Raw genomic sequence first — 57519 nt, forward strand, 5'->3', positions numbered from 1 at the left:
TGCCCTTTTACCAGTGCCATCACTATCTAGAGTGTTTTGTAAGCACAGCGATCGTTGGGCAGAGTTTGTACAATAGCGGAGAGTAGTTGGCTGCGGGTGTAGATCGATCGGGAATACTTACAAACGTATGACGCAAGAGGCAGAGCATGAGCAGTAGCGGCGAAGAAAAGGCAATTGCCCAGGAGATCAAGACTCAGCTTTGGATTTTGGGCGGCTTGGTTGTCGTAATGTGGGCAGTCGAGATTCTTGATCAGTTTGTGTTTCGGGCGGGGCTTCGCCAAACGCTGGATATTTACGGCATTTATCCACGTAATGTTGTTGGTTTGCGAGGCATTCTGTTTGCGCCCTTTTTGCATGGCAACTTTGCACACCTCATTGGCAACACGGTGCCGTTTCTGGTGCTGGGTTGGCTGATTATGCTGCGCGAAACCAGCGATTTCTTTTGGGTGAGCCTTGTCTCTGCCTTTGTCAGCGGTTTGGGCACCTGGATGTTTGGCTCTTCTGCAATCCACATTGGCGCGAGTGGCGTGGTCTTTGGGTATCTGGGCTACCTGTTAGCAAGGGGTTATTTTGAGCGCAGCATGACGTCGATCGCCATGTCGCTCTTTGTCGGCACCCTTTACGGCAGCCTCCTTTGGGGTGTACTACCCACACAGATGGGCATTTCCTGGGAAGGGCATCTCTTCGGCTTTTTGGGTGGTGTGCTGGCAGCACGACTGCTAACACCGAAGCGGAAAGTGTCGGGAGTTTAGGGAATGGGGAGTAGGGAGTAGGGAGTAGGGGAAGCAAGGAGGCAGGGGAAGCAAAAGACGCTTTGAGTTCATACAGCCGTTATCTTCTGCCTTTTGCCTTCATCCTTCTGCCTTTTGAATAACTGGTAACGCTTTTGACAAACGCAACAATTATTGGCTGTGGCTATGTGGGCAAAGCGGTTGCTCAACGGTGGCGATCGACGTTGACAGTAACGGCAACGACGACAACGCCTGATCGCGTGGCTGACCTAGAGTCAGTAGCACAGCGGGTGCAAGTGGTGAAAGGAAACGATGAGGCAGGAGTGCGATCGCTCCTTCAAGATCAAGCGATCGTCCTACTCAGTATCGGTGCGCCAAATGCGAATGCCTATGAGGAAACCTATCTGCAAACGGCAAAAACATTGGTAGCAGCGCTCAAAGATGCTCCAACAGTGCAGCAGGTAATTTATACGGGCAGTTATGCGGTGTATGGCGATCAGCAAGGTAGTTGGGTCGATGAGACTTCAGAAATTGCGCCTGCAAACCGTAATGGTGAGCTTCTAGCAGAGACAGAGCAAATTTTGCTGAGTGCTGCCAGTGATGCGCTCAAGGTTTGCGTTTTGCGTTTGGGTGGTATCTATGGTCCAGGGCGTGAGTTAACCAAAATTTTTGGGCGGGCAGCAGGCACCACGCGACCAGGCAACGGGGAGGATGCCGCTAACTGGGTACACCTGGATGACATTGTGGGCGCGATCGACTTTGCGCGGCAGCAGTCATTAACGGGAGTCTACAACCTGGTAGGGACGGTGCCAACTACAACAGGAGCCTTGCTAGAGCGGCTGTTTGCGACTCACGGGTTGCCCAACGTGACGTGGGATGCATCGCAGTCTAGCACTCGCCCGTATAACGCTAGAGTGTCGAATCAAAAGCTGCGCGAGGCAGGCTATCAATTTCTCTATCCACAGATCCTGGAGACGGTGTAATCTAACGAAAGCGATCGCGTAGGGACATTACACCGTCCTTACAGGAATGTATAGGATTTTTTATGACTACAGCGCTGTCTAACCCCTTAAATGCTGCCGCAGAAACGCTGCATGACCGGATCGATCGCCTTTATCACCAACCTTTGCCCGATTTACTTTTTAAGGCGCAGCAAGTCCATCGAGAGCATCACAATCCCAACGCGGTGCAGCTTTGTACCCTTTGCAATATCAAAACGGGGCTGTGTCCTGAAGACTGCGCCTACTGTTCTCAAAGTGTTCACAATAAAACAGAGCTAGAGCCACAGCCATTAGCCAATATTGAAACGGTGCTGGCTGAAGCGAAAGCCGCGAAGGCACATGGATCGACCCGCTTTTGCATGGGTGCTGCCTGGCGAGAGGTGAAGGATGGTGCCCAGTTTGAGCGAGTGCTAGAAATGGTGCGTCAGGTTGCGGCACTGGAACTGGAAGTCTGCTGCACGTTGGGAATGCTCAAACCCCATCAAGCGAAACGTTTGAAAGAAGCGGGACTGACGGCATACAACCACAATCTCGATACCTCACCGGATTACTACGGCAAGGTAATTACCACGCGCACCTATCAAGATCGCCTGGAAACCATTCAAGCCGTTAGCGCCGCTGGTATTTCGGTTTGCTGCGGTGGCATTCTTGGCATGGGCGAATCGGTCAGCGATCGCCTCGCCCTTTTAGCAGCACTGGCAGAGCTTAATCCGGTGCCAGAGTCGATTCCCATCAATTGTCTGGTGCCTGTTGCCGGAACGCCGCTCAAAGATACGCCCCCTGTGGATGCCATCGAGCTAGTGCGGATGGTGGCGACCACGCGGATTTTGTTTCCACAGGCGATCGTTCGCCTTTCTGCTGGACGCTTGCAGATGAGCGATGAACTGCAAACGCTATGCCTGTTAGCGGGAGCTAATTCTATCTTCACAGGACCAGTGCTGTTAACCACTCCAAACCCTGAAACCACGCAAGATGAACAGTTGTTGCAGCGGCTGGGCATGGTGCCGAAGGAGATGGGATAAAGGCTGAGGGCTGAAGGCGAAAACTCAGGAGTATAACGTTGTGAACGTGACAAGCAAAGCAGGGGCAGTAGCGATAGAAGAAGTCAAAACCCAAAAGTTAAACCTGCCTGATGCAAACAACTTCTACGGTAAAATCTAGTGTTTGAAAATTATCTCTAAGTGCGTGAGGCAGCATTGTGCAGAAGTTTGTTCCATTAGAAGCACCAGAGCCGTTTGCAGTATTGGGTTTGCCTGTTCATTTGCTGAATGATTATGCCGGGTGGCTAGTTTCATGTGCACAGCAGCAGCAGGGCTGTCATGTGGTGACGTTGAATGCGGAAATGACGATGGCAGCCGAGCAAAATCTGCCGTTAGCGACCATCATTCGGCAAGCGGATCTGGTGATCCCTGATGGTGCGGGGATTGTGCTGTACCTGAAGCTGTATGGTCGATCGACGCAACGCTGTCCGGGGATTGAACTGGCAGAATTACTGCTGCGCGAGTTTGGACGATCGCCCTCGCTCGGTACGGTCGCCTTCTTTGGCGGGAAACCAGGAGTCACGCAGCAAGCGGCAGAAAAGTTACAAGCGCGAATGCCTGGATTGGCGATCGCCATCACCCAGCACGGTTACCTCACTCCCGCCGACACTCCACACTTTCTACAAATGCTAAAGGAGACTCAGCCTCGACTCATTCTCGTTGGCTTGGGTGTGCCCCGACAGGAGTTTTGGATCGCTGAACATCGTCACCTTTGCCCAAACGCAATTTGGATCGGCGTGGGTGGCAGTTTCGATATTTGGGCAGGCGTCAAAACTCGTGCTCCTGGGTGGCTGCGCGATAATCATTTGGAATGGGTTTATCGCTTGTATCAAGAACCTTGGCGCTGGCGACGGATGCTAGCGTTACCTCAATTTGCCTGGCGATCGCTAGTGTATCGGGTAACGCAGGGGCATGCTTAGAAAGTAGGCAATGGAAAATACAGTGGTTGAACTGGAAGACATTCAGCACAGCGATCTAGTGCTTTACCAGGGACACACCTATATACTCTTAGGCAAGATTGGATCAGACTTAATCGATCCCACAAGACAGGGGCTTAGACCGACGATCGTCCCTCAGCATTTGGAGTGTCGCTGTCGCTGCACCTACGCGATCGTGAGGGCTTCGCTTTTTCTAATCAGGCTCGCTCTTGTCTTAGAAAAAGACTCGTCAACAGCCCATATAGCAGCACCTAGCATTTTGGGGCAGAGACCTACGATCACTGTCCTTAACTCGTACACTAGAAGAACTAGCTTCTTCAGTACTAGCCGCGAACTCATCACCAGGACTACAACTGTAAGCCTTGAAACATGGTCTTTCATGACTGATACATGCAGTCAACCAGTACCCTTTACAGGTAGCCTACTGCTTTGTGACGGCTTCGTTGGAGAAGAGATGACAATTAGCGTCGTGCTTGATAATGGCAAACCGGCTTTACTTCCATACCGAGGCACATACCCTCCTACGCGCTATCAAACCGTCTATGAACTGACCTTTGAGCAGGGCAAGCTAGTGAAAACAACGGATCGATCGTCAGATATTGAAGCCTATCGTCAGATTACGCAGGCAGAACAATTACAACCCGGCGATCGGGAAAAGTGGCAAACAAAGATCAGACCCTGGATTAGCGCTTACCATGATTTGACACACCTAGACCAGGATTACCTGGATTAATCTGGACTACTGAGTTTTTGCATCATGCTATACCAACAAGAACACAGGGCAATGGTGCAAACCTACTGTTCTTTCTATAGAATTCAGAGACTTTAGAGTGAACGCTCAGAGATCATTCACCACGGTCTAGGCATTACGGACTATCAATGAGAAAGCCCAATCCTTTGACTTTTGTGGTGTAATAGGTGGATTCTGCGAGTGTTGATAGCATATGACTCAGGTTTTGAACGGTCAAGCTACCAGAGGTAGTGCCATCCCCACAGCCCATACCAGCCCTGCGAATGGGGGCGATCGTGCCACGCTGCGAGATGCGATCATCACGCTGCAAGGAGTAACCAAGACCTATGACAACGGCAGTCAGGCACTGGTAAATCTCAACCTGGAAATTAAGCGGGGCGATTTCTTGTTCATCACAGGTCCGTCTGGCTCTGGGAAATCAACACTGCTGAAGCTGCTGTACGGCGAAGAACGTGTCAATGATGGTGATGTAAGGGTAGACGGCTACGATCTAACAACATTACGGGGCGATCGTCTATCTCAATTGCGCCGTCGTATTGGTATTGTTTTTCAGGACTACAAGCTCATTCCCCGTCGTACTGTGCTGGAAAACGTAGCGTTTGTCCTCTGGGCACAAGGGCTACCGCGCAAAGAAATTCATCGTCGCTTGCAGCCTGCCCTCAAAATGGTGGGTTTAACGCATAAAGCAAATTGCTTTCCAGAGCAGTTGTCGGGGGGAGAACAGCAGCGCGTCAGCATTGCACGGGCGATCGTAGGCACACCACCCATCTTGCTAGCAGATGAACCAACCGGAAACCTTGATCCAGAAAACTCCTGGCAGGTCATCAAAATTCTCAAAAAGCTAAATTCAGTGGGCATTACCGTGATCGTCACAACCCATGATGAAAGCTTGATTCGCCTCTCCAACCATCCAGCAGTGCAGCTTCGCAACGGCTACCTTTATCGCCCGAAAGGCTAGCAAACGCTGATGACGATCGACGACCTGACCAAATTGCTACAAGTGCTGATTTCACTGGTGCAGGCACTAAGCTGGCAACTGCTGATTCTCTTCATTCTGATTTACTTTGGTGCGCCACTACGGAATTTCGTCAACAACCTAGGCGAATTCACCTTTAGAGCAGGCGCCTCCGGTTTGGAAGCAACAGCAAAACGGCGCATTGAAGCAGGTGTGTTGTTGGGGTCAGCCGCCGCCATCAAATCGGGCGACGCAACGCATAATCAACCCCAGCTTCCAGGTGCCAACGAGGCAAAGGAAATCGCTACAGTGGTGAGCCAAACAATGAAGCCCAAAGTAGCCCAACAGCTTGCCACTGCCTCAGTGCTCTGGGTTGACGATCATCCCGCAGACAATGCCCACGAAATCCGATCGCTCGAGGCACTCGGCATTGCATTTACCATTTGCCCATCGGTACAGGACGCACTAGAAAAAATTCGGCTTGTGCCGTATCACGCGATCGTTTCTGATATGCGGCAGACAGGCACCAACTCGGCGGGCTATCTGCTGCTTCAAGAGTTGCAGCGCCTGGGTGTCAAGACACCCGTCATCGTCTACGGTAGCTCGAATGAAGCCCGCCTAAAATTTGAAGCACGTGAACAGGGTGCCTTTGGCAGTACTGGCGATCCGCAGGAGTTATTTAGTCTTGTGACTATGGCAGTGCAACAACGGTGAGGAAGAAGGGATAAAGGATGAGGGATAAAGGATGAGTTAGAAAGACGACTGGCAAGCAGATCCCTCTTCACTCCTTCACCTCTTCCCACTCCCCACTCTCACACCGTTACCGCAGGTTCTAGCCCCAGTTCTGTCATCAACCGTGCGGCATCAAAGTTTTCTGCCATTGAGTTGCAGATGTACTCGACTTTAACGGGTTCCTTAACGCGCACTTTACCAAAGGCACGATCGACAATCTCAACGGTTGTCAGTGTATCTAAATCAACGGACAGAATGGGAATTTCTAGATCTTCAGCACGATTGAGAATGGCTGGTGAGGGAGGCATTTGTCCAGTCAAGATCAGGCATTGAGTGGAGGTTTCCAGTGCGGCAAGCTGAATGTCGGTGCGATCGCCCCCTGTAACCACTGCCATATTGCGCCCTTTGCGAAAATACTTCAGCGCTGAATTGACGTTCATCGCGCCAATGCTGAGGCTTTCGACCATTAGGTCCAACCGATCGCCACGACACAGCACCTCGGCTTTAAGCTGGCTGACCAGTTCACCCACGCTGACACTACGCAGTAGGGCGCTGCGCGGTAGCAGCCCAAACACTGGAATACCCCGCTCTTCCAGATACGGCTGTACGGTTGTTTTGACTTCTTCAAAACGGTCTTCAGGAATGTCACTGATCAACACACCCAGAAGTCGATCGCCCAAGCGTCGTCTTGCAGAAATGAGTGCGCCGACAATCAGCAGTGAGTGAAAGCGTGCCACCAACAAAATTCTGGCATTCACACCTTCTGCCACCTGCCGCAACGAGAGGTCAAACAGGCTGCCTTCCTCCAGATTCGCTGGACCTTCGAGCAGTACCAGATCGGGACCCCGCATTTGAAGATATTTTTTGAGCGCCTGCGGATAGTCAACGCGATCATCACCTCGAATGCGCCTTTGAATCGTCGGCTCATCCAGCGCCAAAATGGTCGGTTGCAGGCGATCGGCGGGCAAGTGCAGCACATCAGCAACAAACTGTACATCTTCTTCAATGCTGGTTGCGTCTTTGCTCCAGCAGGTTCCTAGCGGCTTACCATAGCCCAAATCTAGCCCTTGTGCTTTTAAGTAATGAGCAATGCCAAGCACCGTTGCGGACTTGCCACTATAGGCTTCGGTCGATCCAATTAATAAGTATCTGGCGGTTTTTGGCACACTCTCACTCCCTACGATAATCTGTACTGCTGAATCTATACTGCTGCCCGATCACGCCAACCCCTCATAGCGTTCCTGAACAAAGCGCTGTCCTAAAAGAGTCGCAAGGACGAAAAACATCCTGCTATTTAGCAACGCTTCTACTAGCATCGATCAGAAAGCAATTGCTATTGTATCGAGCAATTCATCCTCTCATATCCGCATATCCCACACTGTAAATTATGCATCTCCTGACAAGTTTGCATCAGGGTCGGGCTGACGCATTCCAACTAGTGGGTACGCCTTGTCTAGCAGCAACAGGCTCAAACCCATTCACTTCTCTCAGAATATAAACAGGACGATTTTTGACTTCTTCGTAAATGCGTCCAATGTATTCACCCAGAATACCAATGCTAAAAAGCTGTACGGCTCCTAAGAAAAAGATGGCAACAGCGATCGTGGCATAGCCGGTAAGCGGTGAAACAGGTGAGAAAAAGCGCCAGTAGAGTACCAGAGCTGCCATCACGATCGCCATCACCGCCGCAAATAGCCCTACGTAGGTGGAAATGCGAAGAGGGACTTTAGAGAATGACACCAAGCCATCAATCGCCAGCGACAGCGATTTACGGAACGTATACTTTACCTCACCCGCAAAGCGAGCGTCGCGCTCAAACGGAATCGCAATTTGCCGAAAGCCTAACCACGATCGTAGCCCTCGAATGTACCGATTCCGCTCTGGCATAGCGTTGAGGGCATCCACGACGCGCCGATCCATCAGGCAAAAGTCACCCGTATCGGTTGGAATATCAACATCCGCAAGCTGGCGCAGCAACCGATAGAAAACATATGCCGTCAGGCGCTTAAACCAGCCTTCCCGATGGCGCTGCACTCGTTGGGCATAGACCACTTCGTAGCCCCGTCGCCACTCGTCTGCCAGGTCAAGAATCAGTTCGGGCGGGTCTTGTAAATCAGCATCCAGCACCACGATCGCCTGCCCACGGACAAAATTCAGCCCCGCAGTGACCGCAATCTGGTGCCCAAAGTTACGGGCAAAGCTGAGGTAGCAAACGCGGTGATCGCGATCGTGTAGCTCACGCATCATTGCCAGTGAGCGATCGCTGCTGCCGTCATCCACCAAAACTAGCTCGACAGCACCATCCATACTGTCCATCACCACACTCAAACGGCGATACAGTTCCGGTAGCGTGGCTTCCTCATTAAAGACGGGCACGATGAACGAATAGGTAGGCTGCATAGTTATCTATCCTGCGGATCAAGTCGCTTTGAGGGCACATCAGGTGGCGGACTGGCTGCACGCGAAGAGCGCCGCCGACGGTACCAGGTGGAACCTCCAATCAGGATACCAGTCAGAGCCAACGCTCCTACTAAGGGCAGCAAGTCACCTGTGCGGACGGCTCTTAGACCAGAACTACCCAGCAACACATAGGGCAAAATGCCAGGAGTCGTGCCAAGCAGCGTGCCAAGCAAATAATCACGGTAGCTGACAGAGGTAAGCCCCGCCGCAAAGTTGAGTAACCCGTAGGGCATAAACGGCACCAAGCGGATTGCAATCATGTAGAACAGACCGCCTCGACGAATTTCGACATCCAGTGTTTGCCAGCGTCCAGACAGTTTACGAGCGATCGCCTTACGTCCGATAGTACGGGTAAAGGCAAAAGTGGCGATCGCGGCAATCATCGCTGCCACACTGGTCCATAGCGTCCCTAGCCAGGGACCAAACAGCGCCCCACCCAACAGATTGAGCGGCGTCGAAGGCAAAATGAAAACGGTCGCGATCGTATACAGCAGAATGTAAAGCAGTGGTGCCCAAACGCCCGCCGATTGCAGCCATCCCTGAAGTTGCACGATGTCAATGCGTCCCAGCACAGACAGTATCAAAGCCATTACCGCAATGCCGCTAACGGTAAGGAGAAGGCTAATTCTGCTGATTTTTAAGTGCCGCACAAGGTTTAGGCTGAGAAGGCTGAAAAAACAAAAGAGCGAAGGTGTGTTGTCAGGCGATCGCTAGCCTAACGCTCACGTCCACTTACTCTACACCTGGCACCTACTAGACGCACAGCATCTGCTCAAAGCTGCTGCCCCTATTGCCCCAGCTTATTTGGAATGCCCTCGCAGCCACCCGGAATCGAACTGCGAGTTTTGGCACCTCCCCAAGCACAACAATATTCGCGCTGTTCTTGAGACATATGGACAGCGCCTGTGAAATCGGCATTTTCCACCACAGCGCCAGTATAGGCTCCGGTGCGGTAATCGGGCAGTTCAGTTTTGCTACGGGGGCTAGCTGTTGCCGCTTTGCCGTAGAAAAAACGGGTGCCATTTAAATCCGAGCCGCGCAAACTTGCCTGACAGAGAATCGTACCGGAAAAGTTAGTTCTAACTAGATCGCAGCCGCTCAGGTCAGCACGAATCAGATTTGTCTCACTTAGGTCAGTCCAGCGTAGATCGGAATTTGACAGGACGGCTCCTGCTAGCATTACACCCAGATCAATCACACGCACGCCGTACACGCGATCTTCTTCATAGCCACCCGTACCATCCAAAATTGCCCGCCCCAGCCGTTGGTCGCGCTTTAGCGGACTTAGTAGGCGGGCACGACTAAGAAAGCGAATAATTTTGGCTTTGCCGCCGCCATCAACGCTACTGAGAATAGCGGCAGTGCGCCCTTCTGCAATCGCACGTTCCTGCGGCCAGTCTTCTAGCAAGCCGTCTTCATCCAGCACCAGGTCAGAAATACCTTGAAAAAAGCTGTCGATCGTCTGCTGTTGTGTAATGAGGTTTTGCTGAATGGTCAGATCCTTTTCGATCACGTACTGTCGCCACGCAATGTAAACCGCCAACAGCGCAATCAAAATTTGTCCGACCGCACCAAACACTTCACCCAGAGCGCCGACCGCATCCCAGTTTGCCTGAGCAAGCAAACCGCCAAACCAGCGATCGACCCCAATAAACTTTAATAGCGCAACCAGGGCAATAAAACCACCCACGAAGGCGATCGGCACCGCAACTTCCTGACTGGAGAACAGCTCACTAATAAAAGGACGCAGAAACGGAAGCCAAAGCACCCGAAAAGAAGTAACCAGGGCGATCGTGGCACCGATAAACCCCAACCAACTGAGATTGAACACCAAACCCACGACCATTACAGCCGTTGCACCCAGCACGATCGCGGTAGAGGACACACGGCGAGGTGGCTCAAAAAGATTGGACTGCGCGATCGGACCAGGGACGACAGACGGGAGAAGCGATGGCACCGACTGATTCACCGCAGAAACATTGACAGGGGACGCAGCACTATGACCCAAGCCATTACCGTTGCTGGCGGCTAGACCGTCGCCCTCAGCACGAGCCGTCTCGTTCAGTGGCACATTTGAATCAGGAGCGTTGGGAGTCATCGTCACACTTCTAAACGACAGGCAAATTGCCGTTGCACTCTTCTCTATTGAATCACTTCAACCTGATAAGCCGCTGCCCACAAGACAACTTTCTCACCATAGGCTTAGAGTTCAAACCGTTCTGCGCCCATAATGCCAGTTATGAGAGTGAAAGTGACAGGGTGGCAATCAGGGAGCAACAGCCTGCTGGTCATGGCTTGAGTCGTCAAGAAGAGGCGACCGCCAATCGCTGCAAGGTGGGGCAGTTTGCCAATATTGCTGTTGGTTACTACTCAATACCGATCAGTTGCAAATACTGCGGCTCGAGTAAAAAGGTGCCATTAGCAAAGCGTACGCTCCAATAGTTGCCAGGACGCTGGTTGACGACAACGCCTTCTGCACCGATCGAGAGCACCGTCGGAGGACGCAACATTGGCATGGGATCAGCCGTCTTGATGAAGCTAGGAAGGGCTACAAGACGAACGCGATCGCCCATCGAAATCTTTTGGGACATACATTTAGACCATCTTTATGAGTTAGCCTGACAGACCAACAACCGCATCTTAACCCTTGCCAAGCAGCTAGAGTAAACCCGAAAGGCTTAAAGTGAACGATATAATGCTCAAACGCTCTAACACATCTGCCGCCTCTCACCTGCTGCTTAGTTCCATGTCGCTACAGCAAAAAATTAGCTTTTACCTGGACGACATTGAAACGTCGATTGGCAAGGCGATTAATTTAAGTGTTACAGGTTTGGTGCTGCTGTCGTCAGCCATTTTCGTTGCCCAGACGTATCCGATTCCAGAGCCACTACGGCTGACGTTAGATGCGATCGACAAAAGCATTCTGGTCATTTTTGCGATCGAATATCTGCTGCGCTTTTGGTGTGCTGAAAATAAGATCCGCTTTTGCTTCAATCTTCTTTCTCTGATTGATCTGCTAGCAATTTTGCCACTTTTAATTGGCATTTTTAATCTTAGCTTTATTCGTGTTTTCCGCTGGTTTAGAATTCTACGGCTCCTTCGCTTTATCGAAGGTAGAACGATCTTTGGTTATGTCACGACAGAAGACAGCGCCATTTTCGCTCGTATCTTTTTGACGCTGTTTATTATCATTTTCGTTTTTTCTGGGCTGATTTATCAGGTCGAGCATCCAGCGAATGCTCAAGCCTTTCGGACATTTCTTGATGCCGTTTATTTTTCGGTTGCCACGATGACGACGGTGGGTTTTGGTGATGTCACGCCTATCTCAGAAGCGGGTCGCCTCTTGACCGTGCTCATGATTTTAACGGGCATTGCGCTTATTCCCTGGCAGTTGGGCGATTTGGTGAAGCGGCTGGTAAAAACTGCCAATCAGGTACAGAGAACTTGTACAAACTGCCAGCTAGCGCTCCATGATGCCGATGCCGTTTTTTGTAAGCACTGTGGGATGAAGCTAGAAGCGATCGCGCTAGCAATGCCTACATCCGAGCCTTAAGGCTCCTTGCCTATACTTTTACTTGGCAATCAAAGCGATTGTCTCGCAGTCTCTTTCAGGGTGCTGACCTGAGCGGTGCTTTTCTCAAAGCGGTGTTATTGGTAAAGGGAGCCTCATTTGCCATATAGACTGCCATGTAGAGCATATTTTGGCGCTCTGAGTTAGCAAGGCTGACAGTATAAAACATCCCATCTTGTTGCCACATAATGGATGAAAACTCAGAGGGTGGTTGTTTGGCAGTACCCATGAGCAAATAGCCGCGAATTGTCCTGGCAAGCTGGATTGGAGCGGCTGCCGCCATGTGTTTCTGGTAGTCTTGCTGCGCTTGAGCAATCGCCGTATTGACTGCCGAAAAAGTGCCAATGCGGCAAAAAGGCGAATCATCTTCACAGCTAAATAGACTAACCGTAATGCGCGGTGGCGAATCTGACGTACTAATTCGCACTGCTAAGGTTTGAATAAACTCTTCATCAGCGGGATAACTCAGCCGAATCTGTGAGGGCAGGCGCATAACAACGTTCGGCGGTAGGTTCTGACGGATGCGATCGAGGTGTGGCATAAACACATCTGCCGGGGCAGCAACCGCGATCGCTGACCCGCTTGCCAGCCACCAAAGAGCAGCTACTGTAACGTTCTTAAAAAGACCTTTTGTGCGATCGCTTGCTTTGTCCATGCGCCACCACAACCTGAAAGAGGACATGACTCTACATCAATCTGCTGAGCGACAGAATTTTAGCGCCAAAGTGAGAGCGGTATCTGTAAAACCACTACACAAGATCAACTCAACCACTCGTTTTAAGCCAAAATTGGTCGCATTAGCACCCTACTGAGCCGTCTTAAATGCCCAACCTGTTTAACGCCTTGCTGGAAGGGTTAACGCTGCTCATTGGTGGAGTGGCTTTTTTTCTCACTGCCTGGATTGTTGTGCCTGCGCCTACGTTTGCGCTCTTGCCGTTGGGCGTGGGTGCGCCAGAGATCAGCCCCGGGTTGATCGTCGCAAATGCGATCGCTGCTCTCCTTGCATTGTGGTACGCCCGTAAACAGTGGCAATTTCGCGTTGTGCTAGCCTGTAGTCTTTTTAGCCTGACCATCAGCACCTTACCGTTAAGCCAGTTTCCGGCTGCCAATCAACAAGCAGCCAAATCAATGGAGATGGCGTTAGGAGCCGATTACTTATCCGTCTCTCAGTTAAGTGCATTGCTGCGGCTACCAATAGCACGGGCGCAAGCATCAGCAGGAAAAGCATCAGAACAAATCACTAGTGTCGCTGTCGATGAAGCTAGTAAGCCTGAGCCGCCCATGCGTTCTCAGCCCTTCGTGCTCATAGATGCGTTTCGGGGCATTCCCGAAGAACCTGTTCGCATGAGCACAGCCATACCGTTTGCTGCACCGGATGGAGTGCCGTTAACGCTGACAGTCTACCATCCGCCACAGGTTGACAAGCAACTTGCGCTGTATCCGACGATCGTGGTGATTTACGGGGGGGCATGGCAGCGGGGCAGCCCCAATGATGATGCGCCGTTTAGCCGTTACATGGCAGCGCGGGGCTATACAGTGGTGGCGATCGATTACCGTCATGCACCTCGCTATCCCTTCCCGGCACAGCTTGAGGATGTGCGATCGGCGCTCACATACATCCAGCAGCACGCTGAAGCGTTAGAAGTAGATGTGACACGGCTGGCGTTAATGGGGCGATCGGCAGGAGCGCATCTGGCAATGTTGGCGGCATATCAACCCAGCAGCATTGCTGTTCGAGCTGTCGTCAATTACTACGGTCCCGTTGACCTGACGAAGGGCTACTATGATTTACCCAACCCTGACCCAATCAATAGTCGCGCCGTACTGAAGGCTCTGCTCGGTGGTAGCCCTGAACAATTTCCAGCCTTATACCGACAGGCATCGCCCTCAGAGCTAATCAACAAGCCTTTGCCTACATCACTGCTTGTCTATGGTGGACGCGATCATTTGGTGCAGGCGAAGTTTGGGCGATCGCTCTACGATCGTCTACAGGCAACAGGTAGCCGTGCAGTCTGGCTCGAAATTCCCTGGGCAGAACACGCGTTTGACAAAGTTTTCAACGGTGTGAGCAATCAGCTAGCGCTTTACTATACCGAACGCTTTCTAGCCTGGACATTGCGGTGAGGAGCGGGAGAAGGCAGAAGGTAAGAGGCAAAAGGCAGAAGGCCATTATTTAGTAGTCAGTGAGTAGAAACTTAAAATTCAAAACTTTCCTCGATTTTGACCCTTATCCCTGGCTTTTCATCACCAACGTGCCTTGGGGTACTGGGGGAGCGGTTGCAGATTCAGCTGTAATCAGCATTTGCGGTACACTGGCACTACAAACGCCTTCTGGTAACAACCAGCGTGCCGTGCCAGTGCGATGATTATTGAACTGCCCACAGTAGGCAGGTTTGGTTGCACCTTTGGCGACTGCCCAAAGACGATAGGCTTGACCAACTGGCAAGGTGGGCAGATTTTGCACCAGTACGATAGCAGTCTGATCACCGGGGTTTACAACCAGGCTACCGGAGGCTTGCGCAGCGTTTTCAGTGCCCTTGAGCGAGTAGATCACGCTATCGGGTTGCTGAAGTGTGGCAACGATCGCCTGATCAGCCTGAAGCGTTTGGCGAAGACGAAAGTTGTCTGCCAAAAGCGCGATCGCAGCTAGAGCGGCGATCGCACCAGCCGCTTGGAACCAAATCACAGTACGGCGATAGCGGCGAACCGTTACAGGTACAGGAGCAGCAGTGGCAGGCCGATCATTGGAGCGCGATCGATCGGGCAGAGCGGATACCGACAGTGGGAGTGGTGACGGTGTTTCTACTGCTGCGGGCGGCTCCTGTGCTAACCGTTGAAACAACCGCTCTTTAAGGTTAGCTGCTATTGGTGCCGCCGGAAGAGCATAAGGCAATGCATTCACAGTCAACTGATGCTCTGCCAGTTCTGCTGCCAGCTCTGGATACTCGATCGCCTGCGCCTCCACCCAGTGACGATCGTCGTCGTTAAGCAGATCGAGCGCATACAGCGGAGCCAGCTCACAGAAACAGCGGTCTTCAGCGTTCATTACGTTAATAAATGGTCTAGATTCCTATCCTAGCTTGGCTCCCAGTTACCGAGGACAACCCGCAACTTACTTAAACCTAATCGAATGCGAGTTTTAACTGTGCCCAGGGAAAGGTTCGTTTGCGCTGCAATTTCTGATTGGGTGAGTCCTTTGTAGTAAGCGAGTTCGATAACCTGACGTTGCGCTTCGGGAAGTTGGCTGAGGGCGGCTAACACTCGATCGCGGCGCTCTGAGATCAGGACGTTTTCAAGGGGATCTACGCCAGGAGTGGGGGTTTGGATCTCTGCAAAATTCTCTGAGGCGACCGTAACTTTAGTCACACGCTGCAAAGTACGTAAGCGATCGAGGACACGGCTGCGGGTCATCATAAATAGCCAGGTATCGACGCGTGCTTTGCCAACGTCATACCGATCGGCAGTACGCCAGACTTGAGCGAAGACATCTAAAACAACTTCTTCGCTTTCTTCTGCGGATCTCAAACTTTTGAAAGCAACGGCGTAAAGCACTCGCGCGTAACGATCGTACAGTTCTGACAGTGCCGTTTGGTCGCGCTGAGCAACTCGAATCAGCAGCGCAGCTTCATGTGAGGGTGGTTCGGTCACCATTCAGAGGTCATGACATTCTACATTCACTTGCAGTTGAGGCAAGGTCTTTCGTTTAAACGCAAGAACAGGCATGATGCCATTTAACCATAAGTGGCAACGCGTCCGGTTTTGCTGATCGATTTGCTTACTGGAAGTAGCCCGAACCACTGTAAGTAACTTGAGGCTGGTAGAGGCGATCGCGTACCCGTCTTGCCTTCAGTTTGGCTTGCCAGTCTCGAATTGCCATCGCTGTGCGCGTCGTTGGCGAAATGTAGCCCTCAGCCTCCGGTTCGCTACAACTAGCAGTCAAAAAGGGCTTGGGCTTAATATTCATACAATGCACAAGGTTGTCAAAGTACGGCTCTAGCTCGAGCGATCGAATTACCTCACCGACCGACTGAAACCGCTCTTGGGGCGAAACCCGCAGCAGCTTACTCAACACCGTACCGAAGTGATCGCTCACCGAAATATGGTCACTCCAGCGTACATCCCCAGTCAAAAAATCATAGTCGAACTCTAGCGGCGGCTTGCCGGACAAAAGATAGAGGCAGGTAACGCCCACTGCATACAAATCGCTTGAGTAAATGGGACGAGACGCAAGCTGCTCGGGTGGCGCGAACCCAACTGTGCCTACAAATTGCGTGGTAATTGGCTTTGCACTGGCATCGCTGCCCTGCACAATATGTTCTTTCACAGCACCGAAGTCAATCAGCACCAGCCGACCATCATCGCGGCAGCGAATCAAGTTCGGTGGCTTGATATCGCGATGGATAACACGGTTGTTGTGTACATATTGCAGCAACGGTAAAAATTCGCGCAAAAACTGCTTTACCCCAGTCTCAGAGAAGGGTCCGTGGCGCTTGACCAGCTTTGTCAGCGTATAGCCTCGGATATATTCCTGCACCAGGTAAAACTCGCCAGCCGTTTCAAAGTAGTTCAGCAGATGAGGGATTTGGGCGTGATTGCCAAGCTTCGCTAACGTGGCAGCTTCTTGCTCAAAGCGTTTGCGTGCTTGTTGTAGCGCAGCAGCATCATTCACTTTTGGGCAAAGTTGCTTGATGACGCAAAGTGGCTGACCGGGCAGAAAGACATCTTTCGCCAAAAAGGTGATGCCAAAACCGCCCCGACCAAGAATTTTGAGAATTTCATAGCGATCGAAAAAGCGCTGCTCTGTCCCGCACAGCTGCCCCAAGCGCGTTTGCTCGTGCACATCAGCACGAAAGTTAGATAGATCAGTCACTGAACGATTCATCAGAGAGCCAAATGATTACGTACATTTCGATCGGCTTGTAGCATTTATACCAGTAAGCCGACAACGGTAGATGCAAGAGTTGCTAGAAAAAGCAGTCGGTAGAAGCGTTAAGGGGTAGCTGACTGGAACTGAAAGCGCGATCATCGTGGAGTTTATCGTCCAATCAAGCCTTAGCCTAAAAACCAGTTCAAGTAAGGATAGGTTCAGTTACCAATCTGTCCTCAGTGTAAGAATAAACCTGGGGGCATGAACGAAATCTTTAAACTCTGGGCAATGCCGCCCGGGTTCTTAGCAGAACGCTTTTAATGCGTCTCCCTTATCGATTACCTCTGCGGATCGATCGACCAAAAAGCAGTTACATCGTAGCCGCGATCGTCCAGCATTTGCCGTAGCAGCGGGAGACTCAAACCAATGACGTTGCTGTGGCAACCATCGATTTTTTCGACAAACAAGCCGCCTTTACCCTCCAGCGCAAAGGCTCCAGCGCAGTGGAGCGGTTCACCAGTTGCAGCATAGGCAGCAATTTGACGATCGCTCACATTGGCAAAATAAACTTGGGTAATCTGACAACGGACGAGCGGTGTAGGGCTTGGAGTATGGGGTGTCGGCGGGATCACGAGTAAAGCGTGTCCTGTGTAAAGGCGACCCACCTGACCGCGCATTTGTTGCCAGCGTTCAATCGCCTCTTCGGTGCCAGCGGGTTTACCGTGAATCTCGCCATTCACTGCCAGGACAGAATCACACCCTAGAACCAGGCGATCGACAGAGGCATGACGATCGAGCTGGGTCGCGACAGTAGTTGCTTTGTTGAGCGCTAACGCTTGCACTAGTGCTGCGGGGTCAGACAGTTGCACTTGAGACTCATCAAACGCACTAGGGCAGACGAGCGGCTCAATGCCAACGCTTCGCAACAGCCGTAACCGTGCCGAAGACGCAGATGCAAGAATAAACTGTGGTACGCCCATTGAAGATAGATAGCCCTCATTACTTGTAAGAAGGAGGTAGGACGCTTTGCCCCCAAGTTAGGGTTTACTTCCCTCCACCTGTCAAAAATCCTTGGTTGGCAAAACCGTTTCAGGTCTGGAGAAATGCCAGCAAGTCGGTATTAAGTTGTTCTTTATGCGTATCGGTTAAGCCGTGAGGTGCGCCTGGATAAACTTTCAAGGTTGCGTTGTTGACGAGTTTCGCTGAGGCAAGAGCCGCCGCCCCAATCGGCACAATTTGATCGTCGTCACCATGAAGGAGCAGCGTTGGCACATCGAACTTTTTGAGATCCTCGGTGAAGTCTGTCTCAGAGAAGGCTTTGATCGAATCGAGCGCGTTTTTGTGTCCAGACTGCATCCCTTGAAGCCAGAACCAGTCGATCATGCCCTGCGAAACGTTGGCACCCGGACGATTGAAGCCAAAGAACGGTCCGCTGGCGAGATCTTTGTAGAGTTGAGAGCGATCGGTGAGCGAGGCAGCCCGAAGACCATCGAACACATCAATTGGTAGCCCATCAGGATTAGCCGCCGTCTTGAGCATCAACGGCGGGACAGCAGAGATCAGCGCCGCTTTGGCAACCCGTGCTGTACCGTGACGACCAATATAGCGGGTAACTTCACCACCACCTGTAGAGAAGCCGATCAGGATAGCATCCGTTAGATCCAGTGTTTCAATGAGCGTTGCGAGGTCATCGGCATAGGTGTCCATCTCGTTGCCGTTCCAGGGCTGATTCGATCGCCCATGTCCACGCCGATCATGAGCAATGCAGCGGTAACCGTGGGATGCCAGGAAAAACATTTGAGCTTCCCAACTATCCGCATTAAGAGGCCAACCGTGGCTAAAGACAATAGGCTGCCCTGTACCCCAATCCTTGTAGTAGATCTGTGTACCATCCTGCGTTGTGATCGTACTCATCCGCTAGCCTCCTTTTACATGGGTAGAGAGCGTGGACTTGGGTGCTCGTTTGTCTTGAATGGGCTTCGTGTTCTGCTAGTTCCCTGTTCTATTAATCCACTGAGAATGACTTGACCGTCCGTTCTAACAACGGTTGCATTTTAGCCCAGCGAGCTTCTGGTGTAGAGGCATTAAAAGTGTAGAGTTTGCCTCGGCTGATTGCCACGCTTGCCAGGTTATGGCGTTCGCGATCGCCAACTTTAACAGCGTATTCCAGCAGGTAATAGAGCTTAGTGCCAACGGTGCGGGCTTCGGCATTCACTAGTTCGGCTTTGCGTCCAGAATTAGGTGGAGCGATCGCGCTTTTGCCCAACTGATAACCTACTTCGCCAGGGCTTCCCAAATCAGCTAGCGTCTTCTTGTCAGTCACTGGATTAATGACAACGCTCACATTCTCGGTTTGCTCCACAATGTCATGAAACACTACATCAGGTCCGCTTGTAACGCTGACTGGTAGCCAACCGTTAGGATAGAGAAACTTGTAGCCATCTATAGTATCCGTATAGATATTTAAGCCAGCAGTCGGTGTCACACATCCTTGCAAACTGAGGCTGACTACCACCAGAAGTATCGCTAGAATTCGTTTAAGCATCAGTTCTATTTCCCCTTAGCCGTCTTTGTAGGCAGCAAGGGCAGCGATCGCCCCGCGCTGACTTTGCCCTATTCTCTCACTTCTGCGGCGCTTTACTAGCACTTAGCCTCTGCCTTTAGACCTAGGGCGGGCTTTAGACTAATCAGTAGGCATTTACCTCTAGCTGGGGTCAATCACTGGGGTCAATCAATAGAGTGCCGACAGAGAATCACTCAAACTTTATGCGGTGATGAAATCGATACCTGAGGTGCACGCAACAAACAACGAATCAAAGAAAGTAATTTAGGGCACATTAGGTAACGTAACAGATGCTTAACGATACAAGCAGACTCATTAATTGCCTACCATCATCGAACTTAATGTACAGATTTTGAATGATAGAGAGCCTAACCCAACTGATTTAGAGCCTCGCGTGACTCTCGCTGCTACGCCACTGAAACCTAATGGGGAGTGGCTTAGCTTGCTGGATCATGCTTCGCCTGTAGGTATCTTTCGCACTACAGGGGAGGGGCAAATAACGTATGTTAATCAGCGCTGGTGTGAAATTACGGGCGTTACGGTAGCCCATGGCTCTGATTGGCTACAAACTATTCACCAGGACGATCGCGAACGGGTTACGACCGAATGGCAGCAGGCAACGCAGAGTGTACCGTTAGAGTGCTTTCAGTCGCGCTACCGCTTTCAGCGATCAAATAGCACCGTTTGGGTCTTCGTGCAGGTGGTAGCCAACTACGACTCAGATGGCACGCTTAGCGGTTACGTTGGCACCACTACCGATATTACACAGCGACAACAGGCAGAAGAAACGCTTTGGCAACAGACAGAACGAGAACGTTTAGTTGCCGCGATCGTGCAAGAAATCCGCCGCCACCTTGACCTATCTCATGTGTTGAAGACAACTGTGACAGAAGTACGACGACTCTTGCAAACCGATCGAGTCCTGTTTTTTCGCTTTGAATCTGACTGGAGTGGAATCGTCCTCGTAGAATCGGTCGGTACTGACTGGAAATCAATTCAAGGCGAAAATATTGTAGATCCCTGCTTTGCAGAATCGTACGTCTGTAAATACCGAGATGGGCACACGCGTGCCGTCTCCAATATCCGTACCGAGTACCACCAGTCATCCTGCTACGTCGAAATGCTCGCCAGCTTTCAAGTGAATGCTGAGTTAGTGGTGCCAATCTTGCAGAACGATGAACTTTGGGGATTGCTGATTGCTCACCACTGTAGCGAAACCCGCCACTGGCAAACCTGGGAAACAGATTTGCTCAAACAGTTAGCCGCTCAGGTCAGTATTGCCATCCAGCAATCAGAGTTATATCAAGAAGTGCAGCGCCTTAATGCTGAACTAGAGCAACAGGTCCAGACACGGACGGCTCAACTGCAACTGGCATTTAATTTTGAAGCAACATTAAAACGCATTGCCGATCGCGTCCGCGATAGTCTCGACGAAGACCAAATTTTGCAAACAGCAGTACGGGAATTAGCAGGCGCAATTAAGGTCAGAAGCTGTAATGCTGCCCTCTACGATCTGACGCAGCGCACATCTACTGTTCGCTATGAATACACTACGTCCGTAGCGCCTATTCAGGGACGGATCGTGCAGATGGACAACTTCAAGGAAGGGTATGGTCAGCTCTTGCAGGGACAGTACTTTCAGTTTTGTTCGCTTCTGCCAAACTCAGAGCGGGGCAGGTCAGCAATGTTTGCCTGTCCCATTCTGGATGATCAGGGTGTGTTAGGTGATCTCTGGCTAGTCAGCAATAATGAGCGCATCTTCGCCGAGCAAGATATTCGGCTAGTGCAGCAGGTGGCAAATCAATGCGCGATCGCCCTGCGGCAAGCGCGTCTCTATCAAGCATCACAGGCGCAGGTTGAAGCGTTAGAAAAGCTCAATCGCCTCAAAGACGACTTTCTCAGCACTGTCTCTCACGAACTGCGAACGCCGATGGCAAACATCAAAATGGCAGCGCAGATGTTAGAAATCGTGCTGCGTCGTGACAAGCTTCTGGATGCTGATGCCGGTTCGCTGCCACGGTATTTTCAAATTTTAAATAGTGAGTGCCAGCGCGAAATTAAGCTCATCAATGACCTGCTTGACCTCTCCCGTTTGGAAATGGCTACAGAACCGCTCCTTCTAACAGCACTGTCCCTCCAAAGCTGGCTACCCAATATTGTCAAACCCTTTAGCGAGCGCATTAACAGTCAACAACAACACCTGGAAGTCGTTATTCCCACTACACTTGCGCCCCTAACGACAGACCAATCCTACCTAGAGCGCATCATCACAGAACTACTTAGCAATGCCTGTAAGTACACACCTGCTCATGGACAGATTGCTATCGTTGTCGCCGTAGAGCCAACGAACGTGCGTTTTGAGATCAGCAATACGGGCATTGAAATTGCTGCTAGCGATCGCGATCGCGTCTTTGAAAAGTTCTACCGCATCCCCAACAATGATCCCTGGAAGCACGGCGGTACAGGTCTAGGACTCGCCTTAACAAAAAAGCTCGTTGAAACGCTAGGGGGAAGCATCCGGGTCACAAGCAAGGCAGGGCTGACCACGTTTATTGTTGAACTGCCGATGAATGGCGTTGGTAGTTAGAGGGTGAAGGAGTAGAAGAATAAGGGGGTGGAAGAGTGGGAGAGTGAGGGAGTGGAAAAGTAAGGGAGAACACTTTGGTATAGGAGTCAAAGAGAATGTTAGGACAGACATCAACCTTGAGACATCCTTTAAGCAAGGGCTTCGATTTATCCTTTAGCTTTCCTCCTTTAGCCCTTATGCTTCCGTCCCTTGCCTCTGCTTTGGGAACTTTCGACAAATCTCAAGCGTGATGTATCAAAAGGCAGGGAAAGCGTACACTATAAGATCGCATGGTTTGGACAGTGTAATAACGCTTTAGAGCGCGATCGCACTTCTCTAAAACTCTGTCTGTTGTTCGGTTGTTCGCTTTGACGATCCTGATTTCGCTAAGATGTGGCTGGATATTAAGCCAGACAAGTAAAAGTCAGAATGTGCATGAGTGCTAGAACCAGCGTTGCTGCGTTGAGCCAGTGCCAGCGTCGGCGGCTGCGTTCAGTTCACTACCTAAGCCAGTTGGAATGGATGTTTCCGTGAGTGTAATGCAGTTAAATAGTCCGCCCGCAACGCCTTTGATTCTTGAGAGCCTGCCGACCCCAGCGCTCGCGGATGAAGCCTGTCCCAGACGTGCCAGGCTAGAGATTGATTTGCTGCTGCTGGCGATCGAAGCGCTAGACTTGAGCGGGTCAGAAGCGATTCTGATTGTGGCAAATGAGTTGGAGCTTCAAAGTATTATCAAAAATCGAGTGTCGCTATGGCGGTTACGTAGTACCAACCCGCTGCGGCGCTACAGCCAACGTCGTCCCCTAACCCTGACAGAAGCAAAAGCCTTAGTAATGGTAGGTTGCTATCTGGCACGGCGGCTGACGGTGCTCATTCGGCAGCTCTTGCTGGCATACCAACAACTCAGCGATAAGCAGCTCTCTATGGAACACCACTTTCGGCTTAGTGAGTATCTGGAGCGGTTTCGCGCCCATTTTCGATCGCGCATGAACCCTAAACGGGCGAGCGTGGCTGCTTATAACTCCGACGAAAAATTAGATGAACTGGCACTCAATCTGCTGACTCAACTGCTCTTTTGCACGGGCACACATGGGATGCAGCGCTTTTGGGCAAGCCTGTTTGATGGAGAAGTGGCATGAGTATTCAGCGTCAATATAGTTTGCCTAACTGCACTCTGGTGCTGGAAGGATGGGGCGATATGGTTGTCGCCAACCAAACAGAAGCACGTCCCCTTATGTCCAAGCTGACAAACGCCGAGTTTCATCTGGTAGGGGAAGAAAAACCGTTGTCCGGCGGACGCGAGTTTTTTGAAAGTTTAACTGCTGCTGTCAGCCTTTATGCTCAAGAGCTATTAAGTGGCATTCGTACGTTCAAGTCACCTCAAACCACATCGCAGCTTGTGCAGTTACAGCGTCTGGATGATAACCATCATCGGTTGAGCGTCTTACCACCTGATGCCGATCCAGGTTCTGGCATTGCTACCCATCTCACTCGGCAGGTTGACCTGACTACAGTGCAGTTGTTTGATTTGGTGGAAGCGGTAGATCAGTTCTTTGCAGACACCCAGACCTTACCGGATTTAACTTTTCAGGTTGCGCCTCTTGCCAAACGCTACGTCCGTCGCAGTGAACCGGTTGCCAAACAAGCCATACCGGCTGCGATCGGCGCTTCTGGTTTAGCACTAGCAGCGATCGCCTTCTTTTTCATTCCTACACCTCAGGTGCGCCAACCAGACGATCTGGTGCCTAAGACCAATACAACCTCCAGCACAACAGGTTCACCAGCACCTGCTGCACCGCCACCTTCGCCGACTGCCAGTGGTTCGTCTAGCCCTACTACCAGTCCTGGTGCAGCTACGACTCCTAACTCAACAACGGCTGCCCAGCCTGATTTGACTAAGTTAGAAGCAGCACTAACGGCGGCACCGGAAATCACTGACCCAGCACAAGTCAAAGCGTTGCAGGAGAAGTTGTCTACGCAGCTTGACCAGGCATGGAAAGATCGTCCAGCCGTGACGCAAGATCTGGAGTACCGCGTTGGCGTTGCTAAAGATGGTGCCATTGTTGGCTACAAGCCCATCAATCCAGCCGCAGAAACCAGCACCCAACAAACGCCGTTACTGAACCTGCTCTATATTCCGGCGGCTGGCTCACAGCCATCGTCAGAACCGATCGCTCAGTACAAAGTGGTTTTCACCTCTAACGGCGTGCTTGACGTATCTCCCTGGCAAAACGCCATGGCAAGCCCCATCACAGGCATTACAGAAATTACTGACTCTGATCAAATTTCAGAGCTGCAACCGAAGCTTTACGACCAGATCGATCAAAACTGGAAAGACAAGCCAAGCTTTGAAAAAGATCTTGTTTTTCGCGTACGGGTGAAAGGAGACGGCACGATCGCTGACTACAAGCCCGATAGCCAAGTTGCCGCTGAGTTCGCTAAGGAAATCCCCTTGCCGAACTTAGGAAAACTTGCTGAAGACGGTGATACTGGAGTGGGTCAAGATCCACTCGCTCTGTTCAAAGTGGTTTTCAAGCCGGATGGTAAGCTCGAAGTTAGCCCCTGGCGCGGTCAGAGGGATTAGCAGAAAGGACGGGCAGTAAAAGCACGTGGCAGGCAAGAGTGTCACTGAATCCTGACGCAATGCCTGTTTCGCTTTGCTGTTTCCTCGCTTTTATAGCTGCAACGATATGAACATCATCTTCTTCGGCACGCCTGACTTTGCCGTTCCCAGCTTGGAACGCTTGCTGTCTCATCCAGCTTTTAACGTGCTGGCAGTCGTGACTCAGCCGGACAAACGACGAGGGCGAGGCAGTCAACTGATCCCATCACCAGTAAAGGCGATCGCCCAATCACACAATCTGCCGCTGTATCAGCCTAAAAGTGTCAAAAAAGATGAGGCGACCTTAGATTATCTGAAAAACACCCAGGCAGATGCGTTTGTCGTCGTTGCTTATGGACAGATTCTCTCTCAGGCGATTCTCGACCTGCCTCGTCTTGGCTGCGTCAATGCTCACGGCTCAATACTGCCACGGTATCGCGGTGCCGCTCCCATTCAATGGAGTTTGTACCACGGTGAAGCAGAGACTGGCATCACAACCATGCTCATGGACGCTGGCATGGATACAGGACCCATGCTGCTAGAAGCCCGCACACCGATCGCACTGCTAGACAACTTTGAAGATCTGGCAGCACGGTTGGCACACATTGGCGCAGATCTGCTTCCAGAAACCCTGCTTCAGCTTGATCAGCGAGCAATTCAGCCCATGACACAGGATGAGTCTCAGGCAACCTACGCACCGCTGATCAAAAAAGATAACTATTGGCTGGACTGGTCACGTAGTGCGATCGCCCTTCATAACCAAATTCGAGGCTTTTTCCCTTCCTGTAGCGCCACCTTTCGCGATAAAGCCATCAAAATCGTCGCAACCGCGCCCCTTAGTGAAACCTTTGGGATACAACTGCCCTCACAATTGAGTGCGATCGCCCAAGCCTGGTCAAACCCTTCGGAAGCAGCGCAACCTGGTGAAGTGGTCGGCATTCTTAAAGGAGAAGGCGCGATCGTCCAAACGGGTGATGGTGTCTTGCTGCTGCGAACCGTGCAGTTAACTGGCAAGCGCCCTCAGTCTGGCTGGGACTTTGCCAACGGTACTCGGTTAGAAGTTGGAGAGGTGTTCGGGAAAGGAGGGTGAAGGGGATAAGGAATGAGGGATGAAAGCTAAGGGATGTTTAGTAAAGGTTGGAAGGACAGTCAGAAGGTCTGATTTCTGGTATTAGGGCTGTTAGCCTTTAGCTACCGCATGAGAAGCAAGCTACAGTTACGAAGGCTGCTCTAGCTACTAATCATGTAAATAATGATGAAAGTAGTAGAGAGATCATCGGTTATTTGCTAAAAGCGGGAGCGGGCATACTAAGCGGCGGGTATGATATAAATGTTGAGGTTTGTTACTAAATCATACTGTCGCTAGATGCAGACTGTGATCGTCCCCTTCTACCTTTTGTGTTGTCTGCTACAACATTCGTAACGACGCGTTGCCTGCTTACTGCTGGTCTGTAGCAGGTTTTTTCATGCCTTTTTGCTCAACAACCTACATCTGGAAAAAAGAAGTTATTCATGACTGTATCGATCGTACGCCCCAAAAGCCTTACAGCCGCCACCCTGAGCCCTGCCCTACGCCTGAAGGACATTCTCAAGACTTTGCCGAAAGAATGCTTTCAGAAAGACATGAAGAAAGCTTGGACGGCTGTAATTGTTAATGTGCTGATGGTTGGTTTAGGTTACGCAAGTATCGCGATCGCGCCCTGGTTTTTGCTGCCGCTTGCCTGGTTGTTTACTGGCACAGCGCTGACGGGCTTTTTTGTGATTGCTCATGACTGCGGACATCGATCATTTGCCAAGCGGCGTTGGGTGAACGACTTGGTGGGACACATCTTCATGCTGCCGCTGATTTATCCGTTTCATAGCTGGCGCCTTTTGCATAACTTACACCACAACCACACAAACAAGATGGATGTGGATAATGCATGGCAGCCGTTTCGCCCCGAACTGTATGACGGGATGCCCAAGCTGATCCAACAAGCCTATCAAGGAATGCGCGGACGGCTTTGGTGGCTGGCTTCGATCGTTCACTGGGCTATCATGCACTTCGACCCATCCAGAGTCGAAGCGAAAGATCGCAATAAAATCAAGCTTTCGGTTGCCGTTGTTGTTGGGTTTGCAGCGATCGCATTTCCGTTGTTAATCGCTACGCTTGGCTTTGTCGGTCTGGTCAAATTTTGGTTGATGCCCTGGCTTGTCTACCATTTCTGGATGAGCACCTTTACGCTGGTACACCACACTGCCCCTGACATTGATTTTCAGGAACCTGAACAGTGGCACGCAGCGAAAGCACAGCTTGCTGGAACCGTTCACTGTGACTACCCCTTAGGAGTCGAATGGCTGTGCCATCAAATCAACGTCCATGTTCCCCATCATCTTTCTACCGCGATTCCGTCGTACAACCTTCGCATGGCACACGAAAGCCTGCGAGCAAATTGGGGTGCGCATCTTTACGAATCTCGGTTTTCCTGGTCACTGATGAAGACGATTACCGATCAGTGTCACTTGTATCATGCTGAGGAGTGCTACCAGTCGTTTAAGGCACACCATCAGTTAAAAGGCTAAAGGCTAAAAGCTTTGAGTTCTTGAGGAGTTTTGAGTCAATTCTGACTCAAAACTCCTTTTTTTTGACTTCCCAAGAATTTTTCTTCAAACAAGGTGAATCATTCTTGCTGAGTGGCGTTATCCTGATTCATAGTCTTAGCGAGAGGAAGAATCAGGAATGCGCGCACGATCGCTAATCAGTTTGGGTTCTGTGCTGCTGTTAGCGGCTTGCTCTAGTGCTCCTAAAAGCGAGCAAGCAACGCCACCGTCACCGGTTGATGGTGTGGTGTCGCTGTCTGCTAACAAATCGCAAAATTTTCCGAAGCCTGTGGTCAGCCCAATGGCGGTGATTCCAGTGCCTTCGGTACCGGGCTTAATTACGCCGACAAATGCCCGTATGCGCGTACCAACGATCGTTACAGGGCGGACTGATCCGTTTGCTGCGATCGCCACTGCGCCCATCAAACTTATCTCTACCAACAAGCCAGCGGTCGCGTTACCTAGCCCGTTACCTGCACCGACTCAAAATAGGCTACCAACGTTCAAGACGCCGCCGCTTGCAACAGTGCCTCTTAACGGAACCTCATTACCGCCGACATCGTTACCATCGTTACCATCAGTACCCGTCTCTCCTACTTCGCTTGCAGATACCATTGAGATCAGCGGTGTCGTTAAAGTTGGCAGCAAATGGAGTGTGATTGTTAAAGAGCCAGAGGCTCAAACCAGTCGCTATGTAAATCCAGGCAGCTATCTAGCAAACGGACAGGTCTTAGTGAAGCGGATTGTAGCAAGTGCTGGCTCTGATCCAATCGTAGTTTTGCAACAGAACGGTGTGGAGATTACGCGAGCGATTGGTAGCGGCAGCGATCGTCTTGCCAGCAAGTAATGGGCTGGTGATCTAAACTCAAGTGAAGGGGAACAGGTTAATGCCCCTATCATGGAGCGCTCTGATGCCAGGACTGAGTAACCAACGCAATGCAGCCGATGGTGGTAAATTAGCAGCATTCTCTAACCGAGAACTGCAACGGGCACTTGATCGACGCAGCCTGAATTATCAGGAAACCTACATTTGCCCCGTTTGCCGCCACGGGCAGATTACAGCGTTGACCTTAATGGATGCCTTTGCGTGCGATTTCTGCCGCCATATTTTTACTGCAAATTTGTCAGAGCAGTCGATTCACGTAGAAGACAGCTCCCAGCCCATGACGTGGCGCTGGAACGGGCATAACTGGAAAGCGGCGAATCAACTAGATACGGATCTCACCATTGTTATCTGGCTAGTTGGTGTGGCGCTTGTGTTGCTACCACCGGCGCTTATTTGGCTACCTTCCCATACCTTTCCACCGCTACAAGGTAGCACCTGGGCATGGTTCCCCTCTGTTTGGATTGGTCTGACCTTTGGCGCTCACTTGACGTTTGTAGCCTGGTTGCTAACTGAACATTACCAGGTGCCTTTTTACATCACCTACAAAGTCAGGTTGCGTGAAGCATTGGGTAGACGGTGATGGCAAGCCAAAAGTTATTTCTAGCTTTTAGCCTTCAGCCCTAAGCCTTTTACTCAAAGCGTTGACGTTTAGCAGACCAGCGCAACAGGCTATAGTTGCTGGTCCCGCTAGCGACGATCGCGCTGTCGCCACTGCTGCCCAGGCTAGCGATTGCCAAATAGGTTAGGTCTGCTTCGCTAGAGCTTTCGCTATACAACAATTTGCCTGTAGCTGAGAAAATAAGGGTTCGGGGTCTAACTCGTTGCTTAGGCGCTTTACGTTCGGTTGAATCAGTCAGGGCTTCAGGCTCAACGGTGAGTATAATGTCAGGCAGTTTGCCCCCAGTTAGTGTCGCTAGCTGCACTGGGAGCGTGCCAAAACCTAGCGGCTCCAGCGCATCCCAAGTTGATGCAGTTCCAGAGGCTAGTAGCCCTGTGCGCTTTAGTTCGCGTACCAGAATAGGCATAATGTTTACCGCCCATTCTGGCTGTTGCTGCACCAGGTCAGCCAGTGGCATTGTCTCTGGGGTTTGCCATTGCAGCGCTGAATCTGTAAATGCTAGCGGTTGATGTGTTGTATTACCTGCTTTGGCAATGGCTGGAGCAGGATCTCCAGCCGCTAATAGCTCTAGCTTGCCATCATTCACTCGAACGGCTTTGATGCTGGCAGACACTACTTGCTGCTCCCCATCGGGCAACCAAACGACGATCGATAAGGGCGGATCAGCCGCAAGACCCAGCAATTTCCACAGGCGATCAACAGGCGTATTGGCTGGCAGTTCTAATCCAGCATCAGCCAAACGCCAGCGCTTACCATCTTGAAAGCCTGCTACTTGCACCCGATACCATACTTGCTGTTCACCTAGCTTGAGTGCCTCTGCTTGCTTTGGCTTCAACCAGGTAGCGGCATTGATCTTGGTCAAGGTTTCTGCCACACCCACAATTTGCCCTGGTGAAAAAGTTATTGCTGCCGTGTCTTCAACTGCTGATGGCTCCAGGCGCTGGATGAGAGCTGTGATGCGGCTTCTCTCCTGGCTGGTCATTTTTGGCTGTTTTTTTAACCAGGCGATCGCGGCATTACTCCCCTGTTGTGCGGCAATAAGCAACGCGCCCCAACTTCTTGCCTCGGCTTGCGCTGGGCTGACGCGTAGTGTCGCATCAACTCGATTTTGCAAACGCCCAGAATCGGCTTTAAGCACGGCGGCAGTTTCCAAGCTGTTTTCAGCATTGGCAGTAAAAACCGTTAACGCTCGCCGCCAACGCCCATCAACCAGATTCGCTAGCACCTGCTGACCAGGGCTTGCCCAGGATTTATTCGCTTGCGTCTGCGTTGCCTGCGCGTGCAGTTGTATTAGCTTTTGTTGTGCTTGTGCAGCGTCTGACCATCGACCTCTTTTACTACGTACCGATTCTAACCACTGTAAGCCAGTAGACCATAGCCCACTGCGAGCCAGCACTAAGCCCTGTTCGTAAGCATGATCGTCGATCGCTGGCTCTAGTAAAGAAAGTGACTCTAGCTGAAGCGGGCTGGGTAAAAAGTTGCGCGGTTTAACCTGATAGATTTGAAACTGAGGCTCCATACCCACCGTTTGATCAAGAACCAACTCCGGCGAACCGCCACCAAACATTTCTTGCCAAACGGGTTCTTGCCCTACAGGACTGCTCCATTCCAGCATTTGATGCAGATGAAACCGACTGGGGTTGTAGTGCAGCACTTGTCCATAGGCGATCGTGCTATCGCCCCGCAGCCAACGCCCGCTCAGATTTAACCAAATGCCCTGAGTTGGCACCTTACCCTCAAACCGATTCAACGTCATCAGCGGCAATGAGCGCGTCGAACCTTGATTCTCATCACCAGTATTGATCAGCGGTGTTAGCACGAACGTTTCATCCGGTCCCACGATCGCCTGCTGCTCTAACAACTGAAAGGTTTGCTCACGCTGCGTTCCAGGTATAGTCTGGTATACCCGCAGTTGCACAATTTGTTCGCAGTTACTCTGACAGTTCGATCGCCGCGCCAGCACAGGCAGTAGCACGTCAGAAACAGTCGTTTTGTGGTCAAGAAAGCTAATGTTCTTACCCAACTGGATCGGTTCGCCAAGCATGCGTCCTGCCTGGGTAAGCTCTTTCTGAATTGCCTCCATCGTCTGAGGCGGCTTTAACCCCGTTACGGGAATCGGAATCCAATCTGGCAGAAAGCGATTGACCCACAAAAGCGTCTGCGGATCGACAATGAGCTGACCTCCGAGCCAACCCGCGCTTGCAAGCCCACCCGCAGCCAGCACAATGATAACGAGCGCTGACCAGGAAGACATCCCAGGCAACGCACGTCTCAAGCGCTTCTGTTTCGAGGGTGGCACAACCTGCGGCACTACAGGAGGCACTGGCTTAAAGCTTTTGCCTGTTTTGGGGTGCTTAAGGGCGCGATCGCGTGGGTTCATGGTCATGCCAAAACAGCCTCTGCCAAAACAGCCTGAAACAATGCTGGTAGATGACGTACATTACTGTAACCGGGATTACCAGTAGCGTCACGCAATCTTTGAGAGAAGGAGAAGGGTTGAAGCTGACTGCTGACTGCTTAGATTCCTATTGCGCTTGCAGATTCTCTTGCAAATAGTGTCCCCACTTTGCAGCTAGCGGTGGTTCGGTGAAGGGAATACGAACGGGCTGAGGGCGATCAGCACACGCTAGTTCTAGAACCGCTCGTCCTTTGGTCGGTGCAGCATCTAACGCCACTGCTTTCTCGTTCACCAGTAAGCGAATCGACTGTACACCATCAAGCGAAACCGTTTCCAAATTTACTGGTCCCTTGCGAGTCGGCAAGCCCCAGGTCAGTTCACGTCCCTTTTGCCCCAACACGGCGTAAATGTCGTACTTTGCTCGCTCAAATGGTTCTGCCCAGGTTTTGTACGCCTCCAACTTTTGGTACTCATTCCAACCTGCCCAGGCAAGCCAGAAGAAGAGTACAAGTAGGGGGAGCCAGAAAAGACCGCGTTCCATAAAGGGTAAGGAGTGAGGAGATGGGCAAGGAGGGGGGGATAAGGAGATGGGTAAGCAGAGGAGGCAAGGGCAGCAGGGGCAGCACTTTGCGCTGCTGTGCTAAAGAGTTTTGAATTAGTTCTGACTACTAACTACTAATGACTAACTCCTTGTCAATTTTGTCTTTATACTCACCTTCTTCTGCCTTCTTCTTTTACCTTTTGCCTTTCTTAACCATCTGCAACATTCAGCACTCTACATTCAACCTGAGCTTAAGCTATGGTGGTAGTCAAATCTTGACCGTTACGGGACGTTATGAGAAAACTTTTGCTGCTGGGGTTGTTCCTGATTGGGCTAGGCTGGGCGCTTTCTAACTTTAGCGGACTAGCGGCGCAAGGCACTTACGACTCGCTAATTCTAGATTTTCGTGAAGATATTGGCGCGGCACAGATCGAGAGTCAGGTACAGACAATCGCTCAAAAGTATAACGTTACACCCCGGTTAAACAGCGCCTTCTCTTTTCAAGATCACATTTTTATCGTGAAGGGCGATCGCGCCTTACTAAAGGCGCTGAAAAAATCTGAGCTCAAGAAGTATACAGAATTTATTGAGCCTGACTACGTTTACAGTACGTTCACTCCGCCGAACGACCCTGACTACGGCAAGCAATGGAACATGCGGAGTATCAACGTTGAATCTGCCTGGGATGATACCCAAGGCGAGGGCATGACAGTCGCAGTGATCGACACGGGCATCAGCCAAGTTCCCGATCTAAACGAAACCAAGTTTGTCAAAGGCTACGACTTTGTAAATGATCAGGCAGATGCCAACGATGACAATGGTCATGGCACCCACGTTGCAGGCACAATCGCCCAATCGACCAATAATGAGTTTGGCGTAGCGGGCATTGCCTATAAGGCAAACCTCATGCCGCTCAAAGTGCTGTCAGCAGGCGGTGGCGGCACAGTAGCAGATATTGCAGAATCAATTCGCTTTGCAGCAGACAATGGCGCAGATGTCATTAACATGAGCCTGGGCGGTGGTGGCGAGAGCCAGTTAATGCAAGAGGCGATCGACTACGCCCATGAGAAAGGAGTTGTCATCGTTGCAGCAGCAGGTAATGCTGGCGATAATTCAGCGTCTTACCCTGCTCGGTATCCTCACGTCATTGGCGTCTCTGCACTGGGTCCAACTGGTACAAAAGCGCCCTACTCCAACTTTGGTGCAGGTGTTGACCTGTCGGCTCCTGGTGGCGCGAAGGAAGGCGAAGACCCCACTGGCGGCATCTTACAAAACACGATCAACCCTGAGACTGGCGAATCGGTATTTGAATCTTATCAAGGCACCAGTATGGCAGCGCCTCACGTTGCAGGAGTGGCAGCGCTGGTTAAAGCAGCAGGTGTTAAAGAGCCAGATGCTATTGAAGACGTGCTAAAGCAATCAGCATTGCAGGTCAAAGATGATGATCTGAACCATTACGGTGCAGGCAAGCTGGATGCGGCAGCAGCAGTGAAATTAGCAGCCCGTGGGCAAATTACCTTCCGTGATTTCTTCCGCTGGCTGCGCGATAACGGTTATCTCAATCCGCGCTTCTGGATTGATGGTGGCGTGATTGCTTTGTGGCCCAAACTGGCAATGGTGCTTGGCTCCTACCTGCTAGCATGGTTCTTGCGGAATTACTTCCCCTTTGCCTGGGGGTGGACGCTCTCCACAGGATTGGTCGCAGGCAGTTCTGGTCTGTTCTTCCTGAAAGGCTTTTACCTCTTTGATGCGCCTCAGTTTCCCTTCCGGCTTCTGGGTAGCTCGATTCCAGAGTGGGGCGGTGCTGTACAGGGAACCAGTGCGCTAAACCCAATCTTTGCCAGTGTGCTCATTCCGTTAGCGTTGATTGCGCTGCTCTTAGGGCATGCACAGTGGAAGTGGTTTGCCATTGGCACCACAATCGGCGTTGCAGCTTGCCTTGGCGTGAGTGCTGTAATGTCACCATCGATGATGTGGTTAGGCGATGGCACGATCGCTCGTGGCTTTCTGATCGTCAACGCCTTGCTGTGTTTAGCACTGGCGCGTCTTGTCCTTAAACCAGGAGTGCAATCAACGTGAGTGACAGCATTAAAGTAGAAGGGAAAATCGAGCGCAAGGGTCTGGGTCCTGGCACCTGGGCACTAGTCAGCAATAGTGGCGAGACCTACGAACTGCATAAAGCGCCGAAAGAGCTACAAAAAGCAGGGCTAGCCGTCAAAATCGAAGGTCAAATCCGCAAAGATGTGATGACGATCGCGATGATTGGTCCTGTTCTCGAAGTTAAACAATTTGAGCTTGTTGATTAAGTAACTGAATTGTTGCAAGCGATGAGTCAGATTGGGACTTGGTTCAGGTTCAAAAGATCTAGCCTTGTCCCGGTCTGGCTCGTTTTTTGGTGTGGATGAGTCACGACTAGCTTAATCATGGCTGTCCAAGATCGAGCGTTGCCATCGCTTTATGTGCTTAGAAGCTCGGAGAACAACTAAACGCTACAGTTCGTTTTAGCGGCTGCGAACCTTACCGAAGGAATTCATCGCCTTACCCATCCACGCTTGCGCTCTGACTCTCTAGAATGAAGTTGTCGGCTTAAGGTAACGGTGACGTTACGAAGAATTATTTAACTTGAATGAAGCAAACTTCTGATTGCGATCGCATTCAACCCTGCCAGCGATCGAAGTAAGTTCATGCTAACGCTTGAGGAATGTTGGAAACTTGAAGAATGCTGAAGGCTATTTGAAGTTTCGGTAACTTTTCATCTTGACGCACGTCTTCATTAGTAGCCCGTGCCATGATCAACAAGAATTAACAAAGCTGAAGCTTCTTACTCAGTGCATTTACCGAAACCTCTGATCTCCTACCTAGAGCTAAAAGCTATCAAGCCAGTTTTGACACAGTGTTTTTTGATAAAACGTGAGTTAACAGCGTTATATCTGGCTCTTTAGGGCAATCTAAGTGTGAGTGAGCATGATCAAGATCACAATCGTTTTTCCCTGATTCTTACGTACGATCGTTGATTATAAAGATTAGACCTGCGCGATCGGGTCTGCGATAAGCAGGGAAATGCATCTATAGTCTTCTTGGAGAATAACTGTGACCCAGGAATTTCATATTTCTGTGACTCCGATAGGGGAAGACGACTACCTTGTACGGACAGAAAAGGTAGCGCCTGGTGTGCCATTGGCAGAAGAACAAGTTACATGGCCTGTAGATGAATGGCTGGCTCAGGCAAGTGTGTTGATGAATGACCCGCTGCAAGGGCTGCTGCGTGGCGATACATTCCACTCATTTCCTGATGCCGTACCGTCTGAGCAAACCGAGGCACAGGGCAATTTGGTTGCGCTGGGGCAACAGCTTCACAGCGCGTTGTTTCAAGGAACAATTCGTGATAGCTGGATGACAGCACAGGGCATTGCCCAGCATCGTCAGGAAGTGCTGCGCTTACGGTTGGGGCTAAAAGACACACGCCTGCCGCGTTTGCCGTGGGAGGTGCTATATGCAGGCAATCGCCCGATCGCGACGGGAACAGATGTTGTCTTCTCCCGCTATCACTCCAGTTTTGCAACAATGGCATCGCTGGCGCAGTTTCAAACGACCGCCGCGATCGATGCCCACCAACCGCTCAAAATTCTTATGGTGCTAGCCGCACCGACCGATCAGGAAATGCTGGCGCTTAAGCAAGAGGCGCTGCATCTTCAAGAAGAGCTACAAACTACTGGTCAAAACGGCAATCGGAATGGCAGCAGCCGTTACTCAGACGTGCAGCTAACTATTTTGGAGCAGCCCGATCGCGAACAGCTAACACAAGCTCTGGAACACAACCATTATCATGTACTGCACTACGCGGGACACAGCAATCTAGGCACCGCTGGCGGCAAGCTCTATCTGGTGAGCCGCAAAACGGGGTTGACTGAAACCTTAAGCGGCGACGATCTGGCAGGGCTGCTAGTCAACAACGGCATTCGGATGGCGGTTTTCAACTCCTGCCGGGGTGTCTACACGGCAACAACTGAGGTAATCAGTGATGTTGGCGATGGCAATCTAGCAGAGGCGCTGGTCAGACGCGGCATCCCGGCAGTGCTGGCAATGGCAGAACGCATTCCAGATGATGTAGCGCTGAATCTGAGCCGCTTGTTCTATCGCAATCTGAAGCAGGTTTACCCCGTTGATCTCAGTCTGAATCGCGCTCGCCAAGGACTGATTTCTTCCTACAGCTCCAAGCAGCTTTACTGGGCGCTGCCAATTCTCTATCTTCATCCAGAGTTTGATGGCAATCTTCAGTCGCTGGATGCTCGGGGCGGAGCGTTGAATGGCGCACAGTCGATTAGCGAACTGGCGATCGACGAGCGTGGCGATCGAGCGAGCCAGCCAACTGTCCCCCAAGCCGAGCTAACCCTTTCTACGTCGGAAGAACCAGCGGTAGCGCTACCACCCCCTGTTCTAGCCACCGTGCCAAATCGAGAACGGTATGATTTACCGGATGAGGCATTTGATGATGACGCGATGGATTTGGAGGATCTAGAACTAGAATTTGATGATCCGGAGTACCACAACGATCTGGAATCAGTGGCTCATCTGGTGCATCAGCTTTCGTATGGTGCGACAACCGATGCAGTTGAGGACGATCACCTCCTGCCAGCCTCCGCTTCAGAAAATCTGTTGCCCGAAGCCGAATACACTTTCAACACCGACGATTATCTCATTCTGCCTGACCACCCCAAAGAGCTAGGCTCGTTGGAAGCAGCCGCAGAAACGGCAGATAGCCCTGAGATACCAGTACAGAATGGAGGGGCACTTACAACCACGGCAGCCGATGCTAGTGGGGTCGAAGTCTACTCAGAGTTGGCAAGGATGCTGGCAGAAACAGGGAAGCTGACGGAGGCGATCGCGACCTGCCATCAAGCTGTGCAAGACAACCCTCATGATGCCAATGCTTACTATCGTCTGGGCATGGCGCTTAACCAGCAAGGGTATGTCGCAGAGGCGATCGCGGCGTATCATCAGGCATTAAGTATTAATCCTGCTCTGGCTGAAATTCACAATCAGTTAGGGTTGGCGCTCTCGCAGCAGGGCAATCTCAGCGAAGCCATACGATCGTATGACCATGCCATTCAGCTTGATCCTAACTTGACCACTGCCAGACGCAACCTCGAAATTGCGCTCCTCCGGCAAGGCAATGTTGGTCCTGCAAAGCCACTGCTGGAAGGTTCACTCTTCGACCAACAACATACCACAGAACAAAAAGCCTTCGATCACTCCAGAAGCAAGTTGTTAGCAGGTCATACTGGTGCCGTCATTGCTCAACGTAAGGTGTCGCCTTATCGGACGTTGCTGTGGTTCGGTGCTGGCATCTTGGCTGCACTGGCGCTGGGCGGCTGGTTCTTGCGCGATCGCTGGTTGCCGACACCCTCAATCCAACTCCCCGAAGCTGCCTTTAATACGGTTAAGAGCACTGGCGATTTGCAGCGCGTTAGTACCAGCGTCGTGACGGCTCTGGCAACAGAACACCTTAATAAGGGGAATTTTGCTGATGCTGAGGCAGCGATCGAAACCCTGCTCGATCGAGGCGCATTGACCCAGGCAGCGGCCGTCCTCACCCCTGCCCTAAGCCAAGAGGCAGGCAACCCTACTCTTAACTTTCTGATGGGTCGCCTTGCGTGGCAGTCGGTTAATGTAGGCAACAAAGACTATAGCCTTGATGATGCGCGGCGGTATTGGGAGACTGCCGTTAAGCAAAAACCGATTGCGGAATATCAGAATGCTCTGGGCTTTGCCTACTACACCGAAGGCAAGCTCGATCGTGCTAGTCGCACATGGATGCAAGCGCTGAAGTCAAAGGAGCAACAGAGCAATCAACCTGCAGCAAAACAGGTAAGCTCATCGTCAGCATCACACACTCTCACGGCTTACGCTGGACTCGCTCTAGTGGCGGCAAAATCTGCTGCTAATCAGCCACCTAGCCAACAAGCTAACCTGCAAAACGAGGCGATCAAGCTCCGCCAAACCGTCCTTGCTGATGATCCAGTTAGCTTTCAGCCAGAAGAACTCGCCAAAAACTGGCTGTGGTCTGAGACAGCTATTAAAGACTGGCGATCGACCCTTGCCCTTAAGTAAGCCAACAAGCTAAGGCATCCGCCACACCAACTCGCTCCGTCTCCAACTGCAAGGAATATACTCCAGCTTACTTTCTGACAAGGCTGGCAGAGGAAGATTATTAGCATACCGATGTAAGCAAGGGCGCAACGATGTAAAGTAGTACAAACGCTCTTCGTCGCCTTATGCAATCGTTACTCACACAGCCACAGCAGCGGGTTTTCACCTGGATTGAAGACTTTACAGCTCAACATGGTATGTCGCCAACCTATCGTGAAATTCAGAAAGGGTTGGGCTATCGATCGCTCGCATCCGTGCAGCTGCATATCGAAACGTTAACGACAAAGCGGCTCATCAGCCACGCCCCTCGAAAATCTCGCTCTCTCAAAATTCTGCGGCCCAGTGATGGGATTCCATTGGTAGGCACGATCGCAGCTCATAGTCTGGTCGAAAACTTTGCGGATCAGGACGTGCAGCATCTAGAGTTGTCCTGCCTGCCGAAGTTGGCACATCTTTCCCAGCATGAGCGTTCTCAGCATTTTGCGCTGCTAGTACAGGGTGACAGCATGATTGGTGCCTTGATTGATCACGGCGATCTGGTTGTTATGCGGCGCGAGTCCAATCCCCGTGCGATTCGCAATGGCACGATCGTCGCGGCTCGACAAAATGGTGCGACGACGCTGAAATACCTCTATCGTCGAGGGCAGCAAATTACGCTTCAGCCTGCTAACCCCAACTATAAGCCAACCGTCATTGATACCAGTACCGAAGAGGTAGACATTCAAGGCGTTTATGTCGGTTTGCTGAGGGGTTTGGTCTAGCGATCGCTTCCTTAAACCAATAGCAAGCAGCGTGGCTTTTGGCGCTATAGCTTAGATAAACTGAAGGCTGACCGCTGAAGCTAAACGCTACTAATAATGCTGCAATTTCATCCATCTGGAATCGGTCAACGAGTAGTCGAGACTTCGCTAGGGGCAATGGTCTACTACACACCTGTAGGTCAGCCGTGGTCAATCCCATCACTCGAAGCACCGCCGCTACTTTTTCTGCATAGCTTTGGTGGAGGCGCATCAGCTTATGAATGGTCGAAGGTGTATCCTACCTTTTTGGACTCACATCGCGTCTTAACTCCCGATTTGCTGGGGTGGGGACAGTCAGATCACCCTGTAAGAGATTATCAGGTGGCAGATTATCTCACGACGCTGACAGAATTTATCCAGAAAACCTGTACCGCGCCAGTGACGATCGTTGCGTCTTCTCTCACAGGCGCGATCGCCATTCGTCTTGCCATTCTGCAACCGACCTTAGTGAAGGCCTTGTTTCTCATCTCACCATCAGGCTTTGCCGATTTTGGGCAAGATGCTGGTCGACGGTTACCACTGCAAGTCATTAACACACCACTACTCGACCAGCTCATCTACACACTGGGTGCAACAACTGATATTTCCGTGCGCAGTTTCTTGGAGCGTTTTTTGTTTGCCGAAGCTGACTGCGTCTCTCAAGAAATGGTTCAAGCCTATCTAGAATCTGCCCGGCAGCCGAATGCTCAATACGCAGCACTGGCTTTTTTGCGGGGCGACCTCTACTTTGACCTTGCCCGCTACTTGCCCCAGCTTTCTACACCGACCGTTATTTTGTGGGGTGAACAGACGCAGTTTACCAGCGCTGCTTTAGGTCAACGGCTGGCAAACTTGAACCCGTCTGCGGTGAAGGCATTTTTACGCTTAGCTGATTCAGGTGTACTAGCACATCTGGAGCAACCTGCGATCATCATTGGGCTATTGCGTCAGTTTCTACAAGAACTAGAGGGGTACGAAGAGGGCAGGGGGGTAGCAGAAGCAGATAAGTTCTGAGTAGCGCTTTGCGCCGCTGAGTCCCTTAGACACGCTCCGCTTTCTTTAGATGCCAACAGCTTTGCGCTAGAAAGTTTTGAGTTTCAAGTTGAAGCTTAAGGTTGTTTGGCTCTTGTTTGGCTCTTTCACATCCCCGCTTCTGCCCTCTGCCCTTCTAGCCCTCTCCCTTCATCTTCTTAAGCGGCTTGTAGCAAGTGCTGTGCGATCGCCTCATTGCAGACCTCGACTGATGCGCCTTGTGTCATCGCTGTCATCAGTGCTTCATAAGCAGAGATCTGCGCCTCCAGCAGAGTTTTAGCGCGAAGGAGCGACCAGCGTTCCTTCTGTTCTCGTTCAGTAGGCGGCAAGCCCAGTTGCGCGAGTAAGCCTTTCAGCTTTTGGCGATCGTCTGCGCCACCTTCAACATTGCCGTAAATTAATTTTTCAGCCGCGATGCCTGCCATCCAGATTGTGCAGTAGCGATCGAGTAGCTGCCCAGATAGCTCCCCTTTCTGCATGGCAGCTTCTAACTCAGTAGAGTCAAACCGCACGCCGCCTTGACCGGGATAACCCTGCCTTAGGGCATCCCATGCATTCAGCGTGTAGCCAGTGGTAGGGATACCTAACTGATGGGCAACCAGGAAATGCCCTGCTTCATGACGAATCACGCGATCGCGATGTCCTGCTGAAAAACCAGCCAGCCAGTCGAGCAGCAGTGTTGAACCTTGCCCTCGCCAGCTTAAGGTGTCGAGCGTTGCTAGCCCTAACACTCCAGCAGTGGCGATCGTGGGTACCAACGGCGATAAATTGACTAAAGGTCCTAGTAAGCTCGTCATCGTGATTGTAAAGATGCCGATCGCTACTAAGTTAAGCGAAAGTTGATTCATTAAAGCAAGTTGTTAATATTTATGACTGCTTTCTAGCCTAGCAATGAATCGGTGATGGCGATCGCTCACTGCGTCTAAGAAGCAAAAAAATGCTTAGCAGGATATCAGCAAAGCTTAGGCGTAGTTAGTACCTACACGTAACCAACGGCAAGTTGCTGTTAGCCTCTTAGGTAAGGGATAGTAGAGTAGCGGCGCGTCTTCATCTTGCGTCCCGACTGCGCCACAAAAACGCTATAGATCGTATGCTACAAATTTCTCAGACGGTGTTCATTCCAGCACACGAGATTGAACTAAGTGCCATTCGCGCTCAAGGTGCAGGTGGACAAAACGTCAATAAAGTGGCAACCGCCATTCATCTGCGCTTCGACGTTGGAGCTTCTTCACTGCCCGATCGCTACAAGGAGCGGCTGTTGCAGTTGACCGATCAGCGGTTGACAAAAGATGGTGTGATTGTCATTAAAGCGCAGGAACATCGTAGCCAGGAACAAAACCGCGAGGAAGCACTAAAGCGCTTGCAAGAATTGGTTAAAAGCGTGGCGATCGTGCCGAAACGACGTAGACCCAGTAAACCAACGCGCAGTTCCCAGCAGAAACGGCTCGATAGCAAAAGCAAGCGGAGTCAAATCAAGGCAGCGCGAGGTAAGGTTGTAGACTAATAGCTGTCGTAGAGCCGCTAAACCTTACCAAAGCGTCGATCGCGTTGCTGATAAGCAGTCAAGGCTTGGTGAAACGCAGCGCGATCGAAATCGGGCCATAGCGTATCCGTCACATACAGCTCTGCGTATGCCATCTGCCAAAGCAGGAAATTACTCAACCGCATCTCGCCACTTGTGCGAATTAATAGGTCAGGATCACAGATGCCAGTGGTATAAAGATGGCGTTCAAAAATGGCTTCATCAATTTGCTCAGGCTGAAGCAGCCCTTGCTGCACTTGAGTAGCGATCGCACGACACGCCTGAAGAATTTCCTGCCGTCCACCGTAGTTTGTCGCCACTGTAAACCGGATGCTCTGGTTATGCTGCGTTGCCTCAACCGAGCGAGCAATTTCTTCCTGAAGCGACTGGGGCAGTGCTTGTAAATTGCCGACAAAGCGGATCTGCACATTTTCCTGCACCATCTCCCGCAGTTCTCGGCGCAACACCCGCTCAAACAGCGTCATCAAAAACTCAACTTCTTCTGAGGGTCGCCCCCAGTTTTCGGTCGAGAATGCGTACGCCGTTAGCGCCTGAATGCCCCAATCACGGCAGCAGCGGAGGAGATCCTTTAACACATCGACACCACGCCGATGTCCCATAATTCTCGGCTGACCACGACGCTTTGCCCAGCGTCCATTGCCGTCCATAATGACAGCAACGTGTCTTGGCAGCCGTTCGCGCTCAAGGTCAACAGGCAACTCTTGCAAAACAGTTGGCTTTACGGTCATAGTCTCTCCCAACAGCAAACGCTTATGTAAATAGTTCGATCAGACGGTAAAGATGGATGCTTAGGAGCCGTACGCTTGCGATCGTTCGCTTCTCACTTCTACCCTAACTTCTACCCTTCCGCCGACCCAGAATCCGTGCAGTTAGCGTTAAAACTTGAGTGCCAAGCTGATGTACAAGGCTACGGAGATTCGGAGCAACAGTGTCGCGTTCAGCCGTTTGAGCAAAGCGTGCCCCCAGCAAGTCCTTAAGTTTACTGCTGGTCAATGGGCGATTTAGAGTACCCCGTTCTGCTAGCGAAATTGACCCTGTTTCCTCAGAAACCACCACACAAATACAGTTTTCTACCCGTTCGGTAATACCCATAGCAGCTCGATGACGGGTACCTAACTGGCGAGAAGCAGTACGCTCTGATAACGGCAGAATAACCCCTGCTGCAATCAAACGGTTATCACGAATTAAAACAGCGCCATCGTGCAATAGGGTTGTTGTTTGAAAAATAGTTTGAATCAGTTCCTTTGAAACTTCGGCATTGATCCTCACTCCTGGTACAGAAAAATCACGCTCATCAATAGGGATACCTGTCTCTAAAATCAGCAGAGCACCGATGCGGTTTTGCGATAGCTCTTTGACTGCATCAACAATTTCATCAGTGACACTACCAGATTTCAATGTGGTTCTTCGTGAAGATTGGAACAACTGAAGCAGCTCGCCTCGACCAATTTGCTCCAAAAAACGGCGAAACTCTGACTGCAAAATAAACGCCATGGCGACGGCAGAACCAATCACTAAATTGCCTAGTACAAAACTAAGCAACGTCAATTCCAGTCGTCTGCTGAGCGCGGCTGCTAGCATCAGCACAATGAAACCACGCACCATCCAGAGTGTACGCCGCTCGCCAATAATGACCAGCATCATATAAGTGAGGGCAAGCACTAGCCCAACATCAACGAAAAACCTCAAGTTTTGAACGAAGAGAAGCGGTAGGGTCTGCATCCAGCTAGGGGTCGTCAGCAGCCATTGCCTCCATAGATATCCCATTGATCTGGATTAACCCTGCGCTTCTACAACGTGTTGAGTGTTGAGTATTAAGTCGTGAGTGAGGCAAGAGGTTGCGTTATGCAATCGCTTACTGCCTGTAACTACTTCAGTCGCTCTGGCAAGCGGTCTTGTCGAAGCAAATCTTGATAGGTTTCTCGCTGTAGGATGATACTGGCTTCTCCTTCCTGAACCAGCACAGCAGCGGGTCGAGCGATGCGGTTGTAGTTAGAAGCCATGCTGTAATTGTAAGCTCCGGTAGCCATCACTACGAGTAAGTCATTAGGCTGCGTCGTTGGTAGAGCAGCTTCTTTAATCACAATATCGCCCGATTCACAGTGTTTACCGGCGATCGCCACTGCCTCAGTAAGCGGTGCTGACATCCGGTTTGCCACCACTGCCCGATACACCGATTGATAGGTAATGGGACGTGGATTGTCAGACATCCCGCCATCAACTGTGACATAGGTCCGAATGTTAGGAATCGTTTTTTGCCCGCCGATCGTATAAGCGGTGACGCAAGCAGACCCAATGAGCGATCGCCCTGGTTCACTTAACAGCTTTGGTAGGGGTAAGTTCTGCGCCTTACACGCTGCCCCAATTGACTCGCTGACCACCTTTACCCATGCTTCAATGCTGGGCGGATCATCCGATTCGGTGTAGCGAATGCCTAACCCCCCACCAATGTCCAACTCCTGAATTGGTAGACCATGGTGCATTGCTTTACTCAGCCACTGCACCATCACAGCCCCTAGATCATGATGAGGCTCTAGCTCAAAAATTTGGGAGCCAATATGAGCGTGCAGACCAATGCACATGAGGCTAGGTTGCTGACTGATAAATTGAAAGACTTCATCTAATTGATCCAGCCCAAACCCAAATTTGCTGTCAATGCTACCAGTCCGAATGTAGTCATGAGTATGGCACTCGATACCTGGTGTGAGACGGAGCATGATGCGCGTCGGGGGTGCGGTATGAGATAAGTTTTGAGTTAATTCTGACTCCTGACTTCTCTCCCCTCGCTCCTCGCTCCTTACTTGCTCTGCTGCGATCGCTACCAGGGTTTTCAACTCATGCCAGTTGTCAACAACAATAGTGCAGCCCGCTTCAACAGCCATCAGCAGCTCTGCACGCGCTTTATTATTACCATGTAAATAGAGCTTGGTCGGATCAACGCCTGCCTGTAGCGCTGTGTAGAGTTCGCCACCTGAAACAATATCAATCCCTAACCCTTCACTGGCAACGATCGCGCAGACTGCCAAGCAATTCCAGGCTTTAGAGGCATATAACACCTGCGATGCGCCTGGATAATAGCGAATGAAAGCATCACGGTATTGACGGCACGCCGATCGCAGCGTTGCTTCGTCCAATATATAGAGAGGCGAACCAAACTTTTGCACCAGATCGACTACATCGCAACCACCAATCTCTAGATGATCCTGCTGGTTTACCGTTGCCGTCAGCGGTAAAAGCTGTTGATTGGGCGACTTGCTAGTCGATCGTGCGTCTAAGGTCTCTGCCGCAGCAGCCAAATATTGACGACCAGTAGTATGCATGGTAGTAGCGTGAGTCGATCCCATTGCGTCATCCTTGATTGTTAGTGCAGTAACGTAAATTTATGCCGTAACCTCTAGTTTACAATTGCCTCTTGCGCATCCTCAGAAAATAACGCACTTTTGTGACTTTTCTTGCACTTCAGCCGCTCTCGCTAGACTTACTACCCGCTGCCGTAGCACTTGATCAACGCTGCTTCGGCGGACTTTGGACGCTAGACAGTTACCAACGGGAGCTAGAGAGCCCTAATAGTGAGTTGCTGGTTGTAGTTGAGAAAGCAGAGGGCAGGCTTCCCAAAGCGTCAGCCGACAGGAGGCAGGAGACAGGAGACAGGAGGCAGAGGGCAGGAGACAGGAGACAGGAGGCAGAGGGAGCGAGGGAAGCAGAGGGAGCAAAGGAGCAAAAATATTTAGATTCAACACTTGAAATATCTCCTTCGGAGACGCTTCGCGAACAAAACTCAAAACTTTCTCCCCCACTCCCCATGCCCCACTCCCTACTCTCCACTCCCCTCGTCGGACTCGGCTGTTACTGGGCAATTCTTGAAGAAGCGCATATCACCATGTTGGCGATCGATCCCGTCTATCAGCGGCAAGGCTTAGGGCAAACGTTGCTCTATGCTCTGATTGCGTCTGCCCATGCACGCGGACTAGAACGAGCGACTTTAGAGGTGAGAGTTTCTAATGCGTCAGCTCTGGCTCTCTATCAAAAGTTTGATTTTCGTGAAGCAGGACGGCGGCGACGCTACTACCCAGACAATGGCGAAGATGCACTGGTGCTATGGCGAGGTGGTATACAAACCCCTGAGTTTTCTGGGCATCTAAGAGACTGGCAGCAGCAGGTCTATGACCGTCTATGCAAGGCAGGCTGGCAATTAGACATAGACAGCCATCAGTAAATAGTGAACCAGTTGCATGATGGATTAATGATGAAGAGATTAAGAAAGTCTGCTTGACTTACGAGTCCCTTTCCACTGACAATCACCCTTCGGAATAGTTTTATACAGTGGCGAATCACTGTTGCAGGTACGGTGATCACTGATCTCCTGGCGGCGTTATTCAAGCTGCTAGCTAGATCGTCTATGATAGAATCAACTCTACCGGCAAGCAGCAGGTGACAAGAATACGCCATGTTTGAACGCTTCACAGAAAAAGCCATTAAGGTGATCATGCTTGCCCAGGAGGAAGCACGCCGCCTGGGACACAACTTTGTGGGTACTGAACAGATCCTCTTGGGTCTGATTGGAGAAGGGACCGGCGTCGCCGCCAAAGTGCTGAAATCCATGGGCGTTAATCTTAAAGACGCTCGGATTGAGGTAGAGAAGATCATCGGTCGAGGCTCTGGCTTCGTTGCCGTTGAGATTCCCTTTACGCCACGGGCAAAACGGGTTCTAGAGCTGTCTCTAGAAGAAGCTCGTCAGCTCGGTCATAACTATATTGGTACTGAACACTTGCTTCTCGGGCTGATCCGCGAAGGCGAAGGGGTGGCAGCTAGAGTCCTGGAAAATCTCGGTGTTGACCTCTCCAAGGTTCGCACTCAGGTCATCCGGATGCTAGGCGAAACCGCCGAGGTTACGTCTGGTGGTAGCCAGGGTCGCACTAAAACACCAACGCTGGATGAATTTGGCTCAAACCTGACCCAAATGGCAGCCGACGGCAAGTTAGACCCAGTTGTGGGTCGCCAAAAAGAAATTGAGCGCGTGATTCAGATTCTGGGTCGCCGTACGAAAAATAATCCCGTCCTCATCGGAGAACCGGGTGTTGGTAAGACCGCGATCGCTGAAGGTCTGGCTCAACGCATCGCCAATGATGATATTCCCGACATTTTAGAAGACAAGCGTGTCGTCACACTTGATATTGGTCTCCTGGTTGCAGGCACCAAATATCGGGGTGAATTTGAAGAACGCCTGAAGAAAATCATGGATGAAATCCGCTCTGCCGGAAATGTCATCCTGGTTATTGACGAAGTTCATACTCTGATTGGTGCTGGTGCGGCTGAAGGCGCAATCGATGCTGCCAACATCCTTAAGCCAGCGCTGGCACGAGGCGAACTTCAATGCATTGGTGCTACAACCCTTGATGAGTACCGCAAGCACATTGAGCGCGATGCTGCCCTTGAGCGTCGCTTCCAGCCTGTGATGGTTGGTGAGCCAAGCGTTGACGAAACGATCGAAATCCTTCGTGGTCTACGTGAACGGTATGAGCAACACCACAAGCTGAAGATCTCCGATTTAGCGCTGGAAGCCGCAGCAAAGCTTTCAGACCGCTATATTTCAGACCGCTTCTTACCTGACAAGGCGATCGATTTGGTTGATGAAGCAGGCTCGCGGGTTCGCCTGCTTAACTCGCAACTTCCGCCAGCCGCGAAAGAACTGGATAAAGAACTGCGTCAAGTCCTTAAAGACAAAGACGATGCGGTTCGTTCTCAGAACTTTGATAAAGCGGGTGAGTTGCGCGATCGCGAAATGGAGATCAAAGCCGAGATCCGAGCGATTGCTCAAACGAAGAAGAACGAATCGACTAGCGAAGATGCTTCTCCTCTTGTGGATGAAGAGGATATTGCTCAAATCGTTGCTTCATGGACAGGTGTTCCGGTTAATAAGCTGACGGAATCCGAGTCCGAGAAACTGCTACACATGGAAGATACCCTGCACCAGCGTTTGATTGGTCAGGAAGAAGCCGTCCGAGCTGTTTCTCGAGCAATTCGTCGGGCACGTGTGGGTCTGAAAAACCCTAACCGGCCGATCGCGAGCTTTATCTTCTCCGGTCCTACTGGGGTTGGTAAGACGGAATTAACCAAGGCGTTAGCGACCTACTTCTTCGGTTCGGAAGAAGCCATGATCCGGCTTGATATGTCGGAGTACATGGAGCGCCATACCGTTTCTAAGCTCATTGGTTCGCCTCCAGGCTACGTTGGTTATAACGAAGGTGGTCAGCTTACCGAAGCTGTTCGTCGTCGTCCTTATACCGTTGTTCTGTTCGATGAAATTGAGAAGGCACATCCTGATGTCTTCAATATGCTGCTGCAAATCCTGGAAGACGGTCGCCTGACTGATGCTAAGGGTCGCACGGTGGACTTTAAGAACACCTTGCTGATTATGACCTCTAACATCGGTTCTAAGGTGATTGAAAAAGGCGGCGGCGGTCTAGGCTTCGAGTTCTCGGCAGCAGGTGATGCGGCTGAGTCTCAGTACAACCGCATTCGTTCCCTGGTCAACGAGGAATTGAAACAGTACTTCCGTCCTGAGTTCCTCAACCGTCTGGATGAAATCATTGTCTTCCGCCAATTGTCGAAGGACGAGGTGAAAGAGATTGCGGTCATCATGCTCAACGAGGTCTTTGGTCGCTTGCGTGAACAGGGCATTACCCTAGAAGTCACTGATCGATTTAAGGATCGCTTAGTTGAAGAAGGTTACAACCCTAGCTATGGTGCCCGTCCTCTCCGTCGAGCGATTATGCGATTGCTAGAAGATTCCCTAGCAGAAGAAATCCTCTCTAGCCGCATTAAGGATGGCGATACTGCTGTCGTTGATGTTGATACAGACGGTCAAGTCAAAGTGTTGCAAGGTGAAAAGCGCGAGCTACTGCCCCAAGCAGTTGAGTAAAACGCTTTAGCCTGATAGTTTGAAAGCGGTAGAGAGTAGTTATTCTCTACCGCTTTTATTTTTGCTATGAGTTACAACAATAAGAGGTTGACTGCATCAATCATAGGAATAACGCTGTAAGCTCAAGTAAGTAGCTGGACATAGTTATTCATATAAATGCATCTCGACTTCGCGTTCGACGTTTCGGCTAAGCTCAACGTTGAAGCCTGAGTGCCCTTCGGCTTGAGCGCTCAGGTCGAAAGCTCACGCCGAAGTCTCAATGCTCTCAGTCCTGTATATAAGCGAGTTGAGCGCAGCCGAAACTCGGTCTTTAAGCGGTGCTTGATTTAGCCCTCCTACTGTTTGCTTTTCTATTCAACAGGGGTGGAAGGCGTTTGCGACGAAGAGCAGTAATCAAATAAGGGCAGGGTTGAGTGTACTCATCATTTAGATATGCTCAAAATAAACTGCTTAATCAAGTTTAGATAACCATAGGCTACAATACCCAAGCTAGTTCAGGTTGTCTGGGGGATCAGCCCAGATGAGGTCAGAAAAATTGACCTGGGGAAAATCCGGTGAGAAGCCGGTGCTGTGACGCAACTGTGAAAGAAAGGCTGAAGGCTCAAGGCTAAAAAATTGAGACAGATTTCTCACTTTTAGCCTTCATCCCTTATTCTCCATCCTTTCCCAAGCCAGGATGCCCGCCTGAAGCTAATTACAACATTACGCCTGCGACTCACAGGCAAAGGTTCATCATGCAAAGTTTAGACGTTCTGCGCCGATCGCCCACGGCGGATTATCTTGCTACGGTTATCGATTCAGTCGCCCTAACCCCAACTATTAAAGCGATTCGATTGCAGTTAGATCGCAATGATTTTCAGTTTTTGCCAGGACAGTCCGTGTGGCCCAAGTTTGAACGAGACGGGCGCAAATTTAGCAAAATTTACTCGATCGCCTCTTCACCATCCCACTGCCCTGAAGTTGAACTCTGCGTCTCGCGTGTCGGCTGGAGTTCTGCCTTTCTGCAAGATCTAGCGATCGGGCAAGTGCTACCGTTACGTGGTCCTTATGGGCTGATGACCCTTAGCGAACTTCCTCAACGCCCTCGCCTCTACATTACTGAAGGCTCAGGCATTGCACCCCTAAAAAGCCAGATCGACTGGCTGCATGAATGTGGCTATCGGCAACCCGTGTGGCTAGTGCAAGCCAATCCCGAAACAACGGATCAGCTGCCCTATCAGCAGTACTGGCAGCAATTGCAACAAAGCTGGAAAAACTTTCACTATCGCGAGGCGATCGTCCAATGCCCAGAAGTCGTTCTGTCAGGGCTGCGGCTCGACTTGGCAGAGTTTGATATTGTCATCTGTGCAGTGGGCGATCGCTCTGACCAGCTTCAAGCCTTTGTTCTGGCTCTAGGGGCACGACTGGATCAACTGTGTTCAGAAAAGTTTATTGCGTTCTAACCACTGCCCTTGCGAGTATAAGGAGTATCTGGACAGTAGACTAAAGATTCTGGGCTAGAGACTATCCTTAACTGCAAGGGTGGGCTGTTGTTAAGTGTCTAGCGTTTAATGTCTGCTGTCTAAGCCACATCTTTATGACTTCTGAAGAAACCTCCGAACCCCAGGCTCCTGTTATGGCAACCTCTGCCCCACCGCGTTGGCGAGCCTGGTGGGAAAACATTCAAATTCTCATCATTGCTCTGATTCTGGCACTGTTAATCCGGGTTTTTGTGGCAGAACCGCGCTTTATTCCTTCTGATTCCATGCTGCCTACGTTGGAAGTTGGCGATCGCCTCATTGTCGAAAAGCTTTCCTATCACCTTCGTCCCCCAGCCTTTGGCGAAATTGTTGTGTTTGATCCGCCACAGCAACTTCAAATTCAGGGCTATACCAAAGACCAGGCATTTATCAAACGCATTATTGGTCAACCTGGACAAACCGTACAGGTTAATAATGGCACCGTTTTTGTTAACCAGCAGCCACTTCAAGAACCGTATATCGCTGCTCCCCCCAATTACACCCTACCGCCTGTGACTGTACCAGAGGGCGAGTTTTTTGTGATGGGTGATAATCGCAACAACAGCAATGATTCTCACGTTTGGGGTTTTCTACCGCAGCAAAACATTATTGGTCGCGCTTGGTTTCGCTTTTACCCGTTCGATCGTCTTGGGTTGGTAGAGAGGAAGGATCAGGAAACTGGGTACTGAAGCAATGCCGGAGCTTTGCAGTTTGAAACTTGCCCACAGCCATTATTTTTTGGTTCAAGCTAAAACCGAAGGTAATGCATCAGTTCTGAGACGACTTCGGCAGACAGCGAGAGCCGCCGTTGGAGATGAATTAAATTGCGGTAGGGGCTTACTGCGCGATTGGCAACGATCGCTCGTGCTAAATACGTATCGACAACGGGAATCCTGGTCAGCATTTCGACCGTTGCCGTGTTTGCATTTACAGGCTTAACGGTATCAACACTAGCAGCATCGTAATAGCAAAATTGGAGCACTGGTTCGAGCGGCTTGAGTCTTGGTACAGGCAGACTCAACACAGCAGCTATATCTTCAATGCAGTGCAATTGGACTCCTGATTGGGTCAACTCAACCAGCGATCGCGCTTGATGAATCGAAATTCCTGGCAATCGCAGCCAATCATCAATGCCCGCCTGATTCACATCAATCTTGACACCCAAACTGGCAGCTAGCACTAGCTCTGCCACAGATTGAAAGCGGTAATAGGGATCGTTTAAGAGCTGCGATCGCAGCGGTTGACGGGATTGGGCAGCCGTTGATAGCCAGTGAGGAAGCGGCATTGGGGATAAAGGATGTGAGGGATGAAGGAGAAACATTTAGGTAGCTAGTGGTCTTGTTAACAACCAACAACTAAGCAATGCGATCGAGCAATTTACGGCGCTTTTGCTCAAATTCGTATTCAGAAAGCAACCCATCGGCACGAAGCTGATCGAGATGGCGAACGGCATCTGCTACTGCACCAATTTGGTCAGAGTCAACCACCTCTGCACGCGACACAATGGTTGCTGTAGACGCAACGCCATCATTGAATTTCAGATCAAATTCATCGGCGTTTTGAGACAAATACCAAATGCCTTCGATCGCACTTGCAACCCTGGGAATCGGGGTCATAGATAGCAAGAGATAGAAAATGCCCCAAAGTGGCTGCCCCACATAAAACTTGTGCAACCCTGCACCGATCGGCGAAACAGCTCCAGCAAATGCCAATGCAGCCGCAATTTTACGATCTCTTAGTTTCTCTACCATCCCAACCCCACAATAGCCGTACTCAGACTTTACAATGGCAGAACAGTGGTGTGACGACTGTTACTTTATAGCAGCGCAGCGGTTAGCATCTGCCCTAGTGCCGTTACTTCTATCATATTGACTCTCCAGCGTTGATGACCGCAAAATTGTGCCTGCAACCGTATGCCTTTGTTGAAACGGATGTGGGGTCGTTACCGTCACCGCGATCGTTTGGTGACAGAAATATGAGGCAGCGAAAAGCGTTAAGGTCTGTCAAATCTATCCGGTTCAGTCCTTTAGGGCAAAGTACAGTAGAGTAATGAGCCTTACGATCGAAAAAATATCTAGTCAGTGTTGCTGAGTCTACTTTGTGACCACCCTTGGTTATTGTCAGCTTCAAGGTAATGAGCAGTCGCTTGCTACAAGTTAATGCTGTAGGAACCCTATCCTAGATTGATTTTCAGCAGTTTGTTAGAAAGTGAATCGCTCCTATAACGTTGTTTCAAAAAAGCAACTTTACACAAAACTTTCTCATAGAAGTAAAATAAAAGTTACATTGGCTGGGCAGTGAGTAGTTCAGGTTAACGTATCGCTTTTACTCATTGCAGTCGTACTGTACGTATTTTTACCGTTCAGAATATATTGAAGTTTCCTCAAGTCACTTGAAGAGTTCCTTGGTTCATGTCACAGAATGTGCTTCCCTCAAAATGGCTAACTAACTTTTCTGATCCCTATGCCGTCTTAGGAGTTTCAGTGGCTGCGGATGATCGTCGTGTCCTTAAGCGTTACCGGGCGATCGCAAAACTACTGCATCCCGATCGCTATACACCTGAAGACAATACAACCAAAGAACTTGCCAGTCAGCTTTTTGCTCGGTTAGTCAACCCTGCTTACCAAAAGTTGAAACAAGAAAAAGGGCGTAAGGAAAATGCATCCCTCCTGCGGCTACGAGCACGACAGCTCTACCGCGATACCTCCCTCAACCCTCAGGGCAATCTGGCACGTCAACTTATCCAACAGCCCATCAGCGAGGTTGATGTGTTTTATGAGCAGGCAATTACCCAACTTGCCGAGTCTCAATATGAACCATTAGAGCAGTTTGAATCGCTAACACAGCAGCTTGGTGAACTCAATCTGGTTTATTCGCAGCTAAAAGTAGGCGAAACACTGATTCGCGAGAAGCCTACTGGAATTGTGCCTAGCCCGACGCAGCCAAAGGTGCCCATCTTTTCGCCGCCGCCAGAAGTTGCTCCCCCCACTTATTCTGAACGGCACTATCGTCGTGCACAGGAATACATGAAGAAGAGCAACTGGAAGGCGGCAGAGCAAGAGCTGCGGGATGCCATTAAAATTGAGGCAGGCAAAAGTGAATACCATGCGCTGCTAGGGGTTGCCTATCTACAGCAAAACCTGCAAAGTATGGCGAAGGTTTACATGCGTCAAGCGCTGAAGCTAAATGCTGAAGACCCGTTGGCGCTTAAGTTTGCCTCTAAGCTCGGCATTGAGGTTCCGGCTTCGGAGTCTAAACAGCACAATGACAACCCACCTAAAAGTCAGCCAGCAACCAAAAGTCAGCCAGCAAAACAACCTGACAAAAATGGTGGGCTGTTTCGTTTATTTCGAGCGAAGAAATGACACCAGCAATATAGCTTTCAAAAGTAGCGGCATCCAGCGATTGCCGTTAAAGATTGCTGTTCAAAGAATCACAGTAACGTTGTTTTTACTCGCCGTTCAGCATAGAGAATCATACCGAACGCAAGAATGCCAAGAAACAAAACACCGATTGCACCAGCAAGGGGATTGCGATCGAAGCCCGTTAACCACTCAGGCACGTGTGGAGCATACTCAACCAGTTTGCCAACATTAACAATGTAATAGCTCCAGACCAACCCAGCATGTAACCCCATCGGCAAACCCAAACGACCTCGAAAACTGTTCGCAGGCAGATTGTGTTGCAGCGAAGGTTGCGAACTAGAGGGCAATCTACCACTAAAGTCACCACAGGCTCGCTTTGCCAGCACCAACGTTAGCCCTAGCAGCAATAGTGCCGGAAACTGGGGTCTTAGCCCATGTACTAGTGCAAAAATAGTTGCATTGACCCAGAGGACAACCTGCGGGCAATAATCACGCTGAAGTTCATCCAGCAGCCAACCACGAAAGAACAACTCTTCGGCGAAACCAATACCTAGAGAGACCAGCAAGCCTTCTACAACCAACCGCCAGAACGCGATCGATGGAGGCTGCCAGATCACCCAGCCCAAGACCCTCTGTACTGCAAACAAAGCGAATAGACTGGCAATACCAAGCGCTAGACCAGCTAGCACTTCAAGCCCCATCCGGTAAGAAAACTCGAGTCCGTAGCGCCGCAACAAGTTGGGCTGACGGTAAACCCATCGCCCCCAAAAGTTCACCAAAAGAAGGAACTCGGCGTAGAGGACAACAAGCGTCACAATGCTGACTGTGTTGCTATCCTCAATCACCTGATACAGTGGAACCGCGATCGGCACCCACAGTAACAGCAGGACGACTAGAAACACCCCAATCCTAATGGGAGCCGGAGCACGTACCAACTTAGGTAAGGGTAGCTTCAAAGTGCTCTCAATGCTTACTCGTCTGGCTCGATCGTGCTGCTTAAGCCGTGGCTGTTAAGCGTTTCACTATAAAACTCTGCGTGTTCTTGAGCGCAAGTAATGACTAAAGCCATCCCATTGGTATGCGCTTCCATCATGATGTCAACTGCTTGTGGCTGAGTCAGACTAGACACTGTTGTCATCAACGTCTGCACTACGTACTCCATTGAGTTGTAGTCATCATTGTGAAGCAATACGCGGTAACGGGGCGCAAGCTTGCGAACCGTTGAACGCTGTTCAATGGTTTCGACAGACACGTTTCTATCCTCTCATTAAAAAGTTAACAACAAATTGAATCCGGTCAGGCAACTTGATGGCGGTTGCGATCTTGACTCCATATTTAAAGACGGCGGTGCAATAAGTCAAACTCTAACGCACCTTAAAGCCAAGACTAGATGGCTGTGCTTTGCTAATTTAGGTCAAAACACAAAGACCATACTGACGTTACTTAACATCACTTATAACACTCAATAGTAGCTTTCGGCATCCGTCTCTAAGACAAGAGGTTTGCACCAACGCGAAAGCCTTTGACCGAATGTATAGAGTCTGCACATTTATCAACTCTAGAGGTAATGCTGCTTTCAGTATTATGGCGGCGGCGAGAGAGGCACCCGACCGTCTAAGATCAAGGGAAACTAAACGCTTACCCTATGGGTTTTCCTTTGAATCACGGGTGTGGCAGTCCTGCGGTTCCCTGCTTTCAACCGTCTCAGATTGTTGGGCTGGAACATGAAGCCAGTTGCCTTTATGCCGAAGTGGTGCAGGTGATCGAGAGTCGCCAGAGCTGCTGGGTACGTCCTCTGATGTTGGTATTTTGGTCAGAGGCAACTCAAAGGCAGAATAGTGCTCTGGCAACAATGACAGCGTGCTACGACTTACGCCATGACTCTGATCTGCTTTTACCGCTGACCTTGTTTCGAGTAGCGCTGGATGTAGAAGTGCTACCGTGGCTGGCTGACCTCTACATAGACGATCGCGACGTAGCCGACTCTGAAAAAAAGGCAAGCGGGCACCAGCTATTCAAAGAGTTTATTCAGCAAGTTTGGCAGGCTCATCCAGAGGTGTTTCAAGCCCCCTCACGACTGAAGAAGACTTAATTTTTAGCCGATCGCCTCACAATCAATACGCAGTAAGTAGCTTTTCTTACAAGTAGGCAGAGGCTTTAGGGGCTTCTCCTTTAGATAGAGAGTGACCCCTTCCACTCACAAGAATCTCCTTAGTTTATTAGCATTCAGCTACTGATCAAGGAAGTGATCAAGAGGCTTCAACTTTACTTGCACCTGTTTAAACTAACAGGTCATTTCAACAAATCTCCGTCAGCGTTGAGCGTTGGTCAGTTCAGCCCTGCCAATACTGTTAAACCTGAAAACTTTGTAGCAGAGTACACAAGTAGCATCAGAGCGTGCTTCTAAGCTGCACATCAGCAGGTACTTAACCCTGTCGGTTGAAAAGTACTGGTTTTAAGGAGGAGTCAGAAGTCAAAAGTGTTGATTGTTGAGTTTTCAGTGATCGGGCTTTTGACTTCTGTTTTTTTTGCATCCTGCTGTCTTTTTCCCATTTCAGTCATGGAGTTGCATGATGAGGCAGCCGCCAAGTCTGTCACTCTGTAGAGCTGTGAAATTGATGGAGAGCCATGCTGCGATCGCAAAGAAGCAAGGAATCATTTGCTGTTGATGTTGAAATGCTTTCAGCTTGAATGAATCAGACTGCAAGGCAATAAATCCAACCAATTTGGGTTTTTAAGCGAGAAAAAGCGTTGGCTTTTTAATTGCCTTAGCAAGCGTAGCTGGCACTTAGAGCTACCACCTATTAACTTTTTACTGAGGACAAAACCATGCCAGAAGTAACGACCCCTGCCCATCAAGTTGGCGATTTCTTCGTTGATTACGAAGAGAAAGTTTTTGAAGATGTCAAAGCCGATCCAGGCGAAAAAGCGCTGGTGACGTTTCACACAGTTGCCTTTGAAGGGTCGATCGGGTTAGTCAACCTCCTGCAAGCCCTACGCCTGTTACGGAAAGGTTTTGAAACCTCTGTTTTGCTTTATGGTCCTGGTGTGACGCTGGGCGTGCAGCGCGGCTTCCCAAAAATTGGTGATGCAGCGTTTCCGGGGCACCAGAACTTCAACGATCAACTCAGCAAATTTATGACGGAAGGCGGCAAGGTTTATGCTTGCCGTTTTGCTCTCCAAGCGCTGTATGGTCATGGCGAGCCTTCTCTGATTCCCGGCATCCGCCCCATTAGCCCCCTAGATGTACTGGACATAATCTTGCTGCACCGTAAGGATAATGCCTTTATTCTCGACACATGGACAGTTTAGGAAGTTTTAAGTAATGAGTTTTGAGTTTTGAGTTGGACAAAAAGCTCAACTGAGAACTCAAAACTTAGAACGATTAACTTGTTAGGAGGCGCTGTGGATTATTCCCGCATGGTGAGAGCGGCGGCAGTACAGATCAGTCCGGTGCTATTTAGCCGCGATGGAACAACGGAAAAAGTGTTGCAGGCGATCGCCAGCGCTGCTAAGGAAGGCGCACAGTTAGTCGTTTTCCCTGAAACGTTTGTGCCGTACTACCCCTACTTCTCCTTCGTCCAGCCCCCCGTGCTAATGGGCAAGGAGCATATGCGGCTGTATGAAGAAGCCGTCGAAATTCCAGGTGCTGTGACGGATGCGGTGAGCCGTGCAGCCCGTTCCTACGAAATCGTCGTTGTTTTGGGGGTCAATGAGCGCGATCGCGGCTCTATATACAACACGCAACTCATTTTTGATGCCGATGGTTCGCTGCTGCTAAAGCGGCGCAAAATCACCCCCACGTACCATGAACGCATGGTTTGGGGACAGGGTGACGGCGCAGGTTTAACCGTTCAAGATACAGCCGTGGGCAAAGTGGGTGCTTTGGCATGTTGGGAACACTACAACCCGTTGGCTCGGTTTGCCCTCATGGCGCAGCATGAGCAGATTCATTGTGCCCAGTTCCCCGGCTCGATGGTGGGTCAAATTTTTGCTGACCAGATTGAAGTGACGATCCGCCATCATGCACTGGAGGCGGGCTGTTTTGTCGTTAATGCGACGGGCTGGCTATCACCAGAGCAAGTGGGGCAGATCACTGCTGATGAGACGCTACAAAAAGTGCTGAGCGGCGGCTGTCATACAGCAATTATTAGTCCAGAAGGTACACATCTTTGCCCGCCGATTACCGAGGGCGAGGGGATGGCGATCGCCGATTTAGACTTTTCGCTCATCACAAAACGTAAGCGCATGATGGATTGCGTCGGTCATTACGCACGCCCTGACCTACTGCAACTGCGGCTGAATCCGAGTCAGTGGGCAGTCATGAGTAGTTTACAGAATGAGAGCACCCAACAGTCAGCGGCAACACCTCCTCTCAACATCCCCCAACCTGAATTTCTCACGCTGGAACCATAAGTGGTTTAGCGG

General features: G+C 50.7%; 53 protein-coding genes and 1 riboswitch. Of the genes, 30 read left to right on the top strand and 23 right to left on the bottom strand.

Features of this window, described 5'->3' with window-relative positions; all coding sequences use genetic code 11:
- The first annotated feature begins 146 nt into the window (after positions 1 to 146).
- The 7 genes from H6F86_RS28290 to H6F86_RS28320 all read left to right on the top strand — a co-directional run bounded on the left by H6F86_RS28290 (position 147) and on the right by H6F86_RS28320 (position 6130).
- Entirely contained in the window at positions 147 to 752 is a 606-nt protein-coding gene (locus H6F86_RS28290; protein ID WP_190453837.1) for a rhomboid family intramembrane serine protease, read from the top strand.
- A 134-nt stretch (positions 753 to 886) separates the two neighbouring features.
- Entirely contained in the window at positions 887 to 1714 is an 828-nt protein-coding gene (locus H6F86_RS28295) for an NAD-dependent epimerase/dehydratase family protein (RefSeq protein ID WP_190453841.1), read from the top strand.
- 62 nt (positions 1715 to 1776) lie between these two features.
- The gene (bioB, locus tag H6F86_RS28300) at positions 1777 to 2754 is read left to right on the top strand and encodes a biotin synthase BioB (protein ID WP_190453844.1); all 978 of its coding nucleotides are present in this window, start codon (positions 1777 to 1779) and stop codon (positions 2752 to 2754) included.
- 176 nt (positions 2755 to 2930) lie between these two features.
- Entirely contained in the window at positions 2931 to 3692 is a 762-nt protein-coding gene (locus tag H6F86_RS28305; protein WP_190453847.1) for a WecB/TagA/CpsF family glycosyltransferase, read from the top strand.
- A 397-nt stretch (positions 3693 to 4089) separates the two neighbouring features.
- Complete coding sequence (locus H6F86_RS28310) at positions 4090 to 4443, top strand: hypothetical protein (protein WP_190453850.1); 354 nt, start codon at positions 4090 to 4092, stop codon at positions 4441 to 4443.
- A 211-nt stretch (positions 4444 to 4654) separates the two neighbouring features.
- On the top strand, positions 4655 to 5419 hold the full coding sequence (ftsE, locus tag H6F86_RS28315; protein WP_190453853.1) for a cell division ATP-binding protein FtsE: 765 nt from the start codon (positions 4655 to 4657) through the stop codon (positions 5417 to 5419).
- 9 nt (positions 5420 to 5428) lie between these two features.
- Complete coding sequence (locus H6F86_RS28320) at positions 5429 to 6130, top strand: response regulator (protein ID WP_190453856.1); 702 nt, start codon at positions 5429 to 5431, stop codon at positions 6128 to 6130.
- A gap of 98 nt (positions 6131 to 6228) precedes the next feature.
- Here H6F86_RS28320 and H6F86_RS28325 read toward each other — a convergent pair whose 3' ends face one another.
- The 5 genes from H6F86_RS28325 to sipA form a co-directional block, all read right to left on the bottom strand.
- Positions 6229 to 7314, bottom strand: coding sequence for a DRTGG domain-containing protein (locus H6F86_RS28325; RefSeq protein ID WP_190453859.1), 1086 nt, complete (start codon positions 7312 to 7314; stop codon positions 6229 to 6231).
- Positions 7315 to 7558: 244 nt separating this feature from the next.
- Positions 7559 to 8548, bottom strand: a complete 990-nt coding sequence (locus tag H6F86_RS28330; protein ID WP_190453862.1) for a glycosyltransferase family 2 protein — start codon at positions 8546 to 8548, stop codon at positions 7559 to 7561.
- Positions 8549 to 8550: 2 nt separating this feature from the next.
- On the bottom strand, positions 8551 to 9258 hold the full coding sequence (locus H6F86_RS28335) for a TVP38/TMEM64 family protein (protein ID WP_347241265.1): 708 nt from the start codon (positions 9256 to 9258) through the stop codon (positions 8551 to 8553).
- A gap of 137 nt (positions 9259 to 9395) precedes the next feature.
- Positions 9396 to 10706 (bottom strand): pentapeptide repeat-containing protein, encoded by a 1311-nt coding sequence (locus H6F86_RS28340; protein WP_190453868.1) that lies wholly within the window; start codon positions 10704 to 10706, stop codon positions 9396 to 9398.
- Positions 10707 to 10974: 268 nt separating this feature from the next.
- Complete coding sequence (gene sipA, locus H6F86_RS28345) at positions 10975 to 11199, bottom strand: regulatory protein SipA (protein ID WP_190453872.1); 225 nt, start codon at positions 11197 to 11199, stop codon at positions 10975 to 10977.
- 104 nt (positions 11200 to 11303) lie between these two features.
- Here sipA and H6F86_RS28350 point away from each other — a divergent pair, with 104 nt between their 5' ends.
- Entirely contained in the window at positions 11304 to 12161 is an 858-nt protein-coding gene (locus H6F86_RS28350) for an ion transporter (protein WP_347241268.1), read from the top strand.
- A gap of 55 nt (positions 12162 to 12216) precedes the next feature.
- On the opposite strand, the gene H6F86_RS28355 is transcribed toward H6F86_RS28350, so the two are convergent.
- Complete coding sequence (locus tag H6F86_RS28355; RefSeq protein ID WP_190453876.1) at positions 12217 to 12861, bottom strand: hypothetical protein; 645 nt, start codon at positions 12859 to 12861, stop codon at positions 12217 to 12219.
- Positions 12862 to 13001: 140 nt separating this feature from the next.
- Here H6F86_RS28355 and H6F86_RS28360 point away from each other — a divergent pair, with 140 nt between their 5' ends.
- A complete protein-coding gene (locus tag H6F86_RS28360; protein ID WP_190453879.1) occupies positions 13002 to 14303 on the top strand; it encodes an alpha/beta hydrolase in 1302 nt (433 codons plus the stop codon).
- A gap of 103 nt (positions 14304 to 14406) precedes the next feature.
- Here the strand turns inward: H6F86_RS28360 and H6F86_RS28365 are convergent, their stop codons facing one another.
- The 6 genes from H6F86_RS28365 to psbP form a co-directional block, all read right to left on the bottom strand.
- Positions 14407 to 15225, bottom strand: coding sequence for an anti-sigma factor (locus H6F86_RS28365; protein WP_190453882.1), 819 nt, complete (start codon positions 15223 to 15225; stop codon positions 14407 to 14409).
- Between the two features lie 29 nt (positions 15226 to 15254).
- Positions 15255 to 15830 (bottom strand): sigma-70 family RNA polymerase sigma factor, encoded by a 576-nt coding sequence (locus H6F86_RS28370; protein WP_190453885.1) that lies wholly within the window; start codon positions 15828 to 15830, stop codon positions 15255 to 15257.
- A 124-nt stretch (positions 15831 to 15954) separates the two neighbouring features.
- Positions 15955 to 17061 carry a serine/threonine-protein kinase gene (locus tag H6F86_RS28375; protein WP_190453888.1) on the bottom strand — a complete coding sequence of 369 codons (1107 nt, stop codon included), beginning with the start codon at positions 17059 to 17061 and terminating at the stop codon, positions 15955 to 15957.
- Between the two features lie 323 nt (positions 17062 to 17384).
- On the bottom strand, positions 17385 to 18026 hold the full coding sequence (locus H6F86_RS28380) for a nucleoside triphosphate pyrophosphatase (protein ID WP_190453892.1): 642 nt from the start codon (positions 18024 to 18026) through the stop codon (positions 17385 to 17387).
- 109 nt (positions 18027 to 18135) lie between these two features.
- Positions 18136 to 18960, bottom strand: coding sequence for an alpha/beta hydrolase (locus tag H6F86_RS28385; RefSeq protein ID WP_190453896.1), 825 nt, complete (start codon positions 18958 to 18960; stop codon positions 18136 to 18138).
- 91 nt (positions 18961 to 19051) lie between these two features.
- A complete protein-coding gene (gene psbP, locus H6F86_RS28390; protein ID WP_190453900.1) occupies positions 19052 to 19591 on the bottom strand; it encodes a photosystem II reaction center PsbP in 540 nt (179 codons plus the stop codon).
- Positions 19592 to 19928: 337 nt separating this feature from the next.
- Between psbP and H6F86_RS28395 the strand changes: the two genes are divergently transcribed.
- The 7 genes from H6F86_RS28395 (at position 19929) to H6F86_RS28425 (ending at position 28823) form a co-directional block, all read left to right on the top strand.
- Positions 19929 to 22196 (top strand): GAF domain-containing protein, encoded by a 2268-nt coding sequence (locus tag H6F86_RS28395; protein WP_190453903.1) that lies wholly within the window; start codon positions 19929 to 19931, stop codon positions 22194 to 22196.
- A 497-nt stretch (positions 22197 to 22693) separates the two neighbouring features.
- Positions 22694 to 23314: a DUF3038 domain-containing protein gene (locus tag H6F86_RS28400; protein WP_190453906.1), complete on the top strand. Its 621-nt coding sequence runs from the start codon at positions 22694 to 22696 to the stop codon at positions 23312 to 23314.
- Positions 23311 to 24759, top strand: a complete 1449-nt coding sequence (locus H6F86_RS28405) for a DUF4335 domain-containing protein (protein ID WP_190453910.1) — start codon at positions 23311 to 23313, stop codon at positions 24757 to 24759. The genes H6F86_RS28400 and H6F86_RS28405 overlap by 4 nt, the downstream gene beginning before the upstream one ends.
- 106 nt (positions 24760 to 24865) lie before the next feature.
- Positions 24866 to 25867: a methionyl-tRNA formyltransferase gene (fmt, locus tag H6F86_RS28410; protein WP_190453912.1), complete on the top strand. Its 1002-nt coding sequence runs from the start codon at positions 24866 to 24868 to the stop codon at positions 25865 to 25867.
- 422 nt (positions 25868 to 26289) lie between these two features.
- Positions 26290 to 27339, top strand: a complete 1050-nt coding sequence (locus tag H6F86_RS28415) for a fatty acid desaturase (protein WP_190453915.1) — start codon at positions 26290 to 26292, stop codon at positions 27337 to 27339.
- A gap of 157 nt (positions 27340 to 27496) precedes the next feature.
- Complete coding sequence (locus H6F86_RS28420) at positions 27497 to 28204, top strand: hypothetical protein (protein WP_190453918.1); 708 nt, start codon at positions 27497 to 27499, stop codon at positions 28202 to 28204.
- Positions 28205 to 28268: 64 nt separating this feature from the next.
- Positions 28269 to 28823: a hypothetical protein gene (locus H6F86_RS28425; RefSeq protein WP_242033722.1), complete on the top strand. Its 555-nt coding sequence runs from the start codon at positions 28269 to 28271 to the stop codon at positions 28821 to 28823.
- Between the two features lie 49 nt (positions 28824 to 28872).
- Here H6F86_RS28425 and H6F86_RS28430 read toward each other — a convergent pair whose 3' ends face one another.
- Together H6F86_RS28430 and H6F86_RS28435 are read right to left on the bottom strand one after the other, a co-directional pair.
- The gene (locus H6F86_RS28430; RefSeq protein WP_190453921.1) at positions 28873 to 31248 is read right to left on the bottom strand and encodes a hypothetical protein; all 2376 of its coding nucleotides are present in this window, start codon (positions 31246 to 31248) and stop codon (positions 28873 to 28875) included.
- Between the two features lie 139 nt (positions 31249 to 31387).
- Positions 31388 to 31801 (bottom strand): hypothetical protein, encoded by a 414-nt coding sequence (locus H6F86_RS28435; protein ID WP_190453924.1) that lies wholly within the window; start codon positions 31799 to 31801, stop codon positions 31388 to 31390.
- Positions 31802 to 32095: 294 nt separating this feature from the next.
- Between H6F86_RS28435 and H6F86_RS28440 the strand changes: the two genes are divergently transcribed.
- The 5 genes from H6F86_RS28440 (at position 32096) to H6F86_RS28460 (ending at position 39744) form a co-directional block, all read left to right on the top strand.
- On the top strand, positions 32096 to 33880 hold the full coding sequence (locus H6F86_RS28440; protein ID WP_190453927.1) for a S8 family peptidase: 1785 nt from the start codon (positions 32096 to 32098) through the stop codon (positions 33878 to 33880).
- A complete protein-coding gene (locus H6F86_RS28445) occupies positions 33877 to 34107 on the top strand; it encodes a hypothetical protein (protein ID WP_347241276.1) in 231 nt (76 codons plus the stop codon). The genes H6F86_RS28440 and H6F86_RS28445 overlap by 4 nt, the downstream gene beginning before the upstream one ends.
- Positions 34108 to 34891: 784 nt before the next feature.
- Positions 34892 to 37912 (top strand): CHAT domain-containing protein, encoded by a 3021-nt coding sequence (locus H6F86_RS28450; protein ID WP_190453930.1) that lies wholly within the window; start codon positions 34892 to 34894, stop codon positions 37910 to 37912.
- Between the two features lie 164 nt (positions 37913 to 38076).
- Positions 38077 to 38712, top strand: a complete 636-nt coding sequence (lexA, locus tag H6F86_RS28455; protein WP_190453934.1) for a transcriptional repressor LexA — start codon at positions 38077 to 38079, stop codon at positions 38710 to 38712.
- A gap of 96 nt (positions 38713 to 38808) precedes the next feature.
- Positions 38809 to 39744 (top strand): alpha/beta hydrolase, encoded by a 936-nt coding sequence (locus tag H6F86_RS28460; RefSeq protein WP_190453936.1) that lies wholly within the window; start codon positions 38809 to 38811, stop codon positions 39742 to 39744.
- Positions 39745 to 39920: 176 nt separating this feature from the next.
- Here H6F86_RS28460 and H6F86_RS28465 read toward each other — a convergent pair whose 3' ends face one another.
- Complete coding sequence (locus H6F86_RS28465) at positions 39921 to 40610, bottom strand: ATP-dependent Zn protease (RefSeq protein WP_190453940.1); 690 nt, start codon at positions 40608 to 40610, stop codon at positions 39921 to 39923.
- A 242-nt stretch (positions 40611 to 40852) separates the two neighbouring features.
- Between H6F86_RS28465 and arfB the strand changes: the two genes are divergently transcribed.
- The gene (gene arfB / locus H6F86_RS28470; protein ID WP_190453943.1) at positions 40853 to 41266 is read left to right on the top strand and encodes an alternative ribosome rescue aminoacyl-tRNA hydrolase ArfB; all 414 of its coding nucleotides are present in this window, start codon (positions 40853 to 40855) and stop codon (positions 41264 to 41266) included.
- A 17-nt stretch (positions 41267 to 41283) separates the two neighbouring features.
- On the opposite strand, the gene uppS is transcribed toward arfB, so the two are convergent.
- From uppS to lysA, 3 genes are all read right to left on the bottom strand, one after another.
- Complete coding sequence (uppS, locus tag H6F86_RS28475; protein WP_190453949.1) at positions 41284 to 42033, bottom strand: polyprenyl diphosphate synthase; 750 nt, start codon at positions 42031 to 42033, stop codon at positions 41284 to 41286.
- Positions 42034 to 42136: 103 nt separating this feature from the next.
- The gene (gene cdaA, locus H6F86_RS28480; protein WP_242033744.1) at positions 42137 to 43027 is read right to left on the bottom strand and encodes a diadenylate cyclase CdaA; all 891 of its coding nucleotides are present in this window, start codon (positions 43025 to 43027) and stop codon (positions 42137 to 42139) included.
- A gap of 146 nt (positions 43028 to 43173) precedes the next feature.
- The gene (gene lysA, locus H6F86_RS28485; protein ID WP_347241341.1) at positions 43174 to 44625 is read right to left on the bottom strand and encodes a diaminopimelate decarboxylase; all 1452 of its coding nucleotides are present in this window, start codon (positions 44623 to 44625) and stop codon (positions 43174 to 43176) included.
- A gap of 122 nt (positions 44626 to 44747) precedes the next feature.
- On the opposite strand from lysA, the gene rimI reads away from it, so the two are divergent.
- The 4 genes from rimI to lepB all read left to right on the top strand — a co-directional run bounded on the left by rimI (position 44748) and on the right by lepB (position 50415).
- A complete protein-coding gene (rimI, locus tag H6F86_RS32590; protein ID WP_347241280.1) occupies positions 44748 to 45521 on the top strand; it encodes a ribosomal protein S18-alanine N-acetyltransferase in 774 nt (257 codons plus the stop codon).
- Positions 45522 to 45752: 231 nt separating this feature from the next.
- Positions 45753 to 48227, top strand: coding sequence for an ATP-dependent Clp protease ATP-binding subunit (locus H6F86_RS28495; RefSeq protein ID WP_190453957.1), 2475 nt, complete (start codon positions 45753 to 45755; stop codon positions 48225 to 48227).
- A 479-nt stretch (positions 48228 to 48706) separates the two neighbouring features.
- A riboswitch (cobalamin riboswitch) is annotated at positions 48707 to 48930 on the top strand.
- Positions 48931 to 48961: 31 nt separating this feature from the next.
- Positions 48962 to 49669 carry an FAD-binding oxidoreductase gene (locus H6F86_RS28500; RefSeq protein ID WP_190453960.1) on the top strand — a complete coding sequence of 236 codons (708 nt, stop codon included), beginning with the start codon at positions 48962 to 48964 and terminating at the stop codon, positions 49667 to 49669.
- A gap of 173 nt (positions 49670 to 49842) precedes the next feature.
- A complete protein-coding gene (gene lepB / locus H6F86_RS28505) occupies positions 49843 to 50415 on the top strand; it encodes a signal peptidase I (protein ID WP_242033746.1) in 573 nt (190 codons plus the stop codon).
- Between the two features lie 59 nt (positions 50416 to 50474).
- Here the strand turns inward: lepB and H6F86_RS28510 are convergent, their stop codons facing one another.
- Entirely contained in the window at positions 50475 to 51011 is a 537-nt protein-coding gene (locus H6F86_RS28510) for a ComEA family DNA-binding protein (protein WP_190453964.1), read from the bottom strand.
- Between the two features lie 70 nt (positions 51012 to 51081).
- Positions 51082 to 51477 carry an SHOCT domain-containing protein gene (locus H6F86_RS28515; protein WP_190453967.1) on the bottom strand — a complete coding sequence of 132 codons (396 nt, stop codon included), beginning with the start codon at positions 51475 to 51477 and terminating at the stop codon, positions 51082 to 51084.
- Between the two features lie 660 nt (positions 51478 to 52137).
- Between H6F86_RS28515 and H6F86_RS28520 the strand changes: the two genes are divergently transcribed.
- The gene (locus H6F86_RS28520; RefSeq protein WP_190453970.1) at positions 52138 to 53091 is read left to right on the top strand and encodes a J domain-containing protein; all 954 of its coding nucleotides are present in this window, start codon (positions 52138 to 52140) and stop codon (positions 53089 to 53091) included.
- A gap of 68 nt (positions 53092 to 53159) precedes the next feature.
- Here the strand turns inward: H6F86_RS28520 and H6F86_RS28525 are convergent, their stop codons facing one another.
- Both H6F86_RS28525 and clpS read right to left on the bottom strand, forming a co-directional pair.
- Positions 53160 to 54047, bottom strand: a complete 888-nt coding sequence (locus H6F86_RS28525) for a type II CAAX endopeptidase family protein (RefSeq protein WP_190453973.1) — start codon at positions 54045 to 54047, stop codon at positions 53160 to 53162.
- A 14-nt stretch (positions 54048 to 54061) separates the two neighbouring features.
- Entirely contained in the window at positions 54062 to 54343 is a 282-nt protein-coding gene (gene clpS / locus H6F86_RS28530; RefSeq protein WP_190453975.1) for an ATP-dependent Clp protease adapter ClpS, read from the bottom strand.
- Between the two features lie 393 nt (positions 54344 to 54736).
- Between clpS and H6F86_RS28535 the strand changes: the two genes are divergently transcribed.
- The gene (locus H6F86_RS28535; RefSeq protein ID WP_190453977.1) at positions 54737 to 55183 is read left to right on the top strand and encodes a hypothetical protein; all 447 of its coding nucleotides are present in this window, start codon (positions 54737 to 54739) and stop codon (positions 55181 to 55183) included.
- Between the two features lie 462 nt (positions 55184 to 55645).
- Here the strand turns inward: H6F86_RS28535 and H6F86_RS28540 are convergent, their stop codons facing one another.
- Complete coding sequence (locus tag H6F86_RS28540) at positions 55646 to 55798, bottom strand: hypothetical protein (protein WP_190453980.1); 153 nt, start codon at positions 55796 to 55798, stop codon at positions 55646 to 55648.
- 122 nt (positions 55799 to 55920) lie between these two features.
- Here H6F86_RS28540 and H6F86_RS28545 point away from each other — a divergent pair, with 122 nt between their 5' ends.
- Positions 55921 to 56403, top strand: a complete 483-nt coding sequence (locus tag H6F86_RS28545; protein ID WP_190453983.1) for an MSMEG_0572/Sll0783 family nitrogen starvation response protein — start codon at positions 55921 to 55923, stop codon at positions 56401 to 56403.
- Between the two features lie 93 nt (positions 56404 to 56496).
- Positions 56497 to 57507, top strand: a complete 1011-nt coding sequence (locus H6F86_RS28550; RefSeq protein ID WP_190453986.1) for a Nit6803 family nitrilase — start codon at positions 56497 to 56499, stop codon at positions 57505 to 57507.
- Positions 57508 to 57519 lie beyond the last annotated feature (12 nt).

Origin of the sequence: Phormidium sp. FACHB-592 (assembly GCF_014695795.1) — a bacterium.
In the GTDB taxonomy this organism is placed as follows: Bacteria; Cyanobacteriota; Cyanobacteriia; order Leptolyngbyales; family Leptolyngbyaceae; genus Stenomitos.

What these genes read in the sequence shown, in the direction of transcription:
- H6F86_RS28290 (WP_190453837.1), top strand. Translation starts at nt 147, where the DNA reads ATGAGCAGTAGCGGCGAAGAAAAGGCAATTGCCCAGGAGATCAAGACT.
- bioB (WP_190453844.1), top strand. Translation starts at nt 1,777, where the DNA reads ATGACTACAGCGCTGTCTAACCCCTTAAATGCTGCCGCAGAAACGCTG.
- H6F86_RS28310 (WP_190453850.1), top strand. Translation starts at nt 4,090, where the DNA reads ATGACTGATACATGCAGTCAACCAGTACCCTTTACAGGTAGCCTACTG.
- ftsE (WP_190453853.1), top strand. Translation starts at nt 4,655, where the DNA reads ATGACTCAGGTTTTGAACGGTCAAGCTACCAGAGGTAGTGCCATCCCC.
- H6F86_RS28320 (WP_190453856.1), top strand. Translation starts at nt 5,429, where the DNA reads ATGACGATCGACGACCTGACCAAATTGCTACAAGTGCTGATTTCACTG.
- H6F86_RS28330 (WP_190453862.1), bottom strand. Translation starts at nt 8,548, where the DNA reads ATGCAGCCTACCTATTCGTTCATCGTGCCCGTCTTTAATGAGGAAGCC.
- H6F86_RS28340 (WP_190453868.1), bottom strand. Translation starts at nt 10,706, where the DNA reads ATGACTCCCAACGCTCCTGATTCAAATGTGCCACTGAACGAGACGGCT.
- sipA (WP_190453872.1), bottom strand. Translation starts at nt 11,199, where the DNA reads ATGTCCCAAAAGATTTCGATGGGCGATCGCGTTCGTCTTGTAGCCCTT.
- H6F86_RS28350 (WP_347241268.1), top strand. Translation starts at nt 11,304, where the DNA reads ATGCTCAAACGCTCTAACACATCTGCCGCCTCTCACCTGCTGCTTAGT.
- H6F86_RS28355 (WP_190453876.1), bottom strand. Translation starts at nt 12,861, where the DNA reads ATGTCCTCTTTCAGGTTGTGGTGGCGCATGGACAAAGCAAGCGATCGC.
- H6F86_RS28360 (WP_190453879.1), top strand. Translation starts at nt 13,002, where the DNA reads ATGCCCAACCTGTTTAACGCCTTGCTGGAAGGGTTAACGCTGCTCATT.
- H6F86_RS28365 (WP_190453882.1), bottom strand. Translation starts at nt 15,225, where the DNA reads ATGAACGCTGAAGACCGCTGTTTCTGTGAGCTGGCTCCGCTGTATGCG.
- H6F86_RS28370 (WP_190453885.1), bottom strand. Translation starts at nt 15,830, where the DNA reads ATGGTGACCGAACCACCCTCACATGAAGCTGCGCTGCTGATTCGAGTT.
- H6F86_RS28375 (WP_190453888.1), bottom strand. Translation starts at nt 17,061, where the DNA reads ATGAATCGTTCAGTGACTGATCTATCTAACTTTCGTGCTGATGTGCAC.
- H6F86_RS28380 (WP_190453892.1), bottom strand. Translation starts at nt 18,026, where the DNA reads ATGGGCGTACCACAGTTTATTCTTGCATCTGCGTCTTCGGCACGGTTA.
- H6F86_RS28385 (WP_190453896.1), bottom strand. Translation starts at nt 18,960, where the DNA reads ATGAGTACGATCACAACGCAGGATGGTACACAGATCTACTACAAGGAT.
- psbP (WP_190453900.1), bottom strand. Translation starts at nt 19,591, where the DNA reads ATGCTTAAACGAATTCTAGCGATACTTCTGGTGGTAGTCAGCCTCAGT.
- H6F86_RS28400 (WP_190453906.1), top strand. Translation starts at nt 22,694, where the DNA reads ATGGATGTTTCCGTGAGTGTAATGCAGTTAAATAGTCCGCCCGCAACG.
- H6F86_RS28405 (WP_190453910.1), top strand. Translation starts at nt 23,311, where the DNA reads ATGAGTATTCAGCGTCAATATAGTTTGCCTAACTGCACTCTGGTGCTG.
- fmt (WP_190453912.1), top strand. Translation starts at nt 24,866, where the DNA reads ATGAACATCATCTTCTTCGGCACGCCTGACTTTGCCGTTCCCAGCTTG.
- H6F86_RS28415 (WP_190453915.1), top strand. Translation starts at nt 26,290, where the DNA reads ATGACTGTATCGATCGTACGCCCCAAAAGCCTTACAGCCGCCACCCTG.
- H6F86_RS28420 (WP_190453918.1), top strand. Translation starts at nt 27,497, where the DNA reads ATGCGCGCACGATCGCTAATCAGTTTGGGTTCTGTGCTGCTGTTAGCG.
- H6F86_RS28425 (WP_242033722.1), top strand. Translation starts at nt 28,269, where the DNA reads ATGCCAGGACTGAGTAACCAACGCAATGCAGCCGATGGTGGTAAATTA.
- H6F86_RS28430 (WP_190453921.1), bottom strand. Translation starts at nt 31,248, where the DNA reads ATGACCATGAACCCACGCGATCGCGCCCTTAAGCACCCCAAAACAGGC.
- H6F86_RS28435 (WP_190453924.1), bottom strand. Translation starts at nt 31,801, where the DNA reads ATGGAACGCGGTCTTTTCTGGCTCCCCCTACTTGTACTCTTCTTCTGG.
- H6F86_RS28440 (WP_190453927.1), top strand. Translation starts at nt 32,096, where the DNA reads ATGAGAAAACTTTTGCTGCTGGGGTTGTTCCTGATTGGGCTAGGCTGG.
- lexA (WP_190453934.1), top strand. Translation starts at nt 38,077, where the DNA reads ATGCAATCGTTACTCACACAGCCACAGCAGCGGGTTTTCACCTGGATT.
- H6F86_RS28460 (WP_190453936.1), top strand. Translation starts at nt 38,809, where the DNA reads ATGCTGCAATTTCATCCATCTGGAATCGGTCAACGAGTAGTCGAGACT.
- H6F86_RS28465 (WP_190453940.1), bottom strand. Translation starts at nt 40,610, where the DNA reads ATGAATCAACTTTCGCTTAACTTAGTAGCGATCGGCATCTTTACAATC.
- arfB (WP_190453943.1), top strand. Translation starts at nt 40,853, where the DNA reads ATGCTACAAATTTCTCAGACGGTGTTCATTCCAGCACACGAGATTGAA.
- uppS (WP_190453949.1), bottom strand. Translation starts at nt 42,033, where the DNA reads ATGACCGTAAAGCCAACTGTTTTGCAAGAGTTGCCTGTTGACCTTGAG.
- cdaA (WP_242033744.1), bottom strand. Translation starts at nt 43,027, where the DNA reads ATGCAGACCCTACCGCTTCTCTTCGTTCAAAACTTGAGGTTTTTCGTT.
- lysA (WP_347241341.1), bottom strand. Translation starts at nt 44,625, where the DNA reads ATGCATACTACTGGTCGTCAATATTTGGCTGCTGCGGCAGAGACCTTA.
- H6F86_RS28495 (WP_190453957.1), top strand. Translation starts at nt 45,753, where the DNA reads ATGTTTGAACGCTTCACAGAAAAAGCCATTAAGGTGATCATGCTTGCC.
- H6F86_RS28500 (WP_190453960.1), top strand. Translation starts at nt 48,962, where the DNA reads ATGCAAAGTTTAGACGTTCTGCGCCGATCGCCCACGGCGGATTATCTT.
- lepB (WP_242033746.1), top strand. Translation starts at nt 49,843, where the DNA reads ATGGCAACCTCTGCCCCACCGCGTTGGCGAGCCTGGTGGGAAAACATT.
- H6F86_RS28510 (WP_190453964.1), bottom strand. Translation starts at nt 51,011, where the DNA reads ATGCCGCTTCCTCACTGGCTATCAACGGCTGCCCAATCCCGTCAACCG.
- H6F86_RS28515 (WP_190453967.1), bottom strand. Translation starts at nt 51,477, where the DNA reads ATGGTAGAGAAACTAAGAGATCGTAAAATTGCGGCTGCATTGGCATTT.
- H6F86_RS28520 (WP_190453970.1), top strand. Translation starts at nt 52,138, where the DNA reads ATGTCACAGAATGTGCTTCCCTCAAAATGGCTAACTAACTTTTCTGAT.
- H6F86_RS28535 (WP_190453977.1), top strand. Translation starts at nt 54,737, where the DNA reads ATGGGTTTTCCTTTGAATCACGGGTGTGGCAGTCCTGCGGTTCCCTGC.
- H6F86_RS28545 (WP_190453983.1), top strand. Translation starts at nt 55,921, where the DNA reads ATGCCAGAAGTAACGACCCCTGCCCATCAAGTTGGCGATTTCTTCGTT.